Source organism: Thermosynechococcus sp. HY213, from assembly GCF_031460975.1.
GTDB lineage: Bacteria > Cyanobacteriota > Cyanobacteriia > Thermosynechococcales > Thermosynechococcaceae > Thermosynechococcus.
In genome coordinates this window covers 57,190-100,140 of record NZ_JAVKVB010000005.1, presented here as the reverse complement: position 1 = coordinate 100,140, position 42,951 = coordinate 57,190, and the positions used below count along the sequence as shown (strand labels likewise).

Genomic DNA, 42,951 nt, shown 5'->3' with positions numbered 1-42,951 from the left:
CCGTCTCATCGATATAGACTACCGTTTCCTCCCCATGGCTCTCTACCCATGTGTCGAGCTGTTGTTGATACGCTTGCCGCTCTTCTTCACACCGTTCTTGGTAACGCATCTGTTTTTTTTCGGGTGATACCCATCTGGGCGAGGGCGTAACTAATGGTGGAAACTTAGACGCCAAATCGCTGGGCACGGTCGATTAAACGGTCATCGGGATGCTTTGAGTCGCTTCACTAATTTTGCCACCTTACTGGATGTAGGAGACAACCCGCTCTCGTCAGTCCAAGCTATAGCTCATATTCTTGAGTAACATTCATGACGCTTTGAGTATAACCTATCCTTCTTGAAAATATCTCATCTCCTTTCGAAATGGCTATATGTATCCAATCTTTATCAAATAATTAAGAAAAGGGTTGTAATTTATCAAAAAACAAACATAACTTTATGATTGAGCGAGACGAGCTGTTCCATAGGCGGCCTCTGTTTGAGGTGAAACGGCCACGGGAACCCCTAGGTATTGCTGGCGGAGGGCTAACCATGCGGGATTACGGGCACCGCCCCCAGCCGTCCAGACCCGTTTCAAGGGCGAGGCACCCAGACGTTGTAATTGTTGATAGCCTTGGGCTTCAATGCGGCTGAGACTTTCGAGAAGTCCCTGCAAAAAGAGGCGAGGGTCGTCGGGTCGGGGTTCTAGGCGCGGTTCAAGATGCGGATCGTTGATGGGAAAGCGCTCACCCCGCTTGAGCAGAGGATAGTAGTCCAACCCCGTGGGTTGATTGACATCTATTTGGGCGCTGAGGCGCTCTAGTTCCGCTGGGGTAAAAAACTGGGCTAAAATTGCGGCGCCACAGTTGGAGGCACCCCCGACTAGCCAGCGATCGCCTACGGCGCGCGAGCTGCGATCGCCCAAGCGATGACTGTAGATACCTGCTGCCAAATCCTCTACCCTAGAGGCACTCAAGAGCTTGAGCACAAGGGTTGACCCCAAAGATGTCACCGCCTCACCCACCTCCGAGGCACCACTCGCTAAAAAGGCGGCAATGCTATCGGTGGTACCGGCACACACCTCACACTCTAAAGACAAGCCTAAATCGGTGGCTGTGACCTTTCCCAGAACTGTACCGGGGGGAATGACCTTAGGGAGCAGGGGCTGCAAGGACGCAAGCGTGGGGTGGCTGAACCAGTCGGGGTAAGCTTCCTTTGCCGGGTCATAGCCCAACTTCAGGGCATTGTGCCAGTCGGAAATGCCCAGTTGACCATGGAGCAAAAAGGCCAGCCAATCCGCTTGGTGTACCAAAACAGCGTTGACCGTGGGGTAGTGGGTCTGGAGCCACAACAGCTTAACGAGACTACTGGTGGCACTCAGGACTAGGTGATCCGTGGTTAAAATCTGCCGCAGCGTTTGAACCTGATCTTGGGCGCGATCGTCGTTGTAGAGGAGAACGGGTGAGCAGGGCTGCCCCTGAGCATCACAGAGGAAAACGGTGCTAGAGGTGGCATCAATAGCAATCCGCTGAATTTGCTGACGGATAGCGCTTGGAATATCTAAAATCAACGCCCGCAGAGTTGCCGCCCATTCTTGGGGGCGATCGGGCTGGTGCAACGGACGACGGGCAGTGGCGAGAATCTTGCCTTCAGGATCGATGGCGATCGCCCGCGCTCCCGAGGTACCAAAATCAATCCCCAGTGCGATGACCGCCATAGCGCTAGGGAGCCTTCAAAACTCAAGGAGGTCAAAAAGAGCCGTATCTAGCTCATAGCCAAACATCGCTGCCATGCCTTTAATTTTTTCAGCAGCAGGATAGCCCTGTCCCTGAAGCCATTGCCAAAGGGTAAAGACCTTGGCCATCACAAAAATATCAAGGGCTTGGGGGTTGAAGATAATACCCTGCTGCGGATGAAATTCGTGGGGCACCAGCATTGCCCCATAGCGCACCAACTCACCTGCTGACCAATCCAGTAAATAGGGCAACCATGGGTAGCAGACATCAGCACGAATGAACCACAGGCGCACAGCTGGCAATTCCGAAAGCTCTAGATCAGGTTCATCCGCTGGCCGAGGATAATCAATAAGAAAACGCAGCGCTTGGTGATGCTCTAAAAGCCGCCGCTCTGCAATCAGAGGAGCAAGGACTTGTTGCAGGGGAGATAAATCGAGACGATCAATCTGATCTGGCGTTAACTGGATCGCGATCGCCACGTTCTATCTCTCCCCAGCAGCCAGCGAGATTAAAGCACCTGTTGGACTTCAGCAATCTCTGGAATCGCTTCTTTTAACTTGCGCTCAATACCCATGCGCAGTGTCATCGTCGAACTGGGACAAGCACCACAGGCACCCTGTAAGCGCAGCCGTACCACCGGCCCTTCGATTTCCACCAATTCCACATTACCGCCATCGGCCATCAGGTAAGGACGGAGCTCATCAAGGACTTTTTCGACGTTTTCTTGACTGAGTTCAAGGGTTGCAGCCATTGTTAGTGTCCTTGGATCATGAATGAGATTAACAGCTTCAGTTTATCATCCCCATGGGCGATCGCCCTTTGGGAATTGCAAGGGATGGCAATGGATCTGACTCTAGGGAAATCTGCTGAACAATGTTTAGGAAGGGCAACGCTCAAGGATACAATAATAGCTTGGTGAACTGCACGGTAGGACATGATTTCCAGTAATGATTTTCGCCCCGGTGTAAGTATTGAGCTGGATGGTGCCGTCTGGCGAGTCGTCGAATTTTTGCACGTCAAACCCGGTAAAGGCTCAGCCTTTGTGCGCACAAAATTGAAGAATGTGCAAACGGGCAACGTGATTGAGCGCACCTTCCGCGCCGGCGAGACCGTTCCCCAAGCCACCCTTGAAAAACGCACCATGCAGCATACCTACAAAGATGGCGAAGACTATGTCTTTATGGACATGGAAAGCTATGAAGAGGCTCGCCTCACGCCCGCACAAATGGGCGATCGCGCCAAGTATCTCAAAGAAGGAATGGAAGTCAATATTGTCAAATGGGGTGAGCAAGTCCTTGAGGTGGAGCTACCCAACTCCGTTGTTTTAGAAGTGGTGCAAACCGATCCGGGGGTTAAAGGGGATACTGCCACTGGTGGATCGAAACCCGCCATTGTCGAAACCGGTGCCCAAGTCATGGTACCGTTATTTATCTCTGTCGGCGAGCGGATTCGCATTGATACTCGCTCAGATACGTATCTTGGCCGCGAATAGGAGTAATGGGTGTGGAGCTTGACCTCAACCAAGTACGCGAACTGCTACTAATGTTTGACCAAACCAGCGTCACCGAACTCAACCTTAAGAGTGGCGAACTGGAACTTCAACTCCGCAAGCGTGAGCAGATCAGTGGCAGCGCCCCCGTGGTTGTGGCTCCAGCTCCTGCATCAACCGTCACGCCCACCCCTGTGCCCCCTCCAGCTGTTACCCCCGATCCGGAACCAACGCCACCTCCCGCCAACCGTAAAACCGTGGATATTGTGGCGCCAATGGTAGGTACCTTTTATCGTGCCCCTGCTCCCGATGAACCCCCTTTTGTCGAAGTGGGCGATACAGTCAAAAAAGGCCAAGTGGTTTGCATCATTGAAGCCATGAAGCTGATGAATGAAATTGAAGCCGAAGTTAATGGCCAAGTGGTGGAAATTTTGGTGCAAAATGCTGAACCAATTGAGTATGGCCAAACCTTAATGCGCATTTTACCTAACTAAATCAACAGCGTTCTTTCAGCAAGGAGAGGCAGCTACTAATTGCAAAGATATGTTAAGCATCGAGGAGTTTAAGGCCAAGAATTCAATGCTTTCAAGCCTTTGCGCTCTTGCCGAGACCCTAATTGAAAAATTAGAATTTAGAAACATCTACCACCACTGCCTGACGAGGTTGGCCTGTGCAAGCAACTGGAGCATACATTCTTATTGATACCCTATGCCGTCACGGCGTTAAGCATATTTTTGGCTATCCTGGTGGCGCAATCTTACCGATTTATGATGAACTGTACCGTGCTGAGTCAAAGGGAATCATTCAGCACATTCTGGTACGCCACGAACAGGGGGCAGCCCATGCCGCTGACGGCTACGCTCGTGCCACAGGTCAAGTGGGGGTGTGTTTTGGTACTTCAGGGCCGGGGGCGACGAACTTAGTGACAGGCATTGCCACAGCCCACATGGATTCCATTCCGCTGCTGGTGATTACCGGTCAGGTGCCTCGCTCCGCCATTGGTACCGATGCCTTTCAGGAAACGGATATCTTTGGCATTACGTTGCCGATTGTCAAGCACTCCTACGTCGTGCGCGAAGCCAAGGACATGGCACGGATTGTTGCTGAAGCCATTTACATTGCCACCACCGGTCGGCCAGGGCCTGTGCTTGTGGATATTCCCAAGGATGTCGGCCTAGAAGTCTGTGAGTATGAACCGATCGAGCCGGGGCAAGTCAAGCTAAGGGGCTATCGTCCCACGATTCGCGGCAATGTCCGCCAAATTGCCCAAGCGGTTCAACTGATTCGTGAGGCCAAGCGACCCTTGCTCTATGTGGGCGGCGGTGCAATTACAGCGGGTGCTCACGAGGAGGTGCTCAGGTTAGCCGAGCTATTCCAGATTCCGGTGACAACAACCCTGATGGGCAAGGGGGCATTTCCTGAGTCCCATCCCCTCTCCGTGGGTATGTTGGGGATGCATGGCACCGCCTATGCCAACTTTGCCGTCAGTGAGTGTGATCTATTAATTGCCGTGGGGGCGCGGTTTGACGATCGCGTCACCGGTAAGCTGGATGAATTTGCCTCCCGCGCTAAGGTGATTCACATTGACATTGATCCTGCCGAGGTGGGCAAAAACCGCGTGCCGGATGTGCCGATTGTTGGCAGCGTTAAACCGGTGCTGCAGCAACTCCTCAAGCACATTGAAGACAGTGGTGAAGCCATTGAACCCGTCACCCAAGCGTGGCTCGAGCGCATCAAGGTCTGGAAAGAGGACTATCCCCTTGTCGTGCCGCAGCCCAGTGGTGAACTCTCACCCCAAGAGGTGATTGTTGCCTTTGGCCGCCATGCGCCTGATGCCTACTACACGACTGATGTGGGTCAGCACCAGATGTGGGCAGCGCAATTCCTGAAAAATGGCCCTCGGCGTTGGATCTCCAGTGCTGGCTTGGGCACGATGGGCTTTGGCATGCCCGCAGCAATGGGGGTGAAGGTGGCACTACCCGATCAACAGGTGATCTGTATTAGTGGCGATGCCAGTTTTCAAATGAATTCCCAAGAGTTGGCCACATTGGCTCAGTACGGTATTGCTGTCAAGACGGTGATTATTAACAATTTTTGGCAGGGAATGGTGCGCCAGTGGCAGCAAGCCTTTTACGAGGAGCGTTATTCCCATTCCAATATGGCCAAGGGGATGCCCGATTTTGTGAAATTGGCGGAGGCCTACGGGGTTAAGGGGTTGCGGGTGAGCGATCGCCACGATTTGGATGCAATTGTCCAAGAGGTTTTGGCCTACGATGGCCCCGTGCTACTGGATGCCCATGTCACCCGCGATGAAAATTGCTACCCGATGGTGGCCCCCGGCAAGGCCAACTCCCAAATGCTGGGGCTGCCGGAACGGAAGGTGCTGGAAAAGGCTGCCGAATTGATCTACTGCGCCAACTGTGGGGCAAAGACAATTTCGACCCATCGCTTTTGTCCAGAGTGCGGCAGTAAGCTCTAGGGAGTTGGACAGGCTTGAGCAAACAATCGCCTTGGCAGGGGCTGGCGAAAATGGAAGCGAAGTGTATTTTGGCGGCGATCGCGCGGTTCAGGACCACGCCCCCATAACGTCTCAAAGGAGAAAAAGGACACCCCTAACCCTGATCGCAGCGCGGCTTCTACCTTAGCATCCACCAGTTCGATGGGCACAGGGTTGGTACGTAGCCCTGTAAGGACACCAACGGCGGTGGGAATTTTGGCTTGGGCGTGGAGCATCTCCGGCTGAGTCAACTGCTGTACAAAGCTGGCAAGATTGTAGCGATAGACTTGTACAATCACTTCATCGAGGAGTCCGAGGGCGACCCACTGCGGCCAATCTTGGAGAAATGTCTGGTAGGCGGTGGGCAATGTGGTCGGTGAGACGGAAAAAATGGCATTGGGAAATTCTTGTTTGACCTGCTGCCGCAACGTTTGCACAAAGGCGGTGAGTTTGTCGGCACGCCAGCGCATCCAGTCGGGATCACGGGGATTATCGGGAACGGGGTTTTGGGTTTCCTGCTGATAGAGGGCACGGGTGTAGTCATCATAGCCAAACTCCACGGGCAGGCTGAGGTGGTCATCAAACTGTACACCATCCACTGGATACTGCCGCAGCACCTCAAGGACAATACTAGTGAGAAAGGCTTGTACCTGCGGATGAAAGGGATTGAGCCACGCCACTTCCCCGGCCGCCGTTAAGCGAGTGGTTTGACCATTGACCCCTTGGGTAAGCCAGTCTGGATGGCCAAGGGCGAGTTCTGAGGTTTCTGGCACCATGAAGCCAAATTCAAACCAAGGAATGACCAAGAGATTACGGCAGTGCGCCTGCTGGGTGAGTTCTCCGAGAATGTCGTAGTCTTGGATTCCCCGCAGGACAAAGGGTTGGATGCCCAGATTCTTGGCCGTGGCACTGGGGAAACTGACATAGCCAGAGTTCCAAACAACGGGATAGAGAGTGTTGAAGTTCAACCGCTGTAAATCATTGAGGGTTGCCTCCAACCGCGGGCGATCGCGCAGGATCGGTAAATCATTGGTTGTCAGCCAGACGCCGCGAATCAGCGTTGAGTTTTTTGCCTGTACTGGCCAAATCGTCCAACACAAACTCCAACAGAAGAGAAAAAATAACAGCCAAACGCGACGATGCAGCATAGGTTACAACGCCAGTGGACGGAGATGTCCTGACTCTAGGAGAAAAATCTGAGTACAGACTCTGCGTAAAAATGCAGGGTCATGACTGACGATGAGACCGGGGGTGGTATCCGCCTGCAAAAACTCGATCAACGTGCCACAACTTCGCTGATCCAAAAAGGCCGTGGGTTCATCATAGAGAATCAACTGGGGCTGCATGGCTAAAATGCCCGCGATCGCCACCATGCGTTGTTCGCCGCCCGACAGTTGATGGGGCATGCGATTGGCCAAGTGACTGGTTCCTGTCTTGACCAAGGCTTGGTCAACTCGCTGCTGCACTTCTGCGGTCGGACAGCCCAAGTTTTCAGGGCCAAAGGCGACATCCTCGGCCACGGTAGCCCCAATTAACTGATCCGCTGGATGTTGCAGCACGACCCCCACCGCCGGTTGAAACTGTCCAGCCACCACTGACTGTCCCAAGCAGGTGATCGTTCCCCGCTGTGGCGCAAGAACAGCCGCACAGAGCAGCAGAAGTGTGGTTTTGCCAGAACCATTGTCCCCCATGATGCCTAGGCGATCGCTCCCCTGCACCGTGAGATCAATCCCTTGGAGTAGTGAGGGGGTTGCCCCATAGCCAAAATGGAGATCCCTGATTTCCAGCAGGGCAGTCACAGTTTAGAGCGTCAGGGCTTGGGGATTGGTTTCAATCAGTTTCGCCAAATCCTGCAGGAAAGCGGCAGCATCGGCACCATAGATCACACGGTGATCACAGGTGATATTCACCTTCATCTGCCGTTTCACCCCCAGCAGGCCATCCTCGGTGGCAACCACCGTTGGACGCGACGCCCCCACCGCCATAATGGCTCCTTGACCGGGGGTGAGAATGGCGTCGAAGAAGTCAACCCCGAACATGCCTAAATTGGAGAGACTAAAGGTACCTGTGCTGTACTCCTCAGGTTGCAGTTGCTTGGCGCGCGCCCGCTCCACCAAGTCTTTCCAAGTGCGCGAGAGGCTGTAGATGTCAATTTGATCAGCGTTCTTCAACACCGGTGTAATCAGCCCACCCCCCGGCATCGCCACAGCCACAGCAATGTTAATGTCGCGGCGGTATTGAATCCCTTGCTCTGTGTAATAGGCATTCATGATCGGGTGTTTTTGCAGCGTCAGGGCGATCGCCTTGGCAAGGAGCGCCGTCATTGTCACCCCTTTTGACTTGATTTGCTGGTACAGCCGATCCAACGCATCCGTTGTAATCGTGTAGGCCACATGGAAGTCGGGAATGCCAAGGCTGGCCACCATATTCCGCACAACGGCATTTTGTAGCGTTGTCAGGGGCACCAGATCCTCTTTGGCGACGACCGGGGCAGTCGCAGGGGGGGCTGTGGGGACAGGGGGTGTCGCTACTGGTGTAACGGGAGTTGCAGGCGCACCAATCAAGGCTTCCACATCAGCGGCGGTAATCCGACCATTGGGGCCCGTTCCCTTGAGCGTCTGCAAATCAATTTTGTGTTCCTTGGCCAATTTGCGGGCACGGGGGGAAGCAATCACTCGCCCAGTAGTTGCAGCGACAGCACTGGGGGGAGAAGCCACTGCCACAGGAGCCGTTGCGGAGCCATTCGTGGTGGCCGCCGCGGTTGTCGTCGTCGGAGTCGCAGCACTCGTGCCGCTACCAAGGGACTTGGCCTTTGCCTCTGCTTCCGCAATTTCTGCTTCTGTTTCTGCCACAAGGCCAATGGTGGAACCGACGGGTGCCACTTCGCCAGCAGGCACGGTAATCACTGCCAAATAGCCGTCGTAGAAGGACTCCACATCCATATCGGCCTTGTCGGATTCTACAATCAGCACGGTTTCCCCTTTGGCCACCTTATCGCCGGGAGATTTCACCCAAGAGACAATTTTGCCTTCGGTCATGGTGGAGCTGAGGGCGGGCATGAACAGTTCACGAATCATAGAGGCTGCTATCCTTGGTTGGCAATCGAGAGGGAGTCAAATTCACTAAAAATGAAAGGTAAAAGTTAGAGCGTGCCGCGAATTTCTTCGATGACGCCATTGCGCAGGAGAATCTCCACCTGCATTTTTTGGATCAAGTTGTCTCCTTTAGTGACATAGAAGAAGTTATCCACCTGCCCTTGATCGACTTCCTGACCCATTTGGAGGCGCTGTACCTGATCGAGTTGCTGCAGAATCAGATTTTTTTGCTGCAACAGTTGCGCCTTTTGATTGTTGGCTTGCCCTTGAACCTCTTGAATGCGGGCATTGATTACGTCTGGCACTTCAGTGCTTTTGCGCAGTTCCTCAATCACCTGCTGCAATTGAAAATCCAACTGCTGAATTTGGCTATCCACTTGATTTAGTTGTGTCTGAAGCTGCCTTTGGGCATCGTCTTTCCACTCGGGAGTGACGATTGCTTTCACCATAATCTGGCGCCGCAGGAGCAGTTTAGTATCCATAGGGTCTGTCATGGAGATTACTCAAACATGGCGTTAATCATATCGCGGTAGCGATCGCTCACGACATGACGACGAATTTTTAGGGTTTGGGTCAAAAGACCATTCTCTATCGTAAAGGGTTCGAGGACAAAGCGAAATGTGGCAATGCGATCATCTGGGCGATAGCCGGGGCGATTTTGCACTTCCCGCAGCAGTTCTTGGCGGTAGAGATCAATAATCACTTTGCTCTCCAGCGTCACCAGTTCACCCGTGCCTGCTGGTGCCGGTCGGTTCGGCAACTCTAGCCGGTACCCCTTGGCAGCCACCCACTGCTCCAGCGCTTCCAAATTAGGCACAATCAAGGCACCCAAGGCTTTTTGATCTTGACCCACCAGCATAATCTGGTCAATGTAGGCGCTGCGGACACAGGCATCCTCAATGGGCTGCGGTTCAATATTTTCGCCGTTGCTGAGAACAATCGTGTCCTTCTGCCGCCCCGTCAGCACCAAATCGCCATTGGGGGTGAGGTAGCCCAAGTCACCCGTGTCAAGCCAGCCCTCAGCATCCAGCACCTTGGCAGTGGCCTCCGGTTTGTTGTAGTAGCCGCGCATCACTTGTGGCCCTTTGGCCATCACCAGTCCTTTTTGGCCAAACTCAACGGGGGCTTTAGTTTCGGGATCCACAATCTTAATCGCGGTATCGGGAATGGGACGGCCGGCGGAGCCGCGTAGATTTGCCCAAGAGCGGCGAGCGGTCAGTACCACAGCCGTTTCTGTGAGGCCATAGCCCACTAGCACTTCTAGGTTGATGACTTCATAGAATGTGTCCAAATGGGGGGCAAGGGCACCGCCACCACTAATCACCTGTTTAATTTCACCGCCCGTGGCTTCACGAATTTTGCGATAGACACGCTTCTCCCCCAGTTCGTAGAGAGGCTTGAGGAAAAAGGTTTGCAGACGGGCAACCAATTTTTGCCAACCGCTGGGATGGGGGTTGGTCAGGCTGAGGCCGGTGAGCAGTCGCCGTTGCAGGACATATTGCTGGCCAACACTGAGGAAAAACTGGGCAAGACGCCGCTTTGTGGCCGGGGCATCGCGCAGTTGCTTTTGCACCCCTTCATAAAAGCCTTCCCAGATACGAGGTACGGCAATCAGGTAGTGGGGCTTACACCGTTTTAAGTCATTCTTGAAGTGACGGAGGTTAGTATAGGTTTGGCTACAACCACAGGCAAAGAGAAAGTATTCGGCCACCCGTTCGTAGGCATGCCAAATGGGCAAGATACTGAGAATGCGATCGCCCACCTGCGGTTGCACAATTGCCCAGAGATTGACAATTTGACTCAGTAGCCCCCCATGGGTGACCATCACGCCCTTGGGTTGACCTGTGGTACCGGAGGTGTACATCAGCGTTGCCAAGTCATCGGGGGTAATGGCGACTGCCCGCACTGTGCCATATTGTCCTTCCGTAAAGACTTGACCAAAATTCAAGAGCCGCAGGGGAAAATGCTCAAGTTCTGGGGATTCTGCACTTAAGAGCACAACAGTTTCCACCCCTGTCTCTGCTAAACCCTCTTGAAGTTTGCGCAAGGTGGCCAAGTTTTCAATCAGCAGCAGGGTTGCCCCACTATCACGGAGAATGTAGAGAAGTTCTTGGGCCTCTGCGGTACCACTGCGCACCACATTAATGGCACCGGCCATCATACTGCCTTGATCGGCAATCAGCCAGCGGGGACTATTGTCAGCAAATAAGGCCACGCGATCGCCGGCAGCGACACCCAGCGCTTGTAGGCCAGCAGCAAAGCGTTGAATGCGTTGATAGAGTTCACTGTAGGTAATGCGAGTGGCCGGCTCTTCGTAGGGCGCATCAACAGCAACCACCTCCCCATGGCGTTGCGCTAGTAGAGGCCAAATTTCCGGCAGCGACTGGAGGGTTTTGTAGGCCAAAAAGTGATCGGGTAACGAGGCATCTTGGGGTAGGCCGCCGGGGGGAGTGTAGGTGTAGGCCGCACTGGTCATTGGTTTGGCTCCAGACGCAACACCTAGATAATAAACCCTCAATGGGACACCTCATGCAGGTTTAACAATTTCAATGTGAGATCATAAGAATCGGTTACTGAGCAAGCAGTCCTATGGTGCCCTTTGTTCTTGCCTCTGCCTCGCCGGCGCGCCGCCAACTGCTGCGACAGGTTGGCATTGATCCCATTATTCAACCCAGTCACTTTGATGAATCCGTGATTCAGGCAACTACTCCCACGGAACTGGTGCGATTACTGGCACGGTGTAAGGCAGAAACAGTGGCTCAAACCTACCCACCCCCCGCCCTCATTTTGGGCTGTGATTCTGTGCTGGTTCTAGGGGGAGAAATTTATGGTAAACCAGCCTCACCGGAGGTGGCGATCGCCCGCTGGCAACAAATGCGCAGTCAAACGGGAGAATTGCTGACAGGCCATGCCTTGATTGACTTGGCACAGGGGCGCACCTGTGTTGAGGTCGAGTCCACCCAAGTTGTTTTTGCCGATATTAGCGATGCCGAAATCGCTGCCTACGTCGCTTCTGGTGAACCCCTTGCCTGTGCTGGTTGTTTTGCCCTCGATGGCCAAGGTGGTGCCTTTGTCGAGAAAATTGTCGGGACTCCTAGTAATGTCATTGGCTTGAGCTTGCCCCTACTGCGGCAGATGCTGCTGAGCTTGGGATACACCCTTGGTGATGTGCAAAGCAAGAAATGAAAAACTGGCCTAGACAAGTCTAAATGCTTAGGGTATGCTAAGAGATTGCGAGTTAAGGAACTGTCATGAACGCCCAAGACATTATTCGCTCGATTGAAGCGGAGCAAATGAAGACTGACTTGCCCGTGATTCATGTGGGCGATCGCGTTCGGGTTGGTGTCAAAATTCAAGAAGGCGGTAAAGAGCGCGTCCAACCCTACGAAGGGGATGTGATTGCTATGCGCAACACGGGCATTAACCGCACCATTACCGTGCGCCGTGTCTTCCAAGGAGTGGGCGTTGAGCGCGTCTTTTTGCTACATTCGCCACGAATTGATAGTATAAAAGTAATCCAGCGGGGTAAAGTCCGCCGTGCCAAACTCTACTACCTGCGCAACCTCGTGGGTAAGGCCTCGCGCATCAAAGCACGGTTCGATCGCCCTCTGTAAACAGCCTTGCGTCCTTAGTTCAGTTGGTAGAACGTCGGTCTCCAAAACCGGATGTCGGGGGTTCGAGTCCTCCAGGGCGCGTTAGTTAATCTGATCTGAAGGTTTTGGTGTCTTAAAGTCCTTTGCAACAGGGATGTACTGGACTAAATGCTTGAGTATCTGGGCGACGCGGATGAGATTGCGATCGCTATCGGAAAGCAAAGTAAAGTTATGAGATAGCGCAAATTCATTGCCAATGAGTTTCACAAAAAGATAGTCATAGCCATTCGTCACCAAGCCAAAAATAGGGAGATTGCGGTCGGGACAGGCAGACATATAGGCAAGGGCTTGGGGCACAGCCCGTAAGACACTAAAGCCACTTCGTTTACCTTCAATCACGACTAGCCAGAAGTTGTCCCGAATCGTCAGCGCATCTATCCGTCCCTCTAGGCTGACTTTGCCCTCCTCACTATCAACTTCCGTTTGGATTTCTACCCATGTTTCACCGCGAATGCGATAGGGGGGGTCACACAGGCCTAATGCGTCTAGTAAGGGGGATAGCAAGATAATGTTTAGCGTTCCCTCGCTCACTTCACTTTCTTCTAAGTAGAGTAAATACCGTTGGGATAAGCGGTTTAATGCCTCTATTTCCCTATCGCTGAGCTGTGCTGTTTCCGATTGCCACTCAGGAAAAAAGTTAGGGTTGGTGGATTTAACGAGACCTAATTTGGTCTCTAAATCCCGAAAGTTGATGATTGCTCGAGCGATCGCCGTTGCAGTAGCCATTGTTAAAATTCTTAGCGAACTTGAGAAACGAGTGGTGTGCCGCGATCGCTCCCCTGAAATTGCAGCGCTGTTTTTGCCAGTTCCAATAATTGCAGTTCAGGGGGATAGTGCCTTTCTTGCTTGAGGCGTTGAATGTCCTGTTTCCCCAGTTGCCAGTGCAACCGTTTGGCTAGAGCCAGTAGGACATCGCCGCGATCAATGACGCCCGCCACGGCATCGGCAGGGGTTAAAACCGTAACAAAGCGCTGTTGCTGCTCCTCTAGGGTGCAAACCGTCTTGGCGAGAGAGTCTGATTCTTTGACGGTGGCGATCGCCCGCAGGGGGACGGCTAACTCTTCGACTGGCGTCACTTCCCAGCGGCTGCGCTCCACATGGTTCAAGGCTTGGGGTTCCAAATAACCGCGGTAGCGACCATCGGTGGCGACAAAGTAGGCTGTGGGCTGGCGATCAGCTAGGAGGAGATAGCAATCGGCAAACTCCCGCAGAGAGAGCGTGCCCTCAATGACGCGAAAATCCCGTGTCATGGCCTCGGCAGCCGTTAGAGTGAGCAGCGTTTCTTGGAGCTGGCTGAGACGGTGGTAGAGTATCGCATTTTGCAGGGCAAACCAACCCAACAGTCCCAACCACAGGCCATTACCACTGCCAAGGAGGGTCACAAACAGCCCAAAACTAATGGCCAACCAGCCCAACAGTTGTCCCGATCGCGCCGCCCAACGCATCCCCTGAAAGCGATTGCCTGTCAATTTCCAAACGGCTGCCTTGAGCACTTGACCCCCATCGAGGGGAAGTCCCGGCAGAAGGTTAAAAACCCCCAAGACAAAGTTGATATTGGCCAGATAGAGCAACAGTTCATGGAGGGGATGATCCCCCGGCAGTACCACGGCTGCCCCTTGCAACAGGGCAAAAAGGGCAAAACTCACCAAAGGCCCCGCGATCGCCACCTGAAGAGCTTGACCGGGGGTATTGGATTCCCGTTCAATGGCCGCCATACCACCAAAGAGAAAGAGGGTAATCGAGCGCACCGTAATCCCTTGGGAACGAGCCACCAAGCTGTGCCCCAATTCATGGAGCAAGACTGAGGCAAACAACAGCAGGGAAACGACAAATCCCATTCCCCATGCCAGTGCTCCCCACTGCGGGTAGGTGGCTTGCCAGTCACTGCCATTGAGAAAGGTAAACAGCAGAATCACCAGAAACCACGACCGATCAATGTAGAGGGGAATGCCAAAGACACGCCCCACTTGCCAACCTTGTCCCATGCCCACCTCAGTGCATCGCGCTCTATCTCCATTATCGCCCCAGATTCTGAATACACATGATTTACAAAAATTTGCGTCTCAAAACGTGACCTTCCCATCTCTGGCCTAAAATAAAGGCAACGCTGCTAGAGGATGGTGCGATGTCTCAAGCCCCTGTACTGGTCTCTGCCAATGGCCATGTCCTAGACGTGCCCTTTGATTCCTTTTGGCAAGGGTTGCAGGAGTTTGGCTCCCATTTGCTGTGGTCATTGTGTCTCTCACTGCTCCTGAGCCTTCTCCTCAGTCTGATCAGCTACTGGCTTAGCGTGACTTTTGGGATACCCGTACTGCCCTTCTTTTTGATTGTTGTTTAACTGGTGAGGAGCTGCATATGTGGGGTTTACTCATTACTTGGATTGTGACCAGTATTAGTTTGTTTATTGTGTCGCGCCTCTCGTTTTTGGGCGTGGAAATTGATAAATTCACAACCGCGCTGTGGTCGGCGATTGTCTTCGGCTTTTTGAATGCCACGTTGGGGGCTATCCTGAAATTCTTTGCATTCCCCTTTATTTTTCTGACGTTTGGTTTGGTTGCGCTGATTATCAATGCCGCCATTTTTGCCCTTGCAGCAGCCCTTGTCGATGGCTTTAGACTACGCAATGGCTTTTGGAGCGCCTTTTTTGGCTCGATCGCCCTCAGTATTGTCAACTGGGCTTGCTTTAGTCTGCTGGGTCAGGCCGGCTTGCTCTAGGATGCCTTTCCTAGATAGCCACGAGGGGTAATCAGCCAATCATGGAAGCGGCGGGTACTGGCATTGCCGATCAGCACCAAGCTGAACATATCCACCGTTTCCGGTTTCAAGGCGCCAAGGGTGGTGAGGGTGATCTGCTCCTCAGGGCGATAGGCGGCACGGACGATCGCCACGGGTGTTTGCGGTGAACGATATTTTAAGAAAATGGCTTTGGCGTCCACCAATTGCTGCTGGCGATCGCGCGAACGCGGATTATAAAGGGCGGTCACAAAATCGGCTTCAGCCGCCGCCCGTAAGCGCTTCTCAATCACTGGCCAAGGGGTCAGGCGATCGCTGAGGCTAATGGTACAAAAGTCATGCATCAGGGGTGCCCCTAGGCGGGCAGCGGCAGCATTCACGGCACTCACCCCCGGCAACACCTCTACGGGTAAATCGCTGATACCCGCTTCTGCCAATAGCTCTAGCACCAGACCCGCCATGCCATAGATGCCACAGTCCCCAGAAGAGACCACGGCGACATTGAGTCCCCACTGGGCTAGATCGATGGCATCTTTGGCGCGTTGTCGCTCTTGGGTAATGGCATAGGCAGCAACCATCTGTCCTGGTCGCCGCAGGGGGGCCAGCAATTCTAGGTAAAGCCCATAGCCCACGAGAATATCGGCGGCCAAAAGGGCAGAACGGGCTGCGAGGGTGAGTTGATCCAAGGCTCCCGGACCAGTGCCAATCAGGCTCAAGGCACCTTGGCGGGGAATGAATTCCCGTTCAGACTGGGCAATGGCGATCGTCACCGCACCGGGTTCACCCCCTTGGCGGTAAATCTGCTTAGGAACAATTAAACGCCCCCCCTCACTGGCTAATACTGCTGCGGCTTCAGCCACACTGGGCGTTCCCATTTCTGCGGCGACAATGGTTGAGGGGGTGGGTACGCTAACAGGCGCCAATTCTTGAGCGGAAAACCAGCGGCTTGGCCAATGGTGCGCCGCAGCCACCTGACATAACCCCACTTCATCGGCTTTGCGATCAATACTGGCAAGGCCGGCGATCGCCAGCGGGCTTAACCCGGCTTGGGCAAGGGTATGATCAATGGCCTGCTGGATCAGGGCTGCGGATGTTCCCCGTTCACAGCCAATGCCGAGCCACAGTACCCGTGGATGCCAAGCCACACCTGAGGTCAAAGAGGCGGGCAACGCTTTTTCGGTAATCCAAACCGCATTTTCTAGGGGTGGGGTGCTGACAAACTCAAGGGGGTGATCTGAACTAAGAGCCGTGCGCCACAAAGAGCTACCGCAGGTTTGATACACTTGCAGCGGTTTTCCTTGAGCTTGTTGGCGGGCGATCGCGTTCCAGTCGCCGCTGCCTCGTTGCCACCCCAAGGCCGTTCCCCAGGTATCCACAGCAAAGTAGCCTTGGGCATGACTTGCTCCCGTGAGAATGGGTGTCGCACCAATGGCGGCGCTGAGCATTTGACACAGGCGATCGCCCCCAGCCCCATGACTACCTAGCAAACTCACGATCCATTGACCATCCTCAGACAGAACGCAGACCGCCGGATCCTGTCTTTTGTGGGTCAACAGGGGCGCGATTAACCGCACCACCGCGCCGCAGGCTAGGGCAAAGATCCAAGCGCGATAGTGGCACCAGTGTTCCTGCAAATGGGCTGCAAGGGGGCGATCGTAGGTTTGTACCCTAGGGTGAGTGGATGCTAAATGGCTGGGTACCCAGATGTTCAGGGGAATCCCCGTGTCAACAAGGCGTTGCAGTTGAGCCAGCCCTTGGGCAGTGGTGGCGATCGCCCCAATGGGTTGAAACTGGTCTAACCGTGGCATGAACTAGACATCAAAGCGATAGCGCACTGCGCCCGTTTCTGGATCGTTAAATACTGTGGCGTAGCCGAGGCGTTGGGCTTCAAAGAGCAGTTCCTCAACGGTTTGGGCATCAAAATGGGTATAAAGTGCGGCTTGGGCGGCAGAAAGGACGCCACCGTGTTCCTTAGCCACTTGCAGTAAGCGGTGCATGGGCGTCGTGGGGTTGAGGTCGGCTTGTTCCCATGCGGTCAGATAGCGCCCCCGCAGGTAGGTATTGCGGTGATCTACCATCCCCGGAATTAAAAAGAGATCAATGAATTGGCCAATGCCACAAAAGCCAAAGGTGATCAGGTACAAAAAGCCAATCATCGGCTGGCCGACATAGAAGCGTTGCAGGCCACAGAAACCCCCAAAGCTCAAGCACCACAGCAGATAGGCAACCCCCACCTTGAGGAATTTTGGCTGCGTTTGCCAGCGTTGGCGATGACTGGAAAAGGAGAGTGTTTGCCCCATGATCTCAGGAGGATTCCGCTATTTCTCATCCTAACCTAAGTTTCTGAAAACCACTGCGGGGGCTAGCGATCGCCCCCCAAGGATACGTCCTAGAAATTCGGCTGATGACGAATCAGATTCAGAAACTCCTCACGGGTCTTTTGATCTTCACGGAAAACCCCCAGCATCGAACTGGTCACCGTCCAAGAGCCGGGTTTTTGGACACCGCGCATCACCATGCACATATGGCTGGCTTCCATGACCACAGCCACCCCCTTCGGATCGAGAACGGTTTCAATGGCTTCGGCCACTTGACGGGTCAGGCGCTCCTGCACTTGCAGCCGCCGTGCATACATTTCGACAATTCGTGCCAATTTGCTGAGGCCGATCACCCGCTGATTGGGGATATAGGCCACATGGGCTTTGCCAATGAAAGGCAACATGTGATGCTCACAGAGGCTAAAGAAGTTAATGTCGCGCACTAAGACCATTTCATCGTGGCCTTCATCAAAAATCGCGCCGTTGACAAGGGTTTCAAGGGATTGACTATAGCCACTGGTGAGAAATTGCATCGCTTCAGCAACCCGCTTGGGGGTTTTCAGTAACCCCTCGCGATCGGGATCCTCACCCACATTGAGTAGAATTGTGCGCACTGCGGCCATCATTTCTTCTTTGGCAACCTCAGGGGGGGGTGGGTGGGGAATCGCTTCTTTGCCTTGGTGGGTGTTGCGATCGGGCAGAATTGCCGGAGTGGTCGCTTTACCGTTGATGATCGAATCGGGCATATTGAACGTTGTCATAGAAAGAGTGACAAGTGAAGGACAAAGGGAGCCTAGAGGGTTCCGCCAAGGGGCATCACCACTAGCTCTTCCACAAAAGCCGTTTGCGGCAATTGAGTCGTGTACAAAATCGTGTTAGCAACGTGTTCAGGGGTTAACATCCCCGTGCGGTCAAAGTTTCCTGCTACGTCTTCCCAAATGGGGGTATCAACGGCGCCGGGACAGATGGCAATCACGCGGATACCGTGGGCGCGTTCTTCAGCCGCCATCGTTTTGGTCAAAGCCATGAGGGCAAACTTCGAGACACAGTAGGCGCCCCAGTCGGGAAAAACTTGGCGTCCAGCAATTGAAACAACATTTACTATCGTACCGCACTGGCGGGATCGCAGTTGCGGCAGTACCGCTTGCGAGCAAATGAGGGCACTGGTGAGGTTGACGTTAAGAATTTGCTGCCAGTCCGCCAAGGGTTGATCAATCAGGGGCGCAGTCCTAGCCATCCCCGCATTATTCACCAGTACATGGACATCGCCAACACGAGCGAGAATCTCATCAAGGCGCGATCGCAGGGGTTCAGGATCGCTAAAGTCCACGCTAAAGGTATGGGCTTCAACCCCACAGGCCACCACTTGGGCATGAACGGCAGCAAGTTTGGCGGGCGATCGCCCCAACAGCACGACATTAAACCCCGCTTGGGCAAAGGCAATGGCCGTGGCGGCCCCAATGCCACTACTGGCGCCCGTGATTAAGACTTGTTGGGTCATATCGCTTCACTAAAGACGCCCATGCGCCGAAACTTCTGATAGCGCAACTCCCGCCGTTCACTACTGCTGAGGGCTTGCACTGCCGCCAAATTTCGCAGGAGAGCCGCCTTGAGATTTTCCGCCGCTTCTACGGGGTTGCTATGGGCAGCGCCGACAGGCTCGGGCACAATTTCATCAATAATCCCCAGCTTCAGCAGGTCGCGAGCCGTAATTTTCAGGGCTTCCGCCGCTTGGGGCGCTTTTTGGGCATCGCGCCAGAGAATTGCGGCACAGGCTTCTGGGGGCGCCACACTATAGACGGCGTGCTCAAACATCAGCAGGCGATCGCCGACACCAATGGCCAAGGCTCCCCCTGAGCCACCTTCACCAATCACGGTACAGATGATCGGCACCTCAAAGCGAAACATCTCCCGCAGATTGTAGGCAATCGCTTCCCCTTGGCCAAACTTCTCCGCCTCTACCCCAGCCCAAGCCGCTGGTGTATCAATAAAGGTGAGGATGGGCATCTGAAAACGGTTCGCGTGCTCCATCAGACGCAGGGCTTTGCGATAGCCCCCCGGTGAGGCCATACCAAAATTGCGAGCCACATTATCCTTGGTGTCGCGACCCTTTTGCTGCCCCAGCATCACGACGGGTTGACCATTGAGGCGACCAATACCACCGACAATCGCTGGATCATCGCTGCCTCGGCGATCGCCATGGAGTTCAATCCACTCTTCGCTAATGGCTTGGATGTAATCCAGCGTGCTGGGACGGCGCGGATGACGAGCCACCTGCAGGGTTTGCCCCGGCGTCAGCTTACTGAAAATTTCATAGCGCAGTTGCTTGGCACGCTCTTCCAATTCACGGATTTGCTCCGAGACATCAACGCCAAACTCCGAGGACTTATCCCGCACCTGCTGAATTTGGGCTTCTAGCTCCACAAGGGGCTTTTCAAACTCCAACAGAAGCGTGCGACGTTCGTTTGCCATAGGCGATTGGGTTCCTTTTGGTTTTACTGAGGGTTCAACAGTAGGGGCTGAAATCCGTGTTTACGGGAGACCTCACCAATTTGCTGCATCTTTTCCACCGTGATTTGATTGCGCCCCCAAGAGAAATTGGTGTGCCAGCCCTCAAACTCCAAAAGCATGGCTTCCGCAAAACAGGCAAACATCTGCCGTGAGGGCACATCCATATTCACAATTTCCATAATTTTCCAGTCAATATCGAGGGCGTGCTCGACAATGCCACCATTGAGAACATGGATCTGCGGGTGCTGAATTTTAGTGCCCATATTTTTCGGGTAGCCGCCATCAATCATCAGCGAGGGGCGTTTTAACTGCTCAACGCTCAGCTCGACGCCCTTGGGCATACTGGCCACCCAAACCACAATATCGGCAAGGGGCAGGGCATCCATTAAGTCTAGAATTTTCCCCCGTCCCAATTCCGCCTGTAGATCTAGCAGGCGATCGCGATTTCGTGCCACCAGTAAGAGATCCTGCACATCCAAGCAGGTATTCAACCAACGGCAGACAGCACTGCCAATATCCCCAGTAGCCCCACAGACAGCCACAGTTGCCTGACGCAAATCAATCCCCACTTGGGGCGCCGCCTGCTCAATTTGTTGGCAGATGATATAGGCGGTGTGGGTATTCCCCGTGGTAAAGCGGCGAAAGTCTAGCTCGATATTGCGAACGTGGGACATTTTCTCCAGATCAAAGTTCTCAAAGATGATCGAGGAGAAGCCCCCCAGCGCCGTAATGTCAATATCATGCTTTTGGGCATGGGCCATGGCGTTAATGATTTTGCGAGTCGCCGCCTTCACCCGCTGGTTGGCCAGCATTTCCGGTAAGAAGCAGGACTCGACGTATTTGCCATAGATAGTTTTGCCCGTGACGCTTGTCACCGTAATCTCATCGACGATCTGCGGCGGTGCCATACACCAAAATTCCAAGCCTTGATCGGCGTATTCGGGATAGCCTAACTGGTGGGCAACGGCTTGGGCGTGCTCCAGATTCGTCAGATGACCAATTAATCCAAACATACAAGCGTGCGGTGACTAAAGTGTAACGATATGTTAAGCCACCCTTATGCCGCAGTTAGGCCATAAACCGACATCTTCATAATTTCGCGGGTGGTAAAGCCGATATTTTCTAGGGCACCACTGTACTGAATCATGAAGTCTTCCACAAGGGCGTCTTTTTCCATGCCAAGCACTTTGGCATCTGCTTCCACTTGGTTGAGCATTTTCCAGACCAAGGGCAGGTTGGCGCGATTGGCTTCTTCAACTTCCGCTTTGACGCTCTCAAAGTTTTCCTTTAACCAGATTTCGCCAAAGTTGAGGTGGCTGTACTCATCTTTGACCACACCCTCAGTAATTTTGCGGGCAAAGGGATCTGCCATCGGGATGTAGATGTTGTAGGCGGCGATCGCGAAGCACTCGATGATTAAAGCTTGAATCAGTAAGCAAGTCGCAATTTTCCCCTCTGCGAGTGCCGCTTGAAAGTTACCGTGCAGTTTTTCAAAGAAGGCCTTGGCAAATTCCATATCTGGGGTCACGCTCAGGTTGCGACCACAGGCCTCAAACCCCTTTCTGTGGCGGGCTTCCATCTTGGCAAGGCGGGTGAGTTCTTCTTGGTGCTCGGGCAGCAGCTTGGCTAGGTCAATGTAATTGTCGTGAGCTTCCTGTTCACCTTCAATGACAATGGCGTTGATGCGGCTGTAGGCATCCTTGTAGCGATCGCTATGGTAGTCCAACTCAGGGGTAGCGGTAGCCGTTGTCATTGCAAACTCTCCTAAACACAAATTTATTAGAAGTTATGAGGTAGCAGGGCTTCCGTTATCATAGCGCAGCAGCGATCCCCTGACGAGGGGCAGCGTGCCAGAGATTTTCGAGTTCCTGAATAGGCGAATCTCTATGCACCGATAGCACTAGAAACTGCCCATATTGCTTGGGGGTGGCACTTCTGGCAACGGCTGAGGGGGAGGAGCGGCCGACTGAATAGGGCCATTGTAGTCAATGCGAATCATCGGATTGCTGGGGTCGGGGTTGACCGTGACAATACTTTCAATAGTTGGTGGTTCCGCAGGTGCCCCCCCTAGAAAGCGAAAGGTAAACGTACCATCACCATTGTCCACGTAGGGGGATTGACTCGCAGGCCCAAACATGGATGCTTCAGCGCGGTAGCGACTCAACCCGCCATTCGCCCGCTCTGCTGCCTGTCGTGCCCAATTCCGTGCCCGCTGGAGGACTGGATTATCTACCCCAAAGGGATTAAAGTTTTCCCGTGGTGGTGGCTCTGTCTGTGCCAGCACTGGACTGATACCTGTCAACGCGCACGCTAGAATCAGGCTGAATGTCATGGGGTGAAAGGACATCAACGCAAACTCCCACTCCTAAACTTTGCTTTGGCAGTCATGCCCTTAAGTGACGAGCAACTGAATCTTTCAGTTCCAAACCCAATATGAACCTTGTCCTAAAATAGGGGATCCATAAAGGGGAGGCAATCCTCTTCCATAGTGCCCCTCTGGTTTTTGGCTGCGTGCCAGCCTTGGGAAAAGAGCCGTAGTAGAGAAGTCCGTAATAGACGGATGCCTCGCCCCTATTGATACAATGGGTAAAGTGATAGGCTAAAACGATTGCACGAGTTAAACGCACTGCGGTGCGCAATCCACAGTCTAGAGGGCATAACCTGAGTCAACCTATGAGTGATGAAACCCTAACCAACCCCGCTGCTGAAGCCCAAGAAGGCGAAATTACCCCCGATGTCGTTGAGAATCATGCAGAGGCCACCACGAGCGAAGAGGGTCAAGCATCTGAGGCGACCTCTACGGATACTCCTGCGGATGCAGCGGACTTGCTAGAGAAAATTGCTGCCCTTGAAGCTGCCAAGGCTAGTCTTTCGCAGGTGGTGGAGGAGCGCAATAGCCAATATATGCGCCTTGCCGCTGACTTTGAAAACTTCCGCAAACGCACCCAGCGAGAAAAAGAGGAACTAGAGCTACAGATTAAGTGCAGCGTCATTGCTGATTTACTGCCGGTGGTGGATAGCTTTGAGCTAGCCCGCACCCACATTCAAACCGAAACAGAGGCGGAAGAAAAAATTCACCGCAGCTATCAGGGGGTTTACAAGCAACTGGTGGAATGCCTCAAGCGCATTGGTGTTTCGGCGATGCAGGCCAGAGGCAAGCCCTTTGATCCCAATCTCCATGAGGCTGTGCTGCGGGAAGCAACGAATGAGCACCCTGAAGGCACGGTGATTGAAGAACTCAAGCGGGGGTATATGCTGGGCGATCGCGTGTTGCGCCATGCCATGGTCAAAGTGGCCGCTCCTCCTGAAGAGGGTAGTGCCAGTGACACGAATCCCACCAATGATGTGACGGACGTATAGGGGCACTTCAAGGGAATGCCACGCCGCTACTACATCACCACCTTTGGCTGCCAAATGAACAAGGCCGACTCCGAGCGCATGGCCGGGGTCTTAGAAGCAATGGGCTTAGAACCGGTGGCCGAGCCGGATGAGGCCGATGTCTTGCTCTACAACACCTGCACGATTCGCGACAACGCCGAGCAGAAACTCTATTCTTACCTAGGGCGGCAAGCCAAGCGCAAACATCAAGACCCCAACCTAACGCTGATTGTGGCCGGTTGTGTGGCTCAACAGGAGGGGGAACAATTGCTGCGGCGAGTGCCTGAAGTGGATCTGGTGATGGGGCCGCAGTATGCCAATCGCCTTGGCGAGCTGCTGGAGCAGGTGTGGAATGGCAGCCAAGTGGTGGCAACGGAGCCACTGCACATTGTTGAGGACATTACCAAACCCCGCCGCGATAGTACGGTCACTGCTTGGGTCAATGTGATCTATGGCTGTAATGAACGCTGCACCTACTGTGTGGTGCCGGGGGTACGGGGGCAAGAGCAATCCCGCCGCCCCGAGGCAATCCGCGCCGAAATTGAGGAACTGGCGGCTCAAGGCTACAAGGAAGTGACGCTCCTTGGGCAAAACATTGATGCCTACGGTCGCGATTTGCCGGGAATTACCCCAGAGGGGCGACGACAGCACACGTTTACGGATCTGCTCTATTACATCCACGATGTGGCCGGCATTGAGCGGATTCGCTTTGCCACCAGCCATCCCCGTTATTTTACAGAACGCTTGATTCGAGCCTGTGCCGAACTGCCCAAGGTGTGTAAGCATTTCCACATTCCCTTTCAGTCGGGAGATAATGAGATTCTTAGGGCAATGGCACGGGGCTATACTCGCGAGCGTTACCTACAAATCATTGAAACGATTCGCCGCTATATGCCAGATGCCGCCATTAGTGCCGATGCCATTGTCGGCTTTCCCGGCGAAACAGAAGCCCAATTCCAACGCACCCTAGATCTGGTGGCGGAGGTGGGCTTTGACCAACTGAATACGGCAGCCTATTCACCGCGCCCGAATACGCCAGCGGCCACCTGGGACAATCAAGTACCGGAAGAGATTAAAGAAGATCGTCTGCAACGGCTGAATCATTTAGTGGCCACGATCGCCAGCGATCGCTCCCAACGCTATCTTGGACGGGAAGAGGTGGTGCTGGTGGAGGGGGTCAATCCCAAGGATCCGCAACAAGTCTATGGCCGCACGGATGGCAACCGCCTGACCTACTTACCCGGTGAGATTGAGACCCTACGGGGACAACTGGTGCGGGTTCGCATTACCGAGGCGCGAGCCTTTAGCCTCAGTGGCGTGCCTCTTACAGCTCATTCCTTGGTTGGCTGATTCCGTGGGGTCTAGATCGCACAAATCACTTCATCGCGGCAAAGAGTGGGATCAACATAGGGCAGCATCGGCTGATCCCCGACATAAATGCCCAGCCCTTGAGCCGTGCGAATTAAAAAGCTATTGGGATCTACATGGCGTGGGCATTGAGCCACCACATCGGCAATGGGAACAGTGACCACCTGTCCTGCCTGCCAAGCTACCATGCGATCAAATGTCCCTTGAGCGGCTAAATCCACAGCGGTATGACCCATGCCCGCTGCCAACAGCCGATCTATGGCCATGGGGGCACCGCCCCGTTGAATGTGACCTAGGACTGAAACCCGCAGCTCAATGGGGATGGGACTGTGCTGGGCAATTTTATCGGCAATGTACTGACCAATACTGCAATGGCGGCGCTGGTGGGCGTCCTGCTCCAGTTCTTTGACACCCTCGGCAACGACGATGAGGGCAAACTTACGTCCCCAGCGATCGCGCAACTTTTGCAGATGCTGGCAAATGCCTTCAATGGAGTAAGGAATTTCTGGGATGAGGATCATATCGGCACCCCCAGCAATCCCCGAATACAGAGCCAAGTGACCGGCAGTGCGCCCCATCACTTCCACCACAAAGACGCGATCATGGCTAGCGGCGGTGGAGGTAATCCGACTCAGGGCTTCCACCACAATGTTGACGGCGGTATCAAAGCCAATGGCGCGATCCGTAAGAGCAACGTCATTATCAATGGTTTTCGGAATGGCAAGGAAATTCCAGTTTCCCTTTTGCGCCAGTTGATGCAAAATCTTCAAGCTGCCATCGCCACAAATGGCAATAAGAGCATCCAAGCCCAATTCATAGTACCCAGCAATGACTTCATCGGCATGGCCAAGGGTATCGCCCTTATTAATTGCTCCGAGAATGGTTCCCCCCATGTTGAGCAGTACATCCATTCCCCCGAGACCCTCGGCATTGAGGGGGATCGCCTTCCGCTCAATTAACCCCTGAGTGGCGTGGAGAATGCCAAGCACCTCCCAACCGTAACTTAAGGTAGCATGGGCAACAATAGCACGGATGGCCGTATTTAGACCCGGGCAATCTCCGCCACTCGTAAACACACCAAGTCGTTTGCGGCTGGTACTCATGAATCCTTGCTCCCTATGTGAACGGTTATGGCCTCAAAGCCTGCCTCTGCGCCTAACAACGACACCGTCAACATCCTAGCGAAGGTCAATCGCCCTTGACTGCTTGAGTTAAGAGCTTGCAACATCCTTAGGAATCGTTAAATTTTGCAGCGGGGAATCTCTGATTAGGGGGATCGCTTAGACTAGTGATCTATGGAAATTCCTCGCCTACACCCCGATACGATTGAGGCGGTGCGCCAAGCGGTCAACATTGTCGATGTGGTGGCCGAGCACGTTGTCCTACGCAAGCGTGGGCAAGAATACGTGGGTTGTTGTCCTTTTCATGAGGAAAAAACCCCCAGTTTTACGGTGAGTCCCCTGAAGGGCTTTTATTACTGTTTTGGCTGTGGGGCGGGCGGCAATGCCATTAAGTTCCTGATGGAACTGCAAAAACGCTCCTTTGCCGAGGTGGTACTCGACCTTGCCCAACGCCATCAGATTCCAGTGCGCACCCTCGATAGTGAGCAAAAACAGGCCCTACAAGCGCGGCTCTCCCTTCAAGAGCAACTCTACGAGATTCTGGCGATCGCCACTAGTTTCTATGAACATGCCCTGCGGCAACCCATTGGCCAAGCCGCCCAAGACTATTTGCAGCGGCAACGCCATCTGCGAGAGGAGACGATTCAGCAATTTCGCTTGGGCTATGCCCCTGCGGGTTGGCAAGTGCTCTACACCTACCTTGTGGAGCAAAAAGGGTATCCCCCTCAGCTGGTAGAACAGGCCGGTTTGATTATGCCTCGGCGGACAGGGGACGGCTACTATGACCGCTTTCGCGATCGCCTGATGATCCCGATTATGGATGCCCAAGGACGGGTGGTGGGGTTTGGCGGTCGCACCCTCAGCAACGAAGAGCCAAAGTATCTCAACTCTCCAGAAACCCCGATTTTTAACAAGGGGCAGTTGCTCTTTGGGCTGGATAAGGCGCGGCAGGCGATCGCCCGCCAAGATCAAGCAATTGTTGTCGAGGGTTACTTTGACGTGATGGCGCTGCACCAAGCGGGGTTTTCCCAAGCGGTGGCCAGTCTAGGAACGGCCCTCAGCCAAGCTCAAATTAAATTACTGCTGCGCTACACCGAGTCGAAGCAAATTATTCTCAACTTTGATGCCGACCCAGCGGGAGAACGGGCGGCCGATCGCGCCATTGGTGAGGCTGCCGATTTGGCCTATCGGGGTGATCTGCAACTGCGAATTCTCACATTACCAGCGGGCAAAGATGCGGCTGACTTTTTCAGCGCGGGTGAAGCACAGCGGGAGCACTACCAAGCTCTCTTGGATCAAGCGCCCCTGTGGCTGGATTGGCAAATGCAAACCATTGTGCAGCAGTACGATCTCAAGCAAAGTGATCAATTTCAGCAGGCGAGCCAAGCCCTGAGCCAACTGTTGGGAAAACTGCCCAATGCCACACTGCGCAGCCACTACATTCACCACTGTGCTGAGCTATTGGGAGGCCATGATAGTCGCTTCGTTCTCCGTTTAGAAGAATCCCTGCGGCAACAGGTGCGGGGTCAACGTTGGCAGGGGCGATCGCAAAAATGGCAACGTCCGGCGGACTATAACCTCCGTCAAGCGGCGGAAGAACAACTGCTGCGCCTCTACCTCCACTGCGGCGACTATCGTCCCCTGATTCGCCAAGCCCTGCAAGCGCGGGACATTGAATTTAGCCTCTCCCACCATCGTTGGCTGTGGCGGCAGATCTTGGCCATTGAAGAAGCGTACTGTGCCGGTCTGCCAGCGCCCGATGATCCCTATACCACTGAGTGGCCCCTTCATTCGCCCACGGAAACAGAAACCCAACTCACGGATTTAGATTTGGTCACGCACCTTTTTGATCGCCTCGATGAGGCAGAGGAGGCCGCCCTCATTACTCCACTACTCCATTTGGATGAAACGACTACCGTGAGTCTGGATCGTCCTGAACTCGTGATCCAAGCAGCGGCAGCAGCCCTTGAGCGCATTGCTGTTGAAAAGCGATGTCGCTATATTCTCCGGACTTGGCAGGAAACTGTCGCGCTGATTTTAAGTGAATCCCTTGCCAGCGAAGCCCTGCGCCAGTATTTGGATCGCCTACTCACCGACAACGAACCTGCGATTGAGGACATCCCCGGTGTGGCGCCAGAGCGACTGCAAGTGCTTGCCCAACTGCGCCGTGACTACTACCAGCATCGCCAATACCTGCAGCAATTGGATCAGCAGCGCTGTCCGCCGTTGGCCGCAATTCGCAGCTATACCTAGGTCTAGTTCTGGCGCTGTTCAATACTGAGCCCCTTCATCGCTCCCCAAAATTGTTTCTGAAGGTTTTGAGCCGGTTGAGCCTTGGGGAAAAAGCTCGACTATTCTTCACTCAATCTTTGTAGCCGCTGGCGATCGCAGATGGTAATCTCATTGCCCTCTACCTTCAGAATGCCTTGGGTATTCAGGTCGTAAAACGCCCGCGACAGCGTTGCAGGAATAGTGCCTAGCAAAGCGGCCAGCTCTGTTTTTTTCAAATCTAGGGTAATACTATCTGGGCGATCGCTAGTGGCCAATCGTTGCAACAAATAGGCTGCTAGGCGTTGGGGCACCTGTCTAAAGGAAAGGTCTTCTATAAGACTCACCAAATGACGCAGATGCCTAGCAAAGCTAGCTAGCAAACGAACACTTAGATCCGCATCTTGGTGGAGCAAATTCAAAAAAGCGAACCGCGGCAAAAAGATCAGTTCAACGTATTCAATTGCTTCTGCCGAGGCAGGATAGGGCTGGTTATCGAAGGCCACCACCTCCGCAAAGCTGTCGCCCGGTTCAAAGATATTCAGGATTTGCTCCTTCCCTGCCGCTGAGAGATTAAAGACCTTGACCCGCCCGGTTTTCACAACAAAAAACCCCGCAGCGGCATCGCCTTTTCTAAAAATGATTTGCTGCCGTTGCCAAGTCTGTAACTGCGAAATTGCAACCAACCGCCCTAGCTGGGGTGGCGAAAGCTCACTAAACATTGGTGACTGGCGCAGACATTCCTCAATACCCGCTTTCATGACCCACCGTAAAAGTTAAATATTTCTCAAGGTTCCTTTTGACCTAAGTCAAGGCGCTACCCCCCAAGCCGCAGCTACCTTAAGTCTCAATAGCTGCCGAGAGGAAGTGTCTATGGCAAACGTCCCCTTCAATATTACTCAAGCAGCTCACCTAGAGCGAGGGTGGCACTTGCGGCTACCCGCTTGGTTAGTGCTAGTCTGTGTCATTACCTTTAGTGTGCTGCTGACAGCAGGCGCCGTTATTTACCGGCATGCCCCGCCAATACCGACAACGATTGTCTCGCCCCAACAGGAGGTGCTTTTTAGCCGTGAGAACATACAGCGAGGTCAAGAACTGTATCTGGCACGGGGCGGCCAGCACATTGGCAGCATCTGGGGTCATGGCAGTTATCTGGCTCCAGACTGGACAGCGGATGTGCTGCACCGCTGGGGTCTAGCCACCGCTGGAATTCTCTACCGCGGCGATGCGAGCTTTAGCCAAGCAGATTGGGAGGCACTCTCTGCCTCTGAGCGGGCTCAACTACAGGTGCAAGTCCAAGAGCAATTTAAGCCCAACCGTTACAATCCTGAAACAGGAGTGCTGACGCTCACCCGTGCTCAAGCCCAAGGACTGCGCCACGTCTTTGAGCAGTACAAAACACTGCTATCCCAAGGTGCAGCGGCGCACTCTATTCCGCGCAACTGGTTTACTGATCCCGCGCAAATCCGCGATGTGACTGCTTTTTTTGCTTGGACCGCTTGGGCAGCAGTCGCCACTCGTCCTTTGGCGCCCTTTTCCTACACGGCGAATTTTCCCCATGATCCACTGGTGGGCAACCAACCCCCAGGGCAGTTTGTCATTTGGTCGATTGTCTCAGTCGTTGTGTTAATTGCTGCGATCGCCGGCTTTCTCGTTGTCTATCTGCTCCAAGGGGAGGATGCGGTTCAAGCGGTAACAGAGCGCCCCGCCATCCGCCTTGCCACCCCCAGCCAAAAAGTGACTACCCTTTTCTTTGGGGTGGCCATGGGTCTGTTTCTCCTGCAGATCCTCATGGGCATGGTCACTGCCCACTATGCCGTGGAAGGAGATGGATTTTATGGTGTGCCAATTCAGCAGTATCTCCCCTACGCTGCCTCACGGACATGGCACGTGCAACTGGCGGTCTTTTGGATTGCCACCTGCTGGCTGGCGGCCGGTCTATACTTTGGCCCTCGCTTTGCGCGCCATGAACCGAAGTTTCAGGCTTGGGGAAACATGGGGCTTCTGATTGCCCTCACCGTAGTGGTTCTTGGTTCCCTTGGGGGAGCTTGGGCAGCCGTTCAGGGCTATCTGGGTGCCCGGAGTTTTTGGCTGGGCCATCAGGGCTATGAGTATGTGGAGCTAGGGCGACTTTGGCAACTCTTGCTGATTGGTGGCATGGTATTTTGGTTATGGTTGATGTTTCGGGCGCTGCGACCTGCCCTTCAGGCAGAAGGGAGCAAGACAGGCCTCAACCACTTTTTCCTTTACAGCGCCATTACCATTCCCCTCTTTTATGGGGCAGGGCTGATGTACACCAACCATACCCCTCTCAGTGTGGCTGAGTATTGGCGCTGGTGGGTGGTTCATCTGTGGGTAGAGGGCTTCTTTGAGGTCTTTGCCACGGTGGCGATCGCCTACTTGTGCAGTGAACTGGGATTCCTAAGGCGCTCCGCAGCTCTGCGGGCCACTTACTTGACCACCATTCTCTACCTCGGCAGTGGTGTCATTGGCACACTCCATCACCTCTATTTTGCGGGTACACCGGTTCTGATCACTGCTTTGGGCGCTGTGGCCTCAGCGTTGGAAGTGGTTCCCTTGACCCTGATTGGGTTTGAGGTTCTGAAGTCGCTGCAGCTTTCCCAAGAAGCCCAAGGGTTCTATCGGCTACCCCTGCGATTTTTCATTGCTACCTGCTTTTGGAATTTGCTGGGGGCAGGGGTTTTTGGTTTTCTAATCAATCCACCGATAGTTCTCTACTATTCCCAAGGACTGAATACGACGCCAATTCATGCCCATGCCGCCCTCTACGGCGTATACGGCTCGCTGGCGATCGCCTTAATGCTCTTTGTTCTGCGGGAAATCACCCCGGAAACTGCTTGGGATGAAAAGACCTTCAACTGGGCATTTTGGTGGCTCAACGGTGGCTTGGTGGGCATGCTGGTGCTCGGTCTGATTCCCAATGGCTTCTATCAGCTGGTGCAATCCATTAACCACGGTACTTGGTATGCCCGCAGTGGAGCCGTCATTCACTCCCCCTGGATGGAATGGACCGTCTGGCTGCGGATTCCTGGGGATGTCATCTTTGCCGTTGGTGCCGGACTGCTCATCTATGGCGTAGGACGCGCCCTCTGGGGGATTTGGCGGCAGCCCAGTGTTGCGGTCTCCCTCGACCTTACCCCCTAGATTCTCTCTCCACCTTGCATTTGGAGGCCTGACCATGACATCTTTACAACTGACGGATACGGTGGGTGCCCTTGTGCGGGATTACCCTTCCTTAGCGGCCTTGTTTGAGACGGCAGAGATTGATTACTGCTGTGGTGGTCGGCAAACCCTTGCTGAAGCCTGTGCCCAGCGGGGCATCGATGCCCAAACCTTCCTTAAGGAGCTAGAAGCTGCCATAGAAACTGCTCCTGAGCCGGCGATCGCTGACCTTTCACTGACCGCCCTCGTTGACCACATTGAAACAGTGCACCATGCCTACTTGCAGCGGGAACTCCCCCGCCTCGAGGCGCAGGCGGAGAAGGTGGCGGCCGTTCACGGCTCGCGGGATGCCCGTCTCCAGCAACTGCACGCAACCGTCGTGGCCTTGGCCGCAGAGCTAAAAACCCACCTCCAAAAAGAGGAGCAAGTTCTGTTCCCCAGGCTGCGGCAGTTGGAGAAAAACTATGATCAGGCAGTCAATGTCTTGATCCCAGCTGCGATTGATTGTATGCAACGGGAGCATGCAGAGACGGGCGTAGCCCTCACCCAGTTGCGGCGCCTGAGCGATGGTTTTACGCCGCCTGAGTGGGCCTGCAATACGTACCGCGTGCTTTTGGCAGGGCTGTTGAGCCTTGAGAAAGACTTGCACCAGCATATCCACAAGGAAAACAATCTCCTGTTTCCCAAGGCGATCGCCCTCCTTGAAGCCAAGCGTCTAGCCTGTGCGTCGTGATGTTATTCAAACTCCTGGTGATTCTCCATACCCTCGGCGCAACTGTATGGGTGGGCGGGCACCTTATTCTTGCCCTAACCGTTCTGCCCAAGGCCCTCAGGCAGCAGGATGCAACGCCCATCCAGCAGTTTGAGCAGCCTTTTGAAAGGTTGGGTCTGGGGGCATTATTGCTGCAGGTGCTGACGGGTATTGCCCTAACCCTCATTTATTTTCCCGGCGGGGTGGGATTTTGGCCACCGCAGTCTGTGGTCTCCCAATATGTTCTCGTGAAGTTGGGACTGTTGCTGGCAACCCTTGCCCTCGCTGTACAGGCTCGGTGGTTCATTTTGCCCAAGCTGACAGCAGAAACACTGCCCCGGCTGGGGTTTCACATTATGGGGGTCACAGTTCTGGCTGTTCTGTTGACTATTTTTGGTGTTGGTATTCGTCTAGGGGGATTGGTTTAGTGGAGGATGCAATCATGACCATTTCAGAGCCATCAGCGGTTACGGAAACTGCATCAGCAGCAAGGAGGGGAACACCTTGGTACGTGCCCACCTTCTCCCCAGAACATGGGGTTTATGTGATGTTGATTGTGGCGTTTCTCACAGGGGCAGCAGCAGCGCAGCACTGGAGTTGCAGAACCACGCTGGCTCTGGTGACTGCCTTTAGTGCCTTTCAGGCGGAGCATCCCTTAACACTACAAATCAAGCAGCGGCGAAGTTGGAAACCCCGTTGCCTGGTGTGGGGAGGCGTCTACAGTGCCCTTGCCCTTGGCCTTGCTTTTTATCTTTACCTTGAGGTGCCACGGTTACTTTGGATTTACCTAGGGGCGATCGCCATTTTTGCGATTGATAGTATTGCCGTAGTTTATCGTCAACGCAAAGCCATCTGGAACGAGTTACTCACCTTTGCAGGGGTCTGCTTGGTGGCTCCCCTAACGGAGATGGCCACCACTGAAGAGGTCTCTTTCCTGTCTGTTGGATTATGGCTGTTGAATACCCTTTTCTTTGGCAGTGCGATTTTTGCTGTGAAGCTGCGTAAGCACAAAACCGCCTTTTGGCTCCCTGGTTTGATTTATCACAGTGTTGCCGCTCTCCTCATTGGTCTTTTGTGGTGGCTAGGGTGGTTGCCCCCCTTGGCAGCGGCGGCCTTTGCCATTGCACTGCTCAAGTTTGGCCTCATTGTTTGGCAAGCCAACTGGTACAGAAACACAGCCATAAAAAACGTTGCTTTGCTGGAAACAGGCTCAGCATTTTTATTTCTCAGCCTGATCCTTGCGGCGCTGTTGCCTGCCCATTTGCCTCGACCTTAGCTTTTTTAGCGGTTTTGGCTCAATGCGCCGCCCTTCAGGAGGGGGAGGATTCAAAGCTGTGGAGAGCCTCAGGGGTGCCAACGATCCCCAAGGCTTTAGCCCTTAATGGGAGTAGGAACTACTGTCCGAGGTAAGCGGTCAGAACCTCAGGATTGGTTTGAATCTCAGTGGGGGAACCATCAGCCAGATTTTTCCCCTCTGCTAAGACCCAGATGTGCTGACACAGGGACATGACCACGTCCATATTGTGTTCAATAATCAAAAATGTCACGCCCTGTTGGTTCCACCGCACAATGTGCTCGCAAATTTGATGGATCAAGGTGGGGTTAACACCTGCTGCTGGCTCATCGAGGAGCACCATGCGGGGATGGTGCATCATCACCCGTGCCATTTCTAAAAGTTTGCGTTGCCCTCCCGACAAGGCGCCAGCGTAGTCATGGGCCTTAGCGGTTAACCCCACAGACTCCAAAATCTCCCACGCCCGTTGCCGCAGCTTTTGTTCCTCTTGACGAATGCGCAGCGGTTGTAGCCAACTATTCCAGAATTTCTCCCCTGTTTGCAGCGGCGCAGCCAAGAGCATATTTTCGAGAACCGAGAGGCGCGAGAGCACACGGGGCACTTGGAATGTTCGCAGGAGTCCTTGGAGAGCAACTTGGTGGGCGGGCAAATGGCTAATCGGGACGCCGTCAAAGATCACGCGGCCTTGATCGGGGATGAGGAAGTTGCACAACAGGTTGAATAGGGTGGTTTTGCCCGCACCATTGGGGCCAATGAGACCGGTGATGCTGCCGCGGGCAACCCGAATTTCCACATGATCGACAGCGCGAATACCACCAAAACTTTTGCACAGCCCCGTGGCCACTAGGAGATCCGAAGGCAAGACTTGACTGATACCGCTAGAGACGGGCGCAAGAGAAGATTCATCGACCAAGGCTGAGTTCCTCCTTTTTGCCCAAAATACCTTGGGGTCGCCACATCATCAAGATAATGAGGACAAGGCCAATGAGCATCATCCGCAAGGCCTCTAGGCGACCGCCATCAAGGGGAATAAAGCGGGTCAGGGCAGTGTAGGCCCAAAAGAGAGCAGCGCCGAGGAGGGTACCCATGTTATTGCCTGCGCCCCCCAAAACCACAATGGTCCACGCCTGAAATGTAATCAGGGATACAAAGCCGTCGGGGTTAATAAAGGTCAGCTGCCACGCATAAAACGACCCGGCCACCGCCGCGATCGCCCCCCCCAGAAGAAAGGATTGCATTTTGTAGGCAAAGACATTTTTACCCAAGGCCTTGGCCACTTCTTCATCCTCACGGATGGCTTTGAGCACCCGTCCCCAAGGAGAACGGATCAAACGCTCCAACTGCCACATCACCAAAGCAAGCACCAATACCAGCAGCCACAACAACCCAGCGCGGTAGCTAAAGGCCCACAGACCAAGGGTCAGGGCTTTGACCACCAGACCCACCAAAGCAGCGGCCAAGGTATTCAGGGCAATGGGAACCACGGCTCGTTTTTCTGGATGGCAATAATAGCTCACAAGGGCGATCGCCCCACCCAGCGTCACCAGTGTCAACCCAAGAGGAAAAATGGCCATTCCCCGGCCTAAGCTTAAGGGGAGCAACGTGGCCCAAAGGCTGAGGGTACCGGCAATGAATAAAGCTGCATAGCTAGGCAGTAACCAGCGGGGGTGCGATCGCCCATACTGCCGCTGTAGCCATTGCCACCACTGCCCTGCAGCCGCCCCCACCACAACCCAAAAAAGAGCAATCATCCCCAGTTTGGTCGGCAGATTGGGATTGAACTGAGCAAGGGGCAGCGGAAACCCATACACCCCCCGACCGCCTCGGGTTAGCCAATCCTCATTGAGGGCAATCAAGCGGACAATTTCCGCCATGCCGATCGTCACAATCGCGAGGTAATCTTCCCGCAGCCGCAGCGTCGCAATCCCCATTAAAAAGCCCAGTCCCATCGCCAGCACCACGCCAGCAAGGACAGCAAAGAACATGGGGACGCCAGCAATCCCCAACAAAATCGTGGTGTAGGAACCAATGGCCAAAAAACCAACATGGCCAAAGTTAATTAGCCCCGTATAGCCCCAGTGCAAATTCAGCCCCAAGCTAAAAAGGGCAAAGGTGGCAGTGAAGATACCAAGGGAAATGAGATAGCCAACCATTTAGATCATCGAAGTTAAGGGCGAGACAGTTGCGCTGCGCTGTTGCGATCGCGCCAGTGGATGAAGGAATCAAAATGAATATATTTTATACACCTGCCTAGCGATAACCATAGAAGCGGGTGGCAAAGTTTTGCGATCGCGTCGGGGACAGTTGACGCGCTTTCAAAATCGCGGCGGTGAGAAATACATAGGCCAAAATCCCCACCACTGCCAAACCCATCGGACCAAAACGGGCGGCAGCCGTATTCCAAAGGGCATGCAGAAAGGCCGCTAGACCTAGGCCAACCATTAAAATCAAGGGCGCTCGATGGGGGCGCAATACACTCAATCCCACACAATAGCCCAAGTAGCCCGTGTAGGCCATGTGCCCCGTTAGGGATCCCAAGACCCGAGGAATCAGTACTTGCAGACCAGCTAAATTACCAAATTGACCGGCAATACTAGGGACATACTGCCCAAGGGTTTCTATCCAAGTAAAACCGAGGCCGGCAGCCGCTCCCAAGAGAATGCCATCGAGGGGTTCCCATACGCCCACCTTTTGTTTCCACGGACTCGGCAGCCATCGCCCTAAGCCATAGGCCACAACAATGGGTAACGCCTTGAGGAGTTCTTCCATTAAGCCGGCACCAATGAAGTTGCGGCTGAATAACACCCAAAATGAAGGATGGGGCGGATGCAGTTGGCCGGGTAAAATGGTGCGAAAGAGATAGATCATGGCTGGCAAAATTGGGCTTTGCAGAATCAACATTTCCAGCGTCAATGTGCCCAGTAGAACCCATGCGGGTTTGCGTTTGCCACAGAGTTGATAGATAAAGTAATAGGCAGCACTGCCCAAATAGAGCGCCAAGATGACCTTGAAGGCATCGGGGGAGCCAGCCGTGGCGAAAAGGAGGATAACCGCAACAACCGTAACAATCCCCGGTACCAGATAGGCTTTGCGTACCCAGTCGGGATGAATGGCAAAAATAGGCAGGAGTTGGGTAAGGGTGAGGGGTTGATCGGGCTGGGTACTCACGACTTCGGTGAGGGGAAGATATTCTAGGACAAATTCAGGCCCTTGGCGCCCCAATTGAATGCGATCGCCGGCATTGAGCACAGTTAAGCTCTCTACTCGCTGTTGATTGACATAGGTGCCATTGACACTGCCGAGGTCAGCGATCGCCCACACGGGAATACTGCCACGCTTTTGACAGGTGAGTTGGGCATGGTGGCGGGAAACAGAAGTATAGATGTGAGCGTCAAGGACAATGTGGCAGGTAGCGGGGTCACGACCAATAATGGTCACCTCCTCCTGAGACAGCCAAAACTGCCCCATTTCAGGGGAAACTTGCCGCAGCACACCCGCATACTTCAGCGTTGGATGGAGAGGGGAGCGATCGCGATTCATTGGTACCCGTATCAACTGCAAGGGGGACGATGAGACTCCCAAAGTCCGACCTGCTCAGCACTCACACCCACTATACACTGGCTACTTGATACTTCCTTTGAGCGAAAGGGCGATCGCGAGGGGAAACCATGGTTGTCCATCCTAGGCAGAGGGTTACTTTGGGGGCAGGAGTTGACAAAGGGCAGCATTTTGCGCAATGATAAAGTTCTGCTGATGCGGGGCTATAGCTCAGTTGGTAGAGCACTTCAATGGCATTGAAGGGGTCAGCGGTTCGAATCCGCTTAGCTCCAGTGGAAACGCAAACCATACTTTTTGTTAGACCGAGGGGTGCAGTCAGTATAGGCTGTCACTTCAAATTAGCACTGCAATGAACCATGGCACCCGCGATCGCATCCACCCGAAACAAGGAGCGCTTAATCCTCCCTTCCAGACCGACCCACAGGCCAAACCGTTGCCCACAGGTCGAGATTCAGGTTTGACTTCCATGTTGGTGAGCGATGAGAACCATGACAAAATCCAGACAGCGGGTTGTGGATTACGGCGAGGTTCTGACGCCGCCGCATATCGTCAACGCCATGCTCGATCTGGTTAAACAGGAAACAGAGCGGATTGATTCGCGCTTCCTAGAGCCGGCCTGCGGCACGGGGAACTTTCTCGTCGAAATCCTGAACCGGAAACTACGCGTGGTGGAAGCGCGCTATGCTAGGGTCCAACTGGAATACGAGCGCTACGCCATCTTGGCCGTGTCGTCGCTCTACGGGATTGACATTCTGGAAGACAACGCTGCGGAATGCCGGCAGCGGCTGTTTGCCGTTTTTGATGAAGCCTACACGCGGCTTTTCAAAGACAAGGCCAAAGCGCCATGCCAAGAAACAGTGCGCTATATCCTCAGCAAAAATATTGTTCATGGCGACGCGCTGACCTTGAAAACCGTAGGGGCGAACCCCCAACCGATTATTTTTCCTGAATGGTCGCTGGTCAATGGCAGCCTGCTCAAGCGGCGGGACTTTGCCTTCCATGAACTGGTGAACCAGGGAGCGATGCGGGAGTTACCGCTCTTTTCGGATGCCGGCGAGGAGGTATTCATCCCTGAACCGGTCAAAGACTACCCGCCGGTGCATTTTCTGGAGGTTGCCCATGCCTACGATGAGTAGCCACAACCCGGACGTGCTCTTGTGCCTAGCCAATCTCTCCAGCGACGAGGTCTTCACCCCGCCGGCGCTGGCTAACCAGATGCTGGATCTGCTGCCGCCCGATCTCTGGAGTAACCCCGACGCCCGTTTTCTCGATCCGGCCTGCAAGTCGGGGGTGTTTTTGCGCGAGATCGCCAAGCGGCTGGACAAGGGCCTAGAAACCCAAATCCCCGATCGCCAAGAGCGCATCAACCACATCATGAAGCACCAGCTCTTCGGCATCGCCATCACCGAACTGACGGCGCTCATCGCGCGCCGCACCCTCTACTGCTCCAAACACGCCAACGGCAAATACTCCATTTGCACCGCCTTTAACACCGAAGAAGGCAACATCCGCTACCGACGCACCGAGCACACCTGGCGAAACGGCCGCTGCCTCTTCTGCGGCGCCAACGAAGCCAACTACGCCCGTGGCGAGGAACTGGAAACCCACGCCTACGAGTTCATCCATACGGAAAACCCACTCCGTCTTTTCGACGAGTACAGCGAGCCATGTCATTTCGACGAGCACAGCGAGCCATGTCATTTCGACGAGCACAGCGAGGAGAAATCGATGAAATTCGATGTCATCATCGGCAATCCGCCGTATCAGTTGAGCGACGGGGGGTTTGGTAGAAGCGCAACGCCCATTTACAACAAGTTTGTCCATCAAGCAAAAAAACTGAATCCACGCTATCTGGTGATGATCATCCCTTCCCGCTGGTTTGCTGGCGGTAAGGGCTTGGATTCCTTCCGAGCCGAGATGCTTGGCGATGATCGCATCCGAAAACTGGTGGACTTCGAGGATGCATCAGAGGTCTTCCCCGGCGTAGATATTGCTGGCGGTGTGTGTTATTTCCTTTGGGAACGGGACGCGCGTGGGACTTGCGAAGTGACCAATGTGCATAAAGGAGAAAAGGTCGTTTCGACACGAAAACTCGATGAATTCCCAACCTTCATCCGCCATAGTCAGGCCGTGTCCATTGTAAGGAAAGTACTCGCTAAGAAAGAAAGGAGTATGAGCGAACAGGTATCAGCTAGTAAACCTTTCGGATTGCGCACTTTCGTGCGCCCCCAAAAATCTGGCGATCTCATACTGCGCTGGCAAAATGGCGAAGGTCCGTATAAAAGGGAGGATATAACCGTTGGCGTGGAAATGATCGACAAATGGAAGGTGATTACATCCTACGTGGGCTATGACCATGCCGGAAATCCCGGAACAGACGGAAGGAGAAGGGTTTTTTCCAAAATAGACATACTACCCCCGAGAACCATCTGCACAGAAACGTATCTGGTAATTGGAGCTTATGATTCCCAAAAGCAGGCTGAACATTTGGCGGCCTATATGAAGACGCGGTTCTTTCGTTTCCTAGTATCGCAGTTCATGTATTCGCATCACATTACAAAAGATGCCTACGCCTTCGTCCCCATCCTTGACATGAACACCGAATGGACCGACGAAAAGCTCTACGAGCGATACGGGCTTACGGAAGAAGAAATTGCCTTTATCGAGTCGAAAATTCGCCCGATGGAGGCTGGTGATGCCTGACACCTGCTTCCCGTTGCGCCGGAAGGAATAGAACATGTCATTTCGCAGGAGCAGAGCGACCTTGTCATTTCGCAGGAGCGCAGCAACGCTGTCATTTCGAAGGAGCGCAGCGACGCTGTCATTTCGCAGGAGCGCAGCGACGCTGTCATTTCGCAGGAGCGGAGCGACCTTGTCATTTCGAAGGAGCGCAGCGACCTTGTCATTTCGAAGGAGCGCAGCGACTGAGAAATCCTACCCATCATGGCATGACGATTTCTCGCTTCGCTCGAAATGACGCACGCACGGCTCGAATGGCGCACACTGCGATCGAACCCACAAGGATGAACCTCTCTTGAAATCACAAAGCAAGGAGCGCTCATGAAAAGAGACTATCACTTCTACGTCTACATCCTTACTAACTGGAATAACAAAGTCATGTATGTTGGTATGACAAACAACCTTGAACGCCGAATATACGAACACAAAAACAAACTGGTGGATGGCTTTACCAAAAAATACAACGTGAACAAACTTGTGTATTACGAGCACACAACTGACGTCTACGCCGCAATTGCCAGAGAAAAACAAATCAAAAAATGGCGGCGAGAAAAAAAGAACCAATTGGTTATGACCACGAACCCCGAGTGGAAGGACTTGAGTTTGGAATGGGAAGCAACACCGAAGGAGCAAGGCAACACCGCTATTTCGAAGGAGCGCAGCGACCTTGTCATTTCGAAGGAGCGCAGCGACTGAGAAATCCTACCCATCGTGGCATGACGATTTCTCGCTTCGCTCGAAATGACGCACGCACGGCTCGAATGGCGCAACACACCCTTGTCATTGCGCAGGAGCGAAGCGACTATGTCATTTCGAAAGAGCGCAGCGACCATGTCATTTCGAAGGAGCGCAGCGACTGAGAAATCCTACCCATCGTGGCATGACGATTTCTCGCTTCGGTCGAAATGACGTACGCTGTGCTTGGAATGAGAATTGCTAAGATGAAACCATGACAAAAGATTTTTTCCCGCCCCGTCCCAAAATCGAGCCGAAAATCTACGCCTACGAGGACACCAACCCGCAGTATGCGGGCCTGCTCAAGATCGGCTACACCACGAAGAGCGTGCAGGATCGGGTGGCGCAGCAGTATCCCACGCTCCGCCCTGGCGAGAAGCCCTATCGCATCGTGCTGGAGGAGCCGGCCATTCGCAACGACGGCACGGGGTTTACCGACCACGAGGTGCACCGCATGCTGCGCATCAACGGCATCCCGCAGGCCGGCGGCGAGTGGTTTCGTTGCACCGTGGAGCAGGTCAAGGCCGCCATCCAAGCCGTGCGGACAGGTCAATTGATGGAAGAACAGCGATCGCTTAACTTCCCCCTGCGCCCAGAGCAGCAAGCAGCGGTTGAGAAGACCATGGCCTATTTCCAGAACTATCGCCGGGAAAACGGCAAGCCGCCCCATTTCCTCTGGAACTGCAAGATGCGCTTCGGCAAGACCTTCGCCGCCTACCAACTGGCCAAGCGCATGGGCTGGAAAAAGATACTGGTGCTCACCTTCAAGCCGGCAGTGCAAAGCGCTTGGGAAGAAGACTTGCGCTGTCACGTGGATTTTCAGGGCTGGCAATTCATCAAACCCGGCGGCCTCACCTACGAACAGGCGGACAAGAACAGACCCATCGTCTGCTTCGGTTCCTTTCAGGATTATCTGGGTCGCAATCCGAGCACCGGCGGGATTAAAACCAAGAATGAATGGGTGCATACCACACACTGGGACTGCGTGATGTTCGATGAATATCACTTCGGCGCCTGGCGGGAGAAAGCTAAAGATCTTTTCGAATCCGAAGACGAACAGGAAAGAAAAGCGGCGGAAGGTGAAGCCATCGACTACTTTGATGAAGACATTCTGCCCATCACCGCGGATCACTATCTGTATCTTTCCGGCACACCGTTCCGAGCCATTGCCACCGGCGAATTCATCGAGGAGCAGATCTACAACTGGACTTATTCCGACGAACAGAGAGCCAAAGCAGCGTGGCAGGGAGACAATAACCCCTATGCTGCGTTGCCGCGGATGGTGTTGATGACCTATCAACTGCCGGATGACATCCGCGACGTGGCGATGAAGGGCGAGTTTAACGAGTTCGACCTGAACGTATTCTTTTCAGCAGAGGGCGTCGGCGAGCAGGCGCGGTTCACGTATGAAGAGGAAGTCCAGAAGTGGCTCGATCTGATTCGCGGCGCACACTTGCCAACGAGTTTAGACAACTTGCGTTTGGGTGCGCAGAAACCGCCCTTGCCTTATTCTGATGTGCGGCTGTTGAATGTGCTGTCGCATACGCTTTGGTTTTTGCCCAGCGTTGCCTCTTGCTACGCTATGCAGAATCTGCTGGCAAAGAGCCAAAATAAATTCTACCACGATTACAAAGTCATCGTTGCTGCCGGCGCCGCCGCGGGTATTGGGGTCAATGCTCTGCCGCCTGTTCTCGAAGCAATGGGTGATCCCCTCAAGACCAAAACCATCACCCTCACCTGCGGCAAGCTCACCACCGGCGTAACGGTGCGGCCCTGGACAGGGATCTTCATGCTGCGCAACACCTCCAGCCCAGAGACCTACTTTCAGGCCGCCTTTCGCGTGCAAAGCCCTTGGACCATCAAAAATCCCGACGGCGTTTCGCCTAATGAGGAGCTGATCCTCAAAAAGGAGTGCTACGTCTTCGATTTTGCGCCGGATCGGGCCTTGCGTCAGATCGCCGACTACAGTTGCCGCCTGAACGTCAACGGGGAAGACCCGGAAAGGAAGGTGGCGGAATTTATCCAATTTTTGCCGGTGTTGGCCTACGACGGCAGTTCCATGAAGCAGATTGACGCCGCCGGGGTGCTCGATATGGCCATGGCCGGGACCACGGCAACCCTGTTGGCTCGCCGCTGGGAAAGCGCGCTGCTGGTGAACGTGGACGACGACACGCTGCGGCGGTTGATGAACAATGAAGAGGCGATGCAGGCGCTGATGCGCATCGAGGGGTTCCGCAATCTCAATCAGGAGATCGAGACCATCATCAACAAATCTGAAGCGGTCAAGAAGGCGAAAAAAGAAGCAAATGACCAGAAACTTTCCTCTCAAAAGAAAAAGCAGCTTACAGAAGAAGAAAAGGAATTCAAGAGCAAGCGCAAGCAAATTCAGGAAAAACTGATCAAACTTGCCACCCGCATCCCCATTTTCATGTACCTGACCGATTACCGGGAACGAACACTGCGGGACGTGATCACGCAATTGGAGCCGGGGTTGTTCAAGAAGGTCACAGGGTTGACGGTCAAAGACTTTGAACTGCTCGTCAGC

The 42,951-nt window shown here is 53.9% G+C and carries 41 protein-coding genes and 2 tRNA genes (1 of these 43 only partly in view); 20 read left to right on the top strand and 23 right to left on the bottom strand.

From position 1 onward, the window contains the following. Positions 1–436: 436 nt before the first annotated feature. Genes RHK62_RS03080 through RHK62_RS03070 form a run of 3 tightly spaced genes read right to left on the bottom strand, consistent with a single transcriptional unit; the run spans position 437 to position 2,466 of the window. The gene (locus RHK62_RS03080) at positions 437–1,696 is read right to left on the bottom strand and encodes an FGGY-family carbohydrate kinase (RefSeq protein ID WP_310453254.1); all 1,260 of its coding nucleotides are present in this window, start codon (positions 1,694–1,696) and stop codon (positions 437–439) included. A 15-nt stretch (positions 1,697–1,711) separates the two neighbouring features. Further along, positions 1,712–2,194, bottom strand: coding sequence for a CRR6 family NdhI maturation factor (locus RHK62_RS03075; protein ID WP_206201016.1), 483 nt, complete (start codon positions 2,192–2,194; stop codon positions 1,712–1,714). A gap of 29 nt (positions 2,195–2,223) precedes the next feature. Then, the gene (locus RHK62_RS03070; protein ID WP_206201015.1) at positions 2,224–2,466 is read right to left on the bottom strand and encodes a NifU family protein; all 243 of its coding nucleotides are present in this window, start codon (positions 2,464–2,466) and stop codon (positions 2,224–2,226) included. 183 nt (positions 2,467–2,649) lie between these two features. Between RHK62_RS03070 and efp the strand changes: the two genes are divergently transcribed. The 3 genes from efp (at position 2,650) to ilvB (ending at position 5,683) form a co-directional block, all read left to right on the top strand. Further along, positions 2,650–3,207: an elongation factor P gene (gene efp / locus RHK62_RS03065; RefSeq protein WP_149820380.1), complete on the top strand. Its 558-nt coding sequence runs from the start codon at positions 2,650–2,652 to the stop codon at positions 3,205–3,207. Positions 3,208–3,218: 11 nt separating this feature from the next. Then, positions 3,219–3,698 (top strand): acetyl-CoA carboxylase biotin carboxyl carrier protein, encoded by a 480-nt coding sequence (accB, locus tag RHK62_RS03060; protein WP_206201594.1) that lies wholly within the window; start codon positions 3,219–3,221, stop codon positions 3,696–3,698. Between the two features lie 176 nt (positions 3,699–3,874). After that, complete coding sequence (ilvB, locus tag RHK62_RS03055) at positions 3,875–5,683, top strand: biosynthetic-type acetolactate synthase large subunit (protein WP_302677323.1); 1,809 nt, start codon at positions 3,875–3,877, stop codon at positions 5,681–5,683. On the opposite strand, the gene RHK62_RS03050 is transcribed toward ilvB, so the two are convergent. From RHK62_RS03050 to RHK62_RS03030, 5 genes are all read right to left on the bottom strand, one after another. Beyond that, positions 5,680–6,849: a glycoside hydrolase family 10 protein gene (locus RHK62_RS03050; protein WP_302677322.1), complete on the bottom strand. Its 1,170-nt coding sequence runs from the start codon at positions 6,847–6,849 to the stop codon at positions 5,680–5,682. The two genes, ilvB and RHK62_RS03050, sit on opposite strands and share 4 nt — an antisense overlap. 3 nt (positions 6,850–6,852) lie before the next feature. Next, complete coding sequence (locus tag RHK62_RS03045) at positions 6,853–7,500, bottom strand: energy-coupling factor ABC transporter ATP-binding protein (RefSeq protein WP_302677321.1); 648 nt, start codon at positions 7,498–7,500, stop codon at positions 6,853–6,855. Between the two features lie 3 nt (positions 7,501–7,503). Then, on the bottom strand, positions 7,504–8,778 hold the full coding sequence (locus RHK62_RS03040) for a dihydrolipoamide acetyltransferase family protein (RefSeq protein WP_206201011.1): 1,275 nt from the start codon (positions 8,776–8,778) through the stop codon (positions 7,504–7,506). 65 nt (positions 8,779–8,843) lie between these two features. Next, complete coding sequence (locus RHK62_RS03035; protein WP_399375773.1) at positions 8,844–9,290, bottom strand: YlqD family protein; 447 nt, start codon at positions 9,288–9,290, stop codon at positions 8,844–8,846. A gap of 5 nt (positions 9,291–9,295) precedes the next feature. After that, the gene (locus tag RHK62_RS03030; protein WP_302678812.1) at positions 9,296–11,272 is read right to left on the bottom strand and encodes a long-chain fatty acid--CoA ligase; all 1,977 of its coding nucleotides are present in this window, start codon (positions 11,270–11,272) and stop codon (positions 9,296–9,298) included. A gap of 113 nt (positions 11,273–11,385) precedes the next feature. Between RHK62_RS03030 and RHK62_RS03025 the strand changes: the two genes are divergently transcribed. From RHK62_RS03025 to RHK62_RS03015, 3 genes are all read left to right on the top strand, one after another. Then, complete coding sequence (locus RHK62_RS03025; RefSeq protein WP_302677317.1) at positions 11,386–11,982, top strand: nucleoside triphosphate pyrophosphatase; 597 nt, start codon at positions 11,386–11,388, stop codon at positions 11,980–11,982. Between the two features lie 65 nt (positions 11,983–12,047). Beyond that, a complete protein-coding gene (rplS, locus tag RHK62_RS03020) occupies positions 12,048–12,410 on the top strand; it encodes a 50S ribosomal protein L19 (RefSeq protein ID WP_302677316.1) in 363 nt (120 codons plus the stop codon). A gap of 8 nt (positions 12,411–12,418) precedes the next feature. Further along, positions 12,419–12,491: transfer RNA gene (locus tag RHK62_RS03015), tRNA-Trp, on the top strand. Here RHK62_RS03015 and RHK62_RS03010 read toward each other — a convergent pair. Both RHK62_RS03010 and RHK62_RS03005 read right to left on the bottom strand, forming a co-directional pair. After that, complete coding sequence (locus RHK62_RS03010) at positions 12,492–13,175, bottom strand: type I restriction endonuclease subunit R (RefSeq protein ID WP_206201007.1); 684 nt, start codon at positions 13,173–13,175, stop codon at positions 12,492–12,494. Positions 13,176–13,186: 11 nt separating this feature from the next. Further along, positions 13,187–14,434 (bottom strand): site-2 protease family protein, encoded by a 1,248-nt coding sequence (locus RHK62_RS03005; protein ID WP_310453253.1) that lies wholly within the window; start codon positions 14,432–14,434, stop codon positions 13,187–13,189. A gap of 140 nt (positions 14,435–14,574) precedes the next feature. On the opposite strand from RHK62_RS03005, the gene RHK62_RS03000 reads away from it, so the two are divergent. Further along, on the top strand, positions 14,575–14,787 hold the full coding sequence (locus RHK62_RS03000; RefSeq protein ID WP_149820404.1) for a hypothetical protein: 213 nt from the start codon (positions 14,575–14,577) through the stop codon (positions 14,785–14,787). Between the two features lie 17 nt (positions 14,788–14,804). Then, a complete protein-coding gene (locus RHK62_RS02995; RefSeq protein ID WP_206201004.1) occupies positions 14,805–15,164 on the top strand; it encodes a phage holin family protein in 360 nt (119 codons plus the stop codon). Here the strand turns inward: RHK62_RS02995 and cobJ are convergent. From cobJ to RHK62_RS02955, 8 genes are all read right to left on the bottom strand, one after another. Next, positions 15,161–16,990, bottom strand: coding sequence for a precorrin-3B C(17)-methyltransferase (gene cobJ / locus RHK62_RS02990; protein WP_310453252.1), 1,830 nt, complete (start codon positions 16,988–16,990; stop codon positions 15,161–15,163). The two genes, RHK62_RS02995 and cobJ, sit on opposite strands and share 4 nt — an antisense overlap. Positions 16,991–16,993: 3 nt before the next feature. After that, entirely contained in the window at positions 16,994–17,482 is a 489-nt protein-coding gene (locus RHK62_RS02985) for a TM2 domain-containing protein (protein WP_225901636.1), read from the bottom strand. Between the two features lie 89 nt (positions 17,483–17,571). Beyond that, on the bottom strand, positions 17,572–18,246 hold the full coding sequence (gene folE, locus RHK62_RS02980) for a GTP cyclohydrolase I FolE (RefSeq protein ID WP_225901689.1): 675 nt from the start codon (positions 18,244–18,246) through the stop codon (positions 17,572–17,574). A 47-nt stretch (positions 18,247–18,293) separates the two neighbouring features. After that, complete coding sequence (locus tag RHK62_RS02975) at positions 18,294–19,001, bottom strand: SDR family oxidoreductase (RefSeq protein WP_206201001.1); 708 nt, start codon at positions 18,999–19,001, stop codon at positions 18,294–18,296. Further along, positions 18,998–19,972, bottom strand: a complete 975-nt coding sequence (locus RHK62_RS02970; RefSeq protein ID WP_206201000.1) for an acetyl-CoA carboxylase carboxyltransferase subunit alpha — start codon at positions 19,970–19,972, stop codon at positions 18,998–19,000. Before RHK62_RS02970 ends, RHK62_RS02975 begins: the two co-directional genes overlap by 4 nt. 23 nt (positions 19,973–19,995) lie before the next feature. Next, complete coding sequence (locus RHK62_RS02965; protein WP_302677311.1) at positions 19,996–21,024, bottom strand: long-chain acyl-[acyl-carrier-protein] reductase; 1,029 nt, start codon at positions 21,022–21,024, stop codon at positions 19,996–19,998. 44 nt (positions 21,025–21,068) lie between these two features. Then, positions 21,069–21,764 carry an aldehyde oxygenase (deformylating) gene (locus tag RHK62_RS02960; RefSeq protein ID WP_149820418.1) on the bottom strand — a complete coding sequence of 232 codons (696 nt, stop codon included), beginning with the start codon at positions 21,762–21,764 and terminating at the stop codon, positions 21,069–21,071. A gap of 147 nt (positions 21,765–21,911) precedes the next feature. Beyond that, on the bottom strand, positions 21,912–22,358 hold the full coding sequence (locus RHK62_RS02955) for a hypothetical protein (protein WP_310453251.1): 447 nt from the start codon (positions 22,356–22,358) through the stop codon (positions 21,912–21,914). Positions 22,359–22,684: 326 nt separating this feature from the next. Between RHK62_RS02955 and grpE the strand changes: the two genes are divergently transcribed. Then, a complete protein-coding gene (gene grpE, locus RHK62_RS02950) occupies positions 22,685–23,371 on the top strand; it encodes a nucleotide exchange factor GrpE (RefSeq protein ID WP_302677309.1) in 687 nt (228 codons plus the stop codon). Positions 23,372–23,386: 15 nt separating this feature from the next. Further along, positions 23,387–24,739, top strand: a complete 1,353-nt coding sequence (miaB, locus tag RHK62_RS02945) for a tRNA (N6-isopentenyl adenosine(37)-C2)-methylthiotransferase MiaB (protein ID WP_206200996.1) — start codon at positions 23,387–23,389, stop codon at positions 24,737–24,739. Between the two features lie 11 nt (positions 24,740–24,750). Here the strand turns inward: miaB and RHK62_RS02940 are convergent, their stop codons facing one another. Continuing rightward, positions 24,751–25,860: an ATP-dependent 6-phosphofructokinase gene (locus RHK62_RS02940; RefSeq protein WP_302677308.1), complete on the bottom strand. Its 1,110-nt coding sequence runs from the start codon at positions 25,858–25,860 to the stop codon at positions 24,751–24,753. Positions 25,861–26,052: 192 nt separating this feature from the next. Here RHK62_RS02940 and dnaG point away from each other — a divergent pair, with 192 nt between their 5' ends. Beyond that, the gene (gene dnaG / locus RHK62_RS02935) at positions 26,053–28,131 is read left to right on the top strand and encodes a DNA primase (protein WP_310453250.1); all 2,079 of its coding nucleotides are present in this window, start codon (positions 26,053–26,055) and stop codon (positions 28,129–28,131) included. A gap of 98 nt (positions 28,132–28,229) precedes the next feature. On the opposite strand, the gene RHK62_RS02930 is transcribed toward dnaG, so the two are convergent. Next, the gene (locus tag RHK62_RS02930; protein ID WP_206200993.1) at positions 28,230–28,907 is read right to left on the bottom strand and encodes a Crp/Fnr family transcriptional regulator; all 678 of its coding nucleotides are present in this window, start codon (positions 28,905–28,907) and stop codon (positions 28,230–28,232) included. Positions 28,908–29,019: 112 nt separating this feature from the next. Here RHK62_RS02930 and RHK62_RS02925 point away from each other — a divergent pair, with 112 nt between their 5' ends. The 4 genes from RHK62_RS02925 to RHK62_RS02910 are packed head-to-tail and all read left to right on the top strand — an operon-like array spanning position 29,020 to position 33,356. Then, positions 29,020–31,311 (top strand): nitric-oxide reductase large subunit, encoded by a 2,292-nt coding sequence (locus RHK62_RS02925; protein ID WP_310453249.1) that lies wholly within the window; start codon positions 29,020–29,022, stop codon positions 31,309–31,311. Positions 31,312–31,345: 34 nt separating this feature from the next. Beyond that, positions 31,346–32,062 carry an iron-sulfur cluster repair di-iron protein gene (gene ric, locus RHK62_RS02920; RefSeq protein WP_302678802.1) on the top strand — a complete coding sequence of 239 codons (717 nt, stop codon included), beginning with the start codon at positions 31,346–31,348 and terminating at the stop codon, positions 32,060–32,062. Continuing rightward, positions 32,062–32,508 (top strand): CopD family protein, encoded by a 447-nt coding sequence (locus RHK62_RS02915; protein ID WP_302677304.1) that lies wholly within the window; start codon positions 32,062–32,064, stop codon positions 32,506–32,508. The genes ric and RHK62_RS02915 overlap by 1 nt, the downstream gene beginning before the upstream one ends. A gap of 14 nt (positions 32,509–32,522) precedes the next feature. Continuing rightward, positions 32,523–33,356, top strand: a complete 834-nt coding sequence (locus RHK62_RS02910; RefSeq protein WP_310453248.1) for a YwiC-like family protein — start codon at positions 32,523–32,525, stop codon at positions 33,354–33,356. Positions 33,357–33,474: 118 nt separating this feature from the next. Here RHK62_RS02910 and RHK62_RS02905 read toward each other — a convergent pair whose 3' ends face one another. The 3 genes from RHK62_RS02905 to RHK62_RS02895 form a co-directional block, all read right to left on the bottom strand. Beyond that, positions 33,475–34,287: an ABC transporter ATP-binding protein gene (locus RHK62_RS02905; RefSeq protein WP_225901634.1), complete on the bottom strand. Its 813-nt coding sequence runs from the start codon at positions 34,285–34,287 to the stop codon at positions 33,475–33,477. After that, a complete protein-coding gene (locus RHK62_RS02900; RefSeq protein WP_302678800.1) occupies positions 34,277–35,527 on the bottom strand; it encodes a branched-chain amino acid ABC transporter permease in 1,251 nt (416 codons plus the stop codon). Before RHK62_RS02900 ends, RHK62_RS02905 begins: the two co-directional genes overlap by 11 nt. A 97-nt stretch (positions 35,528–35,624) precedes the next feature. Next, on the bottom strand, positions 35,625–36,956 hold the full coding sequence (locus RHK62_RS02895) for a PrsW family glutamic-type intramembrane protease (protein ID WP_310438004.1): 1,332 nt from the start codon (positions 36,954–36,956) through the stop codon (positions 35,625–35,627). A 175-nt stretch (positions 36,957–37,131) separates the two neighbouring features. Between RHK62_RS02895 and RHK62_RS02890 the strand changes: the two genes are divergently transcribed. From RHK62_RS02890 to RHK62_RS02870, 5 genes are all read left to right on the top strand, one after another. Continuing rightward, positions 37,132–37,204, top strand: a tRNA-Ala gene (locus RHK62_RS02890). Positions 37,205–37,411: 207 nt separating this feature from the next. Beyond that, positions 37,412–38,068, top strand: a complete 657-nt coding sequence (locus tag RHK62_RS02885; protein ID WP_225901632.1) for a DNA methyltransferase — start codon at positions 37,412–37,414, stop codon at positions 38,066–38,068. Next, positions 38,052–39,635 (top strand): Eco57I restriction-modification methylase domain-containing protein, encoded by a 1,584-nt coding sequence (locus RHK62_RS02880; RefSeq protein ID WP_399377930.1) that lies wholly within the window; start codon positions 38,052–38,054, stop codon positions 39,633–39,635. The genes RHK62_RS02885 and RHK62_RS02880 overlap by 17 nt, the downstream gene beginning before the upstream one ends. A gap of 357 nt (positions 39,636–39,992) precedes the next feature. After that, a complete protein-coding gene (locus RHK62_RS02875) occupies positions 39,993–40,367 on the top strand; it encodes a GIY-YIG nuclease family protein (RefSeq protein ID WP_310453246.1) in 375 nt (124 codons plus the stop codon). Between the two features lie 253 nt (positions 40,368–40,620). Further along, a protein-coding gene (locus RHK62_RS02870) for a GIY-YIG nuclease family protein (protein ID WP_310453245.1) crosses the window boundary here: on the top strand, positions 40,621–42,951 show its 5' portion. Its footprint extends 180 nt past the window's final position; the window shows 2,331 of its 2,511 coding nt (coding positions 1–2,331); its start codon is at positions 40,621–40,623; its stop codon lies beyond the right edge, outside the window.

Coding starts and splice junctions, on each gene's coding strand:
- RHK62_RS03080 (WP_310453254.1), bottom strand. CDS start 1,696: ATGGCGGTCATCGCACTGGGGATTGATTTTGGTACCTCGGGAGCGCGG.
- RHK62_RS03070 (WP_206201015.1), bottom strand. CDS start 2,466: ATGGCTGCAACCCTTGAACTCAGTCAAGAAAACGTCGAAAAAGTCCTT.
- efp (WP_149820380.1), top strand. CDS start 2,650: ATGATTTCCAGTAATGATTTTCGCCCCGGTGTAAGTATTGAGCTGGAT.
- RHK62_RS03050 (WP_302677322.1), bottom strand. CDS start 6,849: ATGCTGCATCGTCGCGTTTGGCTGTTATTTTTTCTCTTCTGTTGGAGT.
- RHK62_RS03040 (WP_206201011.1), bottom strand. CDS start 8,778: ATGATTCGTGAACTGTTCATGCCCGCCCTCAGCTCCACCATGACCGAA.
- RHK62_RS03035 (WP_399375773.1), bottom strand. CDS start 9,290: ATGACAGACCCTATGGATACTAAACTGCTCCTGCGGCGCCAGATTATG.
- RHK62_RS03030 (WP_302678812.1), bottom strand. CDS start 11,272: ATGACCAGTGCGGCCTACACCTACACTCCCCCCGGCGGCCTACCCCAA.
- RHK62_RS03025 (WP_302677317.1), top strand. CDS start 11,386: ATGGTGCCCTTTGTTCTTGCCTCTGCCTCGCCGGCGCGCCGCCAACTG.
- rplS (WP_302677316.1), top strand. CDS start 12,048: ATGAACGCCCAAGACATTATTCGCTCGATTGAAGCGGAGCAAATGAAG.
- RHK62_RS03010 (WP_206201007.1), bottom strand. CDS start 13,175: ATGGCTACTGCAACGGCGATCGCTCGAGCAATCATCAACTTTCGGGAT.
- RHK62_RS03005 (WP_310453253.1), bottom strand. CDS start 14,434: ATGGGACAAGGTTGGCAAGTGGGGCGTGTCTTTGGCATTCCCCTCTAC.
- RHK62_RS03000 (WP_149820404.1), top strand. CDS start 14,575: ATGTCTCAAGCCCCTGTACTGGTCTCTGCCAATGGCCATGTCCTAGAC.
- RHK62_RS02995 (WP_206201004.1), top strand. CDS start 14,805: ATGTGGGGTTTACTCATTACTTGGATTGTGACCAGTATTAGTTTGTTT.
- cobJ (WP_310453252.1), bottom strand. CDS start 16,990: ATGCCACGGTTAGACCAGTTTCAACCCATTGGGGCGATCGCCACCACT.
- RHK62_RS02985 (WP_225901636.1), bottom strand. CDS start 17,482: ATGGGGCAAACACTCTCCTTTTCCAGTCATCGCCAACGCTGGCAAACG.
- folE (WP_225901689.1), bottom strand. CDS start 18,246: ATGCCCGATTCGATCATCAACGGTAAAGCGACCACTCCGGCAATTCTG.
- RHK62_RS02975 (WP_206201001.1), bottom strand. CDS start 19,001: ATGACCCAACAAGTCTTAATCACGGGCGCCAGTAGTGGCATTGGGGCC.
- RHK62_RS02970 (WP_206201000.1), bottom strand. CDS start 19,972: ATGGCAAACGAACGTCGCACGCTTCTGTTGGAGTTTGAAAAGCCCCTT.
- RHK62_RS02965 (WP_302677311.1), bottom strand. CDS start 21,024: ATGTTTGGATTAATTGGTCATCTGACGAATCTGGAGCACGCCCAAGCC.
- RHK62_RS02960 (WP_149820418.1), bottom strand. CDS start 21,764: ATGACAACGGCTACCGCTACCCCTGAGTTGGACTACCATAGCGATCGC.
- RHK62_RS02955 (WP_310453251.1), bottom strand. CDS start 22,358: ATGTCCTTTCACCCCATGACATTCAGCCTGATTCTAGCGTGCGCGTTG.
- grpE (WP_302677309.1), top strand. CDS start 22,685: ATGAGTGATGAAACCCTAACCAACCCCGCTGCTGAAGCCCAAGAAGGC.
- miaB (WP_206200996.1), top strand. CDS start 23,387: ATGCCACGCCGCTACTACATCACCACCTTTGGCTGCCAAATGAACAAG.
- RHK62_RS02940 (WP_302677308.1), bottom strand. CDS start 25,860: ATGAGTACCAGCCGCAAACGACTTGGTGTGTTTACGAGTGGCGGAGAT.
- dnaG (WP_310453250.1), top strand. CDS start 26,053: ATGGAAATTCCTCGCCTACACCCCGATACGATTGAGGCGGTGCGCCAA.
- RHK62_RS02930 (WP_206200993.1), bottom strand. CDS start 28,907: ATGAAAGCGGGTATTGAGGAATGTCTGCGCCAGTCACCAATGTTTAGT.
- RHK62_RS02925 (WP_310453249.1), top strand. CDS start 29,020: ATGGCAAACGTCCCCTTCAATATTACTCAAGCAGCTCACCTAGAGCGA.
- ric (WP_302678802.1), top strand. CDS start 31,346: ATGACATCTTTACAACTGACGGATACGGTGGGTGCCCTTGTGCGGGAT.
- RHK62_RS02915 (WP_302677304.1), top strand. CDS start 32,062: ATGTTATTCAAACTCCTGGTGATTCTCCATACCCTCGGCGCAACTGTA.
- RHK62_RS02910 (WP_310453248.1), top strand. CDS start 32,523: ATGACCATTTCAGAGCCATCAGCGGTTACGGAAACTGCATCAGCAGCA.
- RHK62_RS02900 (WP_302678800.1), bottom strand. CDS start 35,527: ATGGTTGGCTATCTCATTTCCCTTGGTATCTTCACTGCCACCTTTGCC.
- RHK62_RS02885 (WP_225901632.1), top strand. CDS start 37,412: ATGAGAACCATGACAAAATCCAGACAGCGGGTTGTGGATTACGGCGAG.
- RHK62_RS02880 (WP_399377930.1), top strand. CDS start 38,052: ATGCCTACGATGAGTAGCCACAACCCGGACGTGCTCTTGTGCCTAGCC.
- RHK62_RS02875 (WP_310453246.1), top strand. CDS start 39,993: ATGAAAAGAGACTATCACTTCTACGTCTACATCCTTACTAACTGGAAT.